Origin of the sequence: Streptomyces virginiae (assembly GCF_000720455.1) — a bacterium.
In the GTDB taxonomy this organism is placed as follows: domain Bacteria; phylum Actinomycetota; class Actinomycetes; order Streptomycetales; family Streptomycetaceae; genus Streptomyces; species Streptomyces virginiae.
The window spans coordinates 53,584-105,806 of the sequence record NZ_JOAK01000021.1; the positions used below are offsets into that span (position 1 = coordinate 53,584).

General features: G+C 70.2%; 48 protein-coding genes and 4 tRNA genes (1 of these 52 running past the window's edge). 12 read left to right on the top strand and 40 right to left on the bottom strand.

From position 1 onward, the window contains the following. Positions 1-176: the 3' end of a dTDP-4-dehydrorhamnose 3,5-epimerase gene (gene rfbC, locus IG86_RS0127225; protein ID WP_030653604.1), read on the top strand. It extends 424 nt beyond the left edge of the window; the window shows 176 of its 600 coding nt (coding positions 425-600); its start codon lies off the left edge, out of view; the stop codon is at positions 174-176. Between the two features lie 193 nt (positions 177-369). Here rfbC and tuf read toward each other — a convergent pair whose 3' ends face one another. The 4 genes from tuf to rpsL form a co-directional block, all read right to left on the bottom strand. Further along, positions 370-1,563, bottom strand: a complete 1,194-nt coding sequence (gene tuf, locus IG86_RS0127230; RefSeq protein WP_030653602.1) for an elongation factor Tu — start codon at positions 1,561-1,563, stop codon at positions 370-372. A gap of 151 nt (positions 1,564-1,714) precedes the next feature. Further along, positions 1,715-3,847 (bottom strand): elongation factor G, encoded by a 2,133-nt coding sequence (gene fusA, locus IG86_RS0127235; protein ID WP_030026471.1) that lies wholly within the window; start codon positions 3,845-3,847, stop codon positions 1,715-1,717. Between the two features lie 39 nt (positions 3,848-3,886). After that, on the bottom strand, positions 3,887-4,357 hold the full coding sequence (gene rpsG / locus IG86_RS0127240; protein WP_007265894.1) for a 30S ribosomal protein S7: 471 nt from the start codon (positions 4,355-4,357) through the stop codon (positions 3,887-3,889). A 2-nt stretch (positions 4,358-4,359) separates the two neighbouring features. Next, positions 4,360-4,731, bottom strand: a complete 372-nt coding sequence (rpsL, locus tag IG86_RS0127245; protein WP_007265893.1) for a 30S ribosomal protein S12 — start codon at positions 4,729-4,731, stop codon at positions 4,360-4,362. 368 nt (positions 4,732-5,099) lie between these two features. Here rpsL and IG86_RS0127250 point away from each other — a divergent pair, with 368 nt between their 5' ends. Beyond that, positions 5,100-7,592 carry a YfhO family protein gene (locus IG86_RS0127250; RefSeq protein WP_244306095.1) on the top strand — a complete coding sequence of 831 codons (2,493 nt, stop codon included), beginning with the start codon at positions 5,100-5,102 and terminating at the stop codon, positions 7,590-7,592. A gap of 100 nt (positions 7,593-7,692) precedes the next feature. On the opposite strand, the gene IG86_RS0127255 is transcribed toward IG86_RS0127250, so the two are convergent. The 11 genes from IG86_RS0127255 to IG86_RS0127305 all read right to left on the bottom strand — a co-directional run bounded on the left by IG86_RS0127255 (position 7,693) and on the right by IG86_RS0127305 (position 22,034). Further along, positions 7,693-11,592 carry a DNA-directed RNA polymerase subunit beta' gene (locus tag IG86_RS0127255; protein ID WP_030653599.1) on the bottom strand — a complete coding sequence of 1,300 codons (3,900 nt, stop codon included), beginning with the start codon at positions 11,590-11,592 and terminating at the stop codon, positions 7,693-7,695. 101 nt (positions 11,593-11,693) lie between these two features. Beyond that, positions 11,694-15,176, bottom strand: coding sequence for a DNA-directed RNA polymerase subunit beta (gene rpoB, locus IG86_RS0127260; protein WP_030026653.1), 3,483 nt, complete (start codon positions 15,174-15,176; stop codon positions 11,694-11,696). Between the two features lie 567 nt (positions 15,177-15,743). Next, positions 15,744-16,127, bottom strand: a complete 384-nt coding sequence (gene rplL / locus IG86_RS0127265) for a 50S ribosomal protein L7/L12 (RefSeq protein WP_030825971.1) — start codon at positions 16,125-16,127, stop codon at positions 15,744-15,746. Between the two features lie 111 nt (positions 16,128-16,238). Then, on the bottom strand, positions 16,239-16,769 hold the full coding sequence (gene rplJ, locus IG86_RS0127270) for a 50S ribosomal protein L10 (RefSeq protein WP_030653597.1): 531 nt from the start codon (positions 16,767-16,769) through the stop codon (positions 16,239-16,241). Between the two features lie 269 nt (positions 16,770-17,038). Beyond that, positions 17,039-17,953 (bottom strand): SCO4651 family lipoprotein, encoded by a 915-nt coding sequence (locus IG86_RS39100; protein WP_157854901.1) that lies wholly within the window; start codon positions 17,951-17,953, stop codon positions 17,039-17,041. A gap of 64 nt (positions 17,954-18,017) precedes the next feature. Then, positions 18,018-18,986: an SCO4651 family lipoprotein gene (locus IG86_RS0127280; protein WP_030900358.1), complete on the bottom strand. Its 969-nt coding sequence runs from the start codon at positions 18,984-18,986 to the stop codon at positions 18,018-18,020. Positions 18,987-19,175: 189 nt separating this feature from the next. Continuing rightward, the gene (gene rplA / locus IG86_RS0127285; RefSeq protein WP_030653588.1) at positions 19,176-19,904 is read right to left on the bottom strand and encodes a 50S ribosomal protein L1; all 729 of its coding nucleotides are present in this window, start codon (positions 19,902-19,904) and stop codon (positions 19,176-19,178) included. Between the two features lie 89 nt (positions 19,905-19,993). After that, positions 19,994-20,428, bottom strand: a complete 435-nt coding sequence (gene rplK / locus IG86_RS0127290; RefSeq protein ID WP_030026644.1) for a 50S ribosomal protein L11 — start codon at positions 20,426-20,428, stop codon at positions 19,994-19,996. Between the two features lie 184 nt (positions 20,429-20,612). After that, positions 20,613-21,491: a transcription termination/antitermination protein NusG gene (nusG, locus tag IG86_RS0127295; RefSeq protein WP_030825979.1), complete on the bottom strand. Its 879-nt coding sequence runs from the start codon at positions 21,489-21,491 to the stop codon at positions 20,613-20,615. 82 nt (positions 21,492-21,573) lie between these two features. Beyond that, positions 21,574-21,855, bottom strand: coding sequence for a preprotein translocase subunit SecE (secE, locus tag IG86_RS0127300; RefSeq protein ID WP_030825982.1), 282 nt, complete (start codon positions 21,853-21,855; stop codon positions 21,574-21,576). A gap of 106 nt (positions 21,856-21,961) precedes the next feature. Then, positions 21,962-22,034: transfer RNA gene (locus IG86_RS0127305), tRNA-Trp, on the bottom strand. 193 nt (positions 22,035-22,227) lie between these two features. Between IG86_RS0127305 and IG86_RS0127315 the strand changes: the two genes are divergently transcribed. Both IG86_RS0127315 and IG86_RS0127320 read left to right on the top strand, forming a co-directional pair. Beyond that, complete coding sequence (locus IG86_RS0127315) at positions 22,228-23,454, top strand: pyridoxal phosphate-dependent aminotransferase (RefSeq protein ID WP_030825991.1); 1,227 nt, start codon at positions 22,228-22,230, stop codon at positions 23,452-23,454. Between the two features lie 203 nt (positions 23,455-23,657). Then, complete coding sequence (locus tag IG86_RS0127320) at positions 23,658-24,677, top strand: adenosine deaminase (protein ID WP_030900361.1); 1,020 nt, start codon at positions 23,658-23,660, stop codon at positions 24,675-24,677. Here IG86_RS0127320 and IG86_RS40175 read toward each other — a convergent pair. The 10 genes from IG86_RS40175 to IG86_RS0127370 all read right to left on the bottom strand — a co-directional run bounded on the left by IG86_RS40175 (position 24,667) and on the right by IG86_RS0127370 (position 30,458). After that, a complete protein-coding gene (locus IG86_RS40175) occupies positions 24,667-25,038 on the bottom strand; it encodes a hypothetical protein (protein ID WP_234308926.1) in 372 nt (123 codons plus the stop codon). The genes IG86_RS0127320 and IG86_RS40175 overlap by 11 nt on opposite strands. A gap of 61 nt (positions 25,039-25,099) precedes the next feature. Next, positions 25,100-26,239 carry a UDP-N-acetylmuramate dehydrogenase gene (locus IG86_RS0127330; RefSeq protein WP_276329198.1) on the bottom strand — a complete coding sequence of 380 codons (1,140 nt, stop codon included), beginning with the start codon at positions 26,237-26,239 and terminating at the stop codon, positions 25,100-25,102. Then, entirely contained in the window at positions 26,236-26,634 is a 399-nt protein-coding gene (locus IG86_RS0127335; protein ID WP_030900368.1) for a DUF3291 domain-containing protein, read from the bottom strand. Before IG86_RS0127335 ends, IG86_RS0127330 begins: the two co-directional genes overlap by 4 nt. 84 nt (positions 26,635-26,718) lie before the next feature. Further along, the gene (locus tag IG86_RS0127340) at positions 26,719-28,167 is read right to left on the bottom strand and encodes a DHA2 family efflux MFS transporter permease subunit (RefSeq protein ID WP_030826003.1); all 1,449 of its coding nucleotides are present in this window, start codon (positions 28,165-28,167) and stop codon (positions 26,719-26,721) included. 74 nt (positions 28,168-28,241) lie between these two features. Next, entirely contained in the window at positions 28,242-28,811 is a 570-nt protein-coding gene (locus IG86_RS0127345) for a TetR/AcrR family transcriptional regulator (RefSeq protein WP_030826006.1), read from the bottom strand. 178 nt (positions 28,812-28,989) lie between these two features. Next, positions 28,990-29,418, bottom strand: coding sequence for a MaoC family dehydratase (locus IG86_RS0127350; protein ID WP_030826009.1), 429 nt, complete (start codon positions 29,416-29,418; stop codon positions 28,990-28,992). A 1-nt stretch (position 29,419) separates the two neighbouring features. After that, positions 29,420-29,872: a MaoC family dehydratase N-terminal domain-containing protein gene (locus IG86_RS0127355; RefSeq protein WP_030826012.1), complete on the bottom strand. Its 453-nt coding sequence runs from the start codon at positions 29,870-29,872 to the stop codon at positions 29,420-29,422. A 139-nt stretch (positions 29,873-30,011) separates the two neighbouring features. Continuing rightward, a complete protein-coding gene (gene rpmG / locus IG86_RS0127360) occupies positions 30,012-30,176 on the bottom strand; it encodes a 50S ribosomal protein L33 (protein WP_007265873.1) in 165 nt (54 codons plus the stop codon). A gap of 88 nt (positions 30,177-30,264) precedes the next feature. Continuing rightward, positions 30,265-30,337 (bottom strand) — tRNA-Met (locus IG86_RS0127365). Positions 30,338-30,385: 48 nt separating this feature from the next. Beyond that, positions 30,386-30,458: transfer RNA gene (locus IG86_RS0127370), tRNA-Thr, on the bottom strand. Positions 30,459-30,880: 422 nt separating this feature from the next. Here IG86_RS0127370 and IG86_RS0127375 point away from each other — a divergent pair. Beyond that, the gene (locus tag IG86_RS0127375) at positions 30,881-32,149 is read left to right on the top strand and encodes an amidohydrolase family protein (protein WP_030900371.1); all 1,269 of its coding nucleotides are present in this window, start codon (positions 30,881-30,883) and stop codon (positions 32,147-32,149) included. A gap of 152 nt (positions 32,150-32,301) precedes the next feature. Next, positions 32,302-32,958 carry an SDR family oxidoreductase gene (locus IG86_RS0127380; RefSeq protein ID WP_030826019.1) on the top strand — a complete coding sequence of 219 codons (657 nt, stop codon included), beginning with the start codon at positions 32,302-32,304 and terminating at the stop codon, positions 32,956-32,958. A gap of 47 nt (positions 32,959-33,005) precedes the next feature. Here IG86_RS0127380 and IG86_RS0127385 read toward each other — a convergent pair whose 3' ends face one another. Continuing rightward, positions 33,006-33,446 (bottom strand): DUF3574 domain-containing protein, encoded by a 441-nt coding sequence (locus tag IG86_RS0127385; protein ID WP_037848732.1) that lies wholly within the window; start codon positions 33,444-33,446, stop codon positions 33,006-33,008. 275 nt (positions 33,447-33,721) lie between these two features. Between IG86_RS0127385 and IG86_RS0127390 the strand changes: the two genes are divergently transcribed. Next, positions 33,722-34,282, top strand: coding sequence for a DUF6313 family protein (locus IG86_RS0127390; protein ID WP_234316243.1), 561 nt, complete (start codon positions 33,722-33,724; stop codon positions 34,280-34,282). Between the two features lie 4 nt (positions 34,283-34,286). Then, the gene (locus IG86_RS0127395; protein ID WP_051785441.1) at positions 34,287-34,697 is read left to right on the top strand and encodes a hypothetical protein; all 411 of its coding nucleotides are present in this window, start codon (positions 34,287-34,289) and stop codon (positions 34,695-34,697) included. Between the two features lie 141 nt (positions 34,698-34,838). Here IG86_RS0127395 and IG86_RS0127400 read toward each other — a convergent pair. Beyond that, positions 34,839-34,920, bottom strand: a tRNA-Tyr gene (locus IG86_RS0127400). A 200-nt stretch (positions 34,921-35,120) separates the two neighbouring features. Between IG86_RS0127400 and IG86_RS0127405 the strand changes: the two genes are divergently transcribed. From IG86_RS0127405 to IG86_RS0127415, 3 genes are all read left to right on the top strand, one after another. Then, positions 35,121-35,609, top strand: coding sequence for a YajQ family cyclic di-GMP-binding protein (locus IG86_RS0127405; RefSeq protein WP_030653550.1), 489 nt, complete (start codon positions 35,121-35,123; stop codon positions 35,607-35,609). Between the two features lie 201 nt (positions 35,610-35,810). Then, entirely contained in the window at positions 35,811-37,238 is a 1,428-nt protein-coding gene (locus IG86_RS0127410) for a SulP family inorganic anion transporter (RefSeq protein ID WP_030826098.1), read from the top strand. An 18-nt stretch (positions 37,239-37,256) separates the two neighbouring features. Further along, positions 37,257-38,492 (top strand): APC family permease, encoded by a 1,236-nt coding sequence (locus tag IG86_RS0127415; RefSeq protein ID WP_030826101.1) that lies wholly within the window; start codon positions 37,257-37,259, stop codon positions 38,490-38,492. Here IG86_RS0127415 and IG86_RS0127420 read toward each other — a convergent pair. The 13 genes from IG86_RS0127420 to IG86_RS0127480 all read right to left on the bottom strand — a co-directional run bounded on the left by IG86_RS0127420 (position 38,476) and on the right by IG86_RS0127480 (position 50,573). After that, positions 38,476-39,009: an SMI1/KNR4 family protein gene (locus tag IG86_RS0127420; RefSeq protein ID WP_030900377.1), complete on the bottom strand. Its 534-nt coding sequence runs from the start codon at positions 39,007-39,009 to the stop codon at positions 38,476-38,478. The genes IG86_RS0127415 and IG86_RS0127420 overlap by 17 nt on opposite strands. 77 nt (positions 39,010-39,086) lie before the next feature. Continuing rightward, complete coding sequence (locus IG86_RS0127425; protein WP_030826107.1) at positions 39,087-39,479, bottom strand: YccF domain-containing protein; 393 nt, start codon at positions 39,477-39,479, stop codon at positions 39,087-39,089. Further along, positions 39,476-40,339, bottom strand: coding sequence for a zinc metalloprotease HtpX (htpX, locus tag IG86_RS0127430; RefSeq protein WP_030826109.1), 864 nt, complete (start codon positions 40,337-40,339; stop codon positions 39,476-39,478). Before htpX ends, IG86_RS0127425 begins: the two co-directional genes overlap by 4 nt. A 226-nt stretch (positions 40,340-40,565) precedes the next feature. Next, positions 40,566-42,107 (bottom strand): NADH-quinone oxidoreductase subunit N, encoded by a 1,542-nt coding sequence (locus IG86_RS0127435; RefSeq protein WP_030826111.1) that lies wholly within the window; start codon positions 42,105-42,107, stop codon positions 40,566-40,568. Further along, the gene (locus IG86_RS0127440; RefSeq protein ID WP_030900380.1) at positions 42,104-43,657 is read right to left on the bottom strand and encodes a complex I subunit 4 family protein; all 1,554 of its coding nucleotides are present in this window, start codon (positions 43,655-43,657) and stop codon (positions 42,104-42,106) included. Before IG86_RS0127440 ends, IG86_RS0127435 begins: the two co-directional genes overlap by 4 nt. A 38-nt stretch (positions 43,658-43,695) precedes the next feature. Further along, positions 43,696-45,744, bottom strand: a complete 2,049-nt coding sequence (locus IG86_RS0127445) for an NADH-quinone oxidoreductase subunit 5 family protein (protein WP_030826117.1) — start codon at positions 45,742-45,744, stop codon at positions 43,696-43,698. Continuing rightward, complete coding sequence (gene nuoK, locus IG86_RS0127450) at positions 45,741-46,112, bottom strand: NADH-quinone oxidoreductase subunit NuoK (protein WP_030826120.1); 372 nt, start codon at positions 46,110-46,112, stop codon at positions 45,741-45,743. Before nuoK ends, IG86_RS0127445 begins: the two co-directional genes overlap by 4 nt. Then, positions 46,112-46,699, bottom strand: a complete 588-nt coding sequence (locus tag IG86_RS0127455; RefSeq protein WP_030900383.1) for an NADH-quinone oxidoreductase subunit J family protein — start codon at positions 46,697-46,699, stop codon at positions 46,112-46,114. Before IG86_RS0127455 ends, nuoK begins: the two co-directional genes overlap by 1 nt. Beyond that, positions 46,696-47,304, bottom strand: coding sequence for a NuoI/complex I 23 kDa subunit family protein (locus tag IG86_RS0127460; RefSeq protein ID WP_030826127.1), 609 nt, complete (start codon positions 47,302-47,304; stop codon positions 46,696-46,698). The genes IG86_RS0127455 and IG86_RS0127460 overlap by 4 nt, the downstream gene beginning before the upstream one ends. Further along, a complete protein-coding gene (locus IG86_RS0127465) occupies positions 47,304-48,272 on the bottom strand; it encodes a complex I subunit 1/NuoH family protein (RefSeq protein ID WP_030826131.1) in 969 nt (322 codons plus the stop codon). The genes IG86_RS0127460 and IG86_RS0127465 overlap by 1 nt, the downstream gene beginning before the upstream one ends. Continuing rightward, positions 48,269-49,585: an NADH-quinone oxidoreductase subunit C gene (locus IG86_RS0127470; RefSeq protein WP_030900386.1), complete on the bottom strand. Its 1,317-nt coding sequence runs from the start codon at positions 49,583-49,585 to the stop codon at positions 48,269-48,271. The genes IG86_RS0127465 and IG86_RS0127470 overlap by 4 nt, the downstream gene beginning before the upstream one ends. Further along, entirely contained in the window at positions 49,582-50,175 is a 594-nt protein-coding gene (locus IG86_RS0127475) for an NADH-quinone oxidoreductase subunit B (protein ID WP_030900389.1), read from the bottom strand. The genes IG86_RS0127470 and IG86_RS0127475 overlap by 4 nt, the downstream gene beginning before the upstream one ends. Beyond that, a complete protein-coding gene (locus tag IG86_RS0127480; protein ID WP_030653514.1) occupies positions 50,166-50,573 on the bottom strand; it encodes an NADH-quinone oxidoreductase subunit A in 408 nt (135 codons plus the stop codon). The genes IG86_RS0127475 and IG86_RS0127480 overlap by 10 nt, the downstream gene beginning before the upstream one ends. 147 nt (positions 50,574-50,720) lie before the next feature. Between IG86_RS0127480 and IG86_RS0127485 the strand changes: the two genes are divergently transcribed. Further along, positions 50,721-51,908, top strand: a complete 1,188-nt coding sequence (locus IG86_RS0127485; RefSeq protein ID WP_051785442.1) for a sensor histidine kinase — start codon at positions 50,721-50,723, stop codon at positions 51,906-51,908. Positions 51,909-52,223: the final 315 nt, after the last annotated feature.

Consider the following 52,223-nt stretch of genomic DNA (forward strand, 5'->3'; position numbering starts at 1 on the left):
GCGAGCACTCGGTTCACCCGCTCGACCCGGACCTGGGCATCGAGTGGCCGGCCGACGTCCCGCAGCTGTCCGCGCGCGACGAGGCCGCCCCGTCGCTGGCCGAGGCCATCGCGACCGGGCTGCTCCCGGACCACGCCGCCTGCCTGGAGTTCACCGAGTCGCTCCGCGTGAGCTGACCGGCTGCCGCACGCACGCAGAAAGGGCCGCACCCCGGACGGGGGTGCGGCCCTCTTCCGTACCCGGACCCCGGTGCCCCGGACCCGACGCCGGGGGAAAGCCGAAGGGCCCCGGCCCACCGCCGAGGCGATGGGCCGGGGCCCTCCGGTACAACCAGGTGCTCGTCAACGAGCTACCAGGTCAGAACACGAATTACTTCGTGATCTTGGTGACCTGGCCGGCGCCCACGGTACGACCACCCTCACGGATGGCGAACTTCAGGCCCTCCTCCATGGCGACCGGCTGGATCAGCGCGACCGACATCTCGGTGTTGTCGCCCGGCATGACCATCTCCGTGCCGGCCGGCAGGGTGACGACACCCGTGACGTCCGTGGTACGGAAGTAGAACTGCGGACGGTAGTTGTTGAAGAACGGGGTGTGACGGCCACCCTCGTCCTTCGACAGGATGTAGGCCTGGGCCTCGAACTCGGTGTGCGGGGTGACCGAACCGGGCTTGATGATGACCTGGCCGCGCTCGACGTCCTCGCGCTTGATGCCACGGAGGAGCAGACCGACGTTCTCGCCGGCCTGGCCCTCGTCGAGCAGCTTGCGGAACATCTCGATACCGGTGACCGTGGTGGTGGTCTTCTCTTCCTTGATACCGATGATGTCGACGGTCTCGTTGACCTTCAGGACACCACGCTCGATACGGCCGGTGACGACCGTACCGCGACCGGTGATCGTGAAGACGTCCTCGACGGGCATGAGGAACGGCTTCTCGGTGTCACGCGGCGGGGTCGGGATGGCCTCGTCGACGGCGGACATGAGGCCGAGAAGCTTCTCGCCCCACTCCTTGTCGCCCTCGAGCGCCTTCAGCGCGGAGACGCGGACGACCGGCAGGTCGTCGCCCGGGAACTCGTACTCGGAGAGCAGCTCACGGACCTCGAGCTCGACGAGCTCCAGGATCTCCTCGTCGTCCACCATGTCGGCCTTGTTGAGGGCGACGACGATGTACGGAACGCCGACCTGGCGGGCCAGGAGCACGTGCTCCTTGGTCTGCGGCATCGGGCCGTCGGTGGCGGCGACCACGAGGATCGCGCCGTCCATCTGCGCGGCACCGGTGATCATGTTCTTGATGTAGTCCGCGTGACCCGGGCAGTCGACGTGGGCGTAGTGACGCGCCTCGGTCTGGTACTCGACGTGCGCGATGGAGATGGTGATACCGCGCTGGCGCTCCTCAGGAGCCTTGTCGATCTGGTCGAAGGCCGAGGCCTCGTTCAGGTCCGGGTACGCGTCGTGCAGCACCTTGGTAATGGCGGCCGTGAGGGTCGTCTTACCGTGGTCAATGTGACCGATGGTGCCGATGTTGACGTGCGGCTTAGTCCGCTCGAACTTCGCCTTCGCCACGGGGGTCCTCCTGGAGAGTGGTTCTGTACGCCTTACAGATCGGCGCCAGGTGATCTTTGCTGGGAAGCCGGCCGGTCCCCGGGGCAACGGGAGTGGCTCCTGTTGCCCCAGAGGCTGCCGGTGACAAGCCTAAAGCGTGTACTCCGAAGAGTTACTCGCCCTTGGCCTTCGCGATGATCTCCTCGGCGACGTTCCGGGGAACCTCGGCGTAGGAGTCGAACTGCATCGAGTAGCTGGCGCGACCCGAGGTCTTGCTGCGGAGGTCGCCGACGTAGCCGAACATCTCCGACAGGGGCACGAGGCCCTTGACGATCTTGGCTCCGTGACGGTCCTCCATGGCCTGGATCTGGCCACGGCGGGAGTTGATGTCGCCGATGACGTCACCCATGGACTCCTCCGGCGTGGTGACCTCGACGGCCATCATCGGCTCGAGGAGCACGGGAGAAGCCTTGCGCGCGGCCTCCTTGAAGGCCTGCGAGCCGGCGATCTTGAAGGCGAGCTCGGAGGAGTCGACCTCGTGGTAGCCACCGTCGAGAAGCGTGACGCGGACGCCCGTCATCTCGTAGCCGGCCAGGATGCCGAACTGCATGGCCTCCTGCGCACCCGCGTCCACCGAAGGGATGTACTCCTTCGGCACACGACCGCCGGTGACCTTGTTCACGAACTCGTACGCCGGGCCGTCGGCCTCGGTGATGGGCTCGATCGCGATCTGCACCTTGGCGAACTGACCGGTACCACCGGTCTGCTTCTTGTGGGTGTAGTCGTGACGCTCGACGGCCTTGCGGATCGTCTCGCGGTACGCGACCTGCGGCTTGCCGACGTTGGCCTCGACCTTGAACTCGCGCTTCATACGGTCGACCAGCACCTCGAGGTGCAGCTCGCCCATACCGCCGAGGATGGTCTGGCCCGTCTCCTCGTCCGAGTGAACGTGGAAGGAGGGGTCCTCCTCCGCGAGACGCTGGATGGCGACACCCAGCTTCTCCTGGTCACCCTTGGACTTGGGCTCGATGGCGACCTGGATGACCGGAGCCGGGAAGTCCATGGACTCCAGGATCACGGGCTGCTTGTCGTCGCACAGCGTCTCACCGGTGGTGGTCTGCTTCAGGCCCATCACGGCGACGATGTCGCCGGCGCCCACCGAGTCGATCTCCTCACGCTTGTTCGCGTGCATGCGGTAGATCTTGCCGATGCGCTCCTTCTTGCCCTTGACGGAGTTCAGCACCGCAGTGCCGGCCTCCAGGCGGCCCGAGTAAACCCGGACGAAGGTGAGCTTACCGAGGTGCGGGTCGCTCATGATCTTGAAGGCGAGCGCGGCGAGGGGCTCCTCGTCGGACGGCTTGCGCTTCACGACCGTCTCGGCGTCGCGGACGTCGTGGCCCTCGATGGCCTCGATGTCCAGCGGCGACGGCAGGTAGCGGACGACGGCGTCGAGCAGGGGCTGGACGCCCTTGTTCTTGAACGCCGTGCCACAGAACACCGCGGTGATCGTGGGCTCGCCCTTGCCCTTGCCGGAGCCGAGGATGATGCGACGGACGGCGGCGTGCAGCTGCTCCTCGGTCGGCTCGTCGCCGTTGAGGAAGAGCTCCATGATCTCGTCGTCGTTCTCGGCGACGGTCTCGACCAGCTTGCCGCGCCACTCTTCAGCGGTCTCGGTGTGGCTGGCCGGGATGTCGACGATGTCGTACATCTCGCCCTTGGTCGCCTCAGCGGACCAGACGAGCGCCTTCATGCGGACGAGGTCGACGACACCCTGGAAGTCGGCCTCGGCACCGATGGGGAGCTGCATGACGATCGGGACGGCGCCGAGGCGGTCCTTGATCATGTCGACGCAGCGGTGGAATTCGGCGCCGGTACGGTCGAGCTTGTTGACGAAGCAGATGCGCGGGACGCCGTAGCGGTCCGCCTGACGCCAAACGGTCTCGGACTGCGGCTCCACACCGGCGACACCGTCGAACACGGTGACGGCACCGTCGAGGACGCGGAGCGAACGCTCCACCTCGACCGTGAAGTCAACGTGACCCGGGGTGTCGATGATGTTGATGGTGTGGTCGACGTCCTCGAGCGGCCAGTGGCAGGTCGTCGCGGCGGACGTGATCGTGATGCCGCGCTCCTGCTCCTGCTCCATCCAGTCCATCGTGGCAGCGCCGTCGTGGACCTCACCGATCTTGTAAGACACACCGGTGTAGAACAGGATGCGCTCGGTGGTGGTCGTCTTGCCCGCGTCGATGTGGGCCATGATCCCGATGTTGCGGACCTTGGCCAGGTCAAGCGAAGTGGTAGCCATAAGGCTTCGGTCTTCTCTCGGTCTCGATGTGGGGTGGGACTACCAGCGGTAGTGCGCGAAGGCCTTGTTGGACTCGGCCATCTTGTGCGTGTCCTCGCGCTTCTTGACGGCAGCGCCAAGACCGTTGGAGGCGTCGAGCAGCTCGTTCATGAGGCGCTCGGTCATGGTCTTCTCACGACGGGCGCGGGAGTAACCCACGAGCCAGCGGAGGGCCAGGGTCGACTGGCGACCCGGCTTGACCTCGACGGGGACCTGGTAGGTCGCGCCACCGACACGGCGGGACTTGACCTCGAGGGACGGCTTGACGTTCTCCAGCGCGCGCTTCAGCGTGATGACCGGGTCGTTGCCGGTCTTCTCGCGGAGGCCTTCCATGGCGCCGTAGACGATGCGCTCGGCGGTGGAGCGCTTGCCGTTCAGGAGGATCTTGTTGATGAGCGACGTCACCAGAGGAGATGCGTAGACCGGGTCGATGATGACCGGGCGCTTCGGGGCGGGGCCCTTACGAGGCATTCTTACTTCTCCTTCTTGGCGCCGTAGCGGCTGCGGGCCTGCTTGCGGTTCTTGACAGCCTGGGTGTCAAGCGCACCGCGGATGATCTTGTAACGAACACCCGGCAGGTCCTTCACACGGCCACCACGCACGAGCACGATCGAGTGCTCCTGCAGGTTGTGTCCCTCACCCGGAATGTAAGCGGTGACCTCGATGCCGGAGGTCAGACGCACACGCGCGACCTTACGGAGCGCCGAGTTCGGCTTCTTCGGGGTGGTCGTGAACACACGCGTGCAGACGCCGCGACGCTGGGGCGAGGCCTCGAGCGCGGGAGTCTTTGTCTTCTCGACCTTGTCCTGCCGGCCCTTACGGACCAGCTGCTGGATCGTAGGCACTACTTCTCCGGTTTCTGTGTGCCGTGTAGTGAAGCTAACCTGGAACTTTGCCGACCCACGCGGTCGGGTGTGTCGGACCCTGCACACTTCCACCGAGGTGAGAGGGGCACGGATCGCGGTGTGGTCTTCTCGGCTCACCGCGGGTCTTAAGCGCACGCGGGAGCCCAGGGCACACCCCAGGCACAAGGTCAGAGCGTACCTACCTCACAGAGGTAGGTCAAAACAAATGCCCAGCACGAAAACCCGCCGCGCGCAAGCGGGAGGGGGGCCGTTCGGCCCGGCGGCCCGCCCCGGCGCCCTAAACTGACACCTTGCCCGGGCGCTGGGCGCCCGCGAGTCGATCAGCAGGGAGCAGCACATTGGGGACCGTGGCACCCGAGCCGACCACAGTCGACGCCCGGCCCCCGGCTCCGGACCGCCCGTCGGCCGTCCGCCGGTCCGTCGGCCGGTCCGTCCGCCGCTCGGTCCGCGGATCCGCCCGCCTGCGCGGCCCCCTGCTGGCCTTCCTCGTGACCGTGACCGCCTTCTGCGCGGCCTGGGTGGCGCGCGGCACGTTCCCCTTCGGCAACACCGGGCGGGCCGTCAACGACCAGGCCAACCAGTACGTGCCCTTCCACCGGGCGCTGTGGGACCTGGTCCACGGGCAGGCCGCCGGCGACCTGCTCTTCACCTGGCGCGGCGGATTCGGACAGCAGTTCCTGTCCGACTACCACACCTACCTCGGCAACCCGTTCTCCTGGCTGGCCGTCCTGGTCCCGCGCGCCCACGTCGACCTCGCCGTCTTCGCGGTCACCCCGCTCACGATGGGCACCGCGGCCGCCGTGATGACGGTGTACCTCGGCAAGCTGCACGCCGGCCCGTGGTGGCAGCGCGGCGTGCTCGGCGCGACGTACGGCCTGTGCGGCTGGGCGCTCAGCGACGCCTCGTACATCCCGATGTGGCTCTGGGGCCTGGTCGCCCTCCCGATGCTCGGCATCGCCGTCGAGTGGTGCCTGGAGGGGCGCCGCTGGCCGGGTGCGACCCTGCTGGTCGCGCTCGCCTGGTTCGGGAACTTCTACACCGCGATGATGGCCACGATGGCCGCCTGCGTTCTGCTGGCGATCCGCCTCGCCACCCGCGACACGACGGGCCGGGACCGGCTGCTGGCCCTGTGGCGGGCCGCGACGGCCGCCGGGACCGGGATCCTGCTCACGCTCCCGCTGCTGCTGCCGTCGTTCCTGTCCAGCGGAGCCGCGCAGCCCACCAAGGCCGCCGCCTTCGACCCGGTACGGATCGAGGTCTTCTTCGCGGGCATGCTGCCGGCCACGCACCTGTGGGGCGGCCGCCCCCGGCTCTACGTGGCCTCCCTCGGCCTGATCCTGGCCGGCTCCTTCCTCCTCAACACCGCCGTCGCGCGCCGCACCCGCCTGGTGTGGGCGGTCGCCACCGCGCTGGTCCTCGCCTCCTTCCAGTTCCCGCCCACGCAGTACGTGTGGCACGGGCTGGCGGTGCCGAACGGCAACCCGTACCGCGAGACCTTCGTCTTCAGCGGGATGGTGGTGGTCCTGGCCTGGCTGGCACTGGCCAACCGGCCGCGGCCGCGGCACCTGGCCCTGATGGCCGCCCTGCTGGTCGCCGCCACCTTCGTACTGCGCCGCACCGACGACTTCGGCGGCTGGACCTGGCCGGCGGTGCTCTGCGGCGGGGGCGTCTCGCTGCTGGCCCTGGTCCTGCTGCGGCTGGGCGAGAAGCGCCGCTTCCTGGTCCCGGTGGCCGCCGTGCTGATGATCGGCGTCGTCCTCGCCGAGTCCACCGTGGCCGCGGCCGGCGCCGACGCCCGCCGGGCCCGCGAGCGCTGGGCGAAGCCGGTCGCCACCTCGAACCAGTCGATCGCCCGGCACTTCGACGCCGTCCGCGGCGTCGAGGACTGGCCCGCGTACCGCACCGACTCGGGCGCGCCGCAGACCGCGTACAACGACGCCCTGGCGCTGCGCGCGGAGGGGCCGCAGTACTACAGCAGCTACCTCCCCGAGGCCACCTACCGGGCGCTGGAGCCCCTGGGATACGGCTTCAAGAACGACGGCCGGACCTTCTTCGGCTCCGACAACCCGGTGCTCGACGCGATCTTCTCGATCGGCGCGCGGGTCAGGCCGGGCACCGCCCCGAACAGCTGGACGAGCGAGAGGTTCCCGGCGCCCCCGCTGGTCACCGTCCGCACCGCCCCGTACGCCTCCCCCAACCCGGCCGGCAGCGTCTACGCCCGCCAGGAGACCGTCCTGGGCGCCACGGTCTACGAGGTCCCGCAGGTCACCCGCGGCGGCGACCCCGAGGTCCAGACGTACGCGGCCCGGTGCCGGCCCGGCTCCGAGGCCTACTGGTACTCCCCCGCCCTCTACGGCACCCTCCGCGCCGGCGACACCGAGAAGCCGCTGGAGGACGAGATGACGGGGGTGACCCCGCTCGGCGCCGTCCCCGCCTCCGGCAAGGTCGACGTCACCGTGCGGACCCGTACGAAGGGCGCCGACGCGGGCGCCCACCCGCTGGGCTGCCTGGACCGGACGGCCCTCGGCTCTGCCGTCGACCGCCTGAAGGCCACCGGCGCCACCGCGGTCGAGGTCGGCGGTCACTCGATCGAGGCCACCGTCCCCGCGAACACCCGGGGCACCGCGGTCATCGCCACCACCGCCGTCCCCGGCTGGAGCTGCTCGGCCCCCGTCAGGCCCTTCCACGGCCTCCTGGCCGTGGACCTCCCCCCGGGCACGGACAAGGTCTCCTGCACCTTCACCCCGAAGGGCCTCACCCCGGGCCTGGCAGCCGCCGCCCTGGCCCTCCTGACCCTCCTGGCGGTCCCGGCAGCCACCCGCTTCCGACGCCGGCGCTGACCCGCCGTCGCGCCCCCGGGGGACACCCCGGGGGACGCGGGCACGAAGAAGCCCCCCGCCACTCCTCTCGGAGCAGCGGGGGGCTTCTTCTTACGAGTTCTCAGCCGTTGTACGGGCCGTAGTCGTAGTCCTCCAGCGGGACGGCCTGGCCGGAGCCGGTGCCGAAGGGCGAGTAGTCGATGTCGTCGTAGCCGACGGCCGAGTACATCGCGGCCTTCGCCTCCTCGGTGGGCTCCACCCGGATGTTGCGGTAGCGGGCGAGGCCCGTACCGGCCGGGATGAGCTTACCGATGATGACGTTCTCCTTGAGGCCGATCAGGGAGTCGGACTTGGCGTTGATCGCCGCGTCCGTCAGGACCCTGGTCGTCTCCTGGAAGGACGCCGCCGACAGCCACGACTCGGTCGCGAGCGAGGCCTTGGTGATACCCATCAGCTGCGGACGGCCGGAGGCGGGGTGACCGCCCTCGGTGACCACGCGACGGTTCTCGGTCTCGAACTTCGACCGCTCGACCAGCTCGCCCGGCAGAAGCTCCGCGTCGCCGGACTCGATGATCGTCACGCGGCGCAGCATCTGCCGGATGATGATCTCGATGTGCTTGTCGTGGATCGACACGCCCTGCGAGTTGTAGACCTTCTGGACTTCGCCGACCAGGTGGACCTGGACGGCACGCTGGCCGAGGATGCGCAGCACGTCGTGCGGGTTGGTGGCACCCATGGTGAGCTTCTGGCCCACCTCGACGTGGTCGCCCTCGTGCACGATGACCTTGGCGCGCTTCGAGATCGGGAACGCCGTCTCGTCGCTGCCGTCGTCGGGCGTGATGACGATCTTCTTCGTCTTCTCGGTCTCCTCGATCCGCACGCGGCCGGCGGCCTCGGAGATCGGGGCGACACCCTTCGGGGTACGGGCCTCGAAGAGCTCGACGACACGCGGCAGACCCTGCGTGATGTCGTCACCGGCCACACCACCGGTGTGGAAGGTACGCATCGTCAGCTGGGTACCGGGCTCACCGATGGACTGGGCGGCGATGATGCCGACCGCCTCACCGATGTCGACCAGCTTGCCGGTGGCGAGGGAGCGTCCGTAGCAGAAGGCACAGGTGCCGACCGCGGACTCACAGGTCAGGACCGAGCGGGTCTTGACCTCCTCGACGCCGTTGGCGACCAGGGCGTCGATGAGCACGTCACCGAGGTCGACGTTGGCCGGCGCGATGACCTTGCCGTCGATGACGACGTCCTCGGCCAGCATGCGGGCGTAGATCGAGGTCTCGACGTCGTCGGCCTTGCGCAGCACGCCGTCCTCGCCGCGAACGGCGATCTTCAGCTTCAGACCGCGCTCGGTGCCACAGTCCTCCTCGCGGATGATCACGTCCTGCGAGACGTCCACCAGACGACGGGTCAGGTAACCCGAGTCGGCGGTACGCAGGGCGGTGTCCGCCAGACCCTTACGGGCACCGTGCGTGGAGATGAAGTACTCCAGAACGGTGAGGCCCTCACGGAAGGACGCCTTGATCGGACGCGGGATGGTCTCGTTCTTCGCGTTCGACACCAGACCACGCATACCGGCGATCTGTCGCATCTGCATCATGTTTCCTCGGGCACCCGAGTCAACCATCATGAAGATGGGGTTCGTCTTGGGGAAGTTCGCGTTCATCGCCTCGGCAACCTCGTTGGTCGCCTTGGTCCAGATCGCGATGAGCTCCTGCGTGCGCTCGTCCTTGGTGATCAGACCGCGCTCGTACTGCTTCTGGACCTTCTCGTCCTGCGCCTCGTAGCCCGCGACGATGGCCTTCTTGGCCTCGGGTACGACGACGTCGGAGATGGCCACGGTGACGCCCGAACGGGTCGCCCAGTGGAAGCCGGCCGCCTTCAGGTTGTCGAGCGTCGCCGCCACGATGACCTTGGGGTAGCGCTCCGCCAGGTCGTTGACGATCTCGGAGAGCTGCTTCTTGCCCACCGAGTAGTCGACGAACGGGTAGTCCTCGGGCAGCAGCTCGTTGAAGAGCGCGCGGCCCAGGGTGGTGCGCAGGCGGAAGCTGTCGCCCGGCTGGAACTCCTGCTCGCCCTCTTCGGCGACCGGCGGCACCCAGCCACGCGGCGGGATGGTGCCCACCGGGAAGCGGATGTCGACGGACGACTGCAGCGCGAGCTCGCCGGCGTCGAACGCCATGGTCGCCTCGGCCGTCGAGCCGAACGCGCGGCCCTCGCCCTTGGTGTCACGGAGCTCACCGTCGGTGGTCAGGAAGAACAGACCGAGGACCATGTCCTGGGTCGGCATCGTGACCGGACGGCCGTCGGCCGGCTTGAGGATGTTGTTCGAGGACAGCATCAGGATGCGGGCCTCGGCCTGCGCCTCCGCGGAGAGCGGCAGGTGCACGGCCATCTGGTCACCGTCGAAGTCCGCGTTGAACGCGGTGCAGACGAGCGGGTGGATCTGGATGGCCTTGCCTTCGACCAGCTGGGGCTCGAAGGCCTGGATGCCGAGGCGGTGCAGCGTGGGCGCACGGTTCAGCAGGACCGGGTGCTCGGCGATGACCTCTTCGAGCACGTCGTACACGACCGTGCGGCCGCGCTCGACCATGCGCTTCGCCGACTTGATGTTCTGCGCGTGGTTCAGGTCGACCAGGCGCTTCATCACGAACGGCTTGAAGAGCTCCAGCGCCATGGCCTTGGGCAGGCCGCACTGGTGCAGCTTCAGCTGCGGACCGACGACGATCACGGAACGCGCGGAGTAGTCCACACGCTTACCGAGAAGGTTCTGACGGAATCGACCCTGCTTGCCCTTCAGCATGTCGCTGAGGGACTTCAGCGGACGGTTGCCGGGGCCCGTCACCGGGCGGCCACGACGACCGTTGTCGAAGAGGGCGTCAACGGCCTCCTGGAGCATGCGCTTCTCGTTGTTCACGATGATCTCGGGGGCACCGAGGTCGAGAAGGCGCTTCAGGCGGTTGTTGCGGTTGATCACGCGGCGGTACAGGTCGTTCAGGTCGGAGGTCGCGAAGCGGCCACCGTCCAGCTGCACCATCGGACGCAGGTCCGGCGGGATGACCGGCACGCAGTCGAGCACCATGCCCTTGGGCTTGTTGCTGGTCTGCAGGAACGCGGAGACGACCTTGAGGCGCTTGAGCGCACGGGTCTTCTTCTGGCCCTTGCCGGTACGGATGATCTCGCGGAGGCGCTCGGCCTCCTCCTCGAGGTCGAAGGACTCCAGGCGCTTCTGCAGCGCGGCGGCGCCCATGCAGCCGTCGAAGTACGTGCCGAAGCGGTCACGCAGCTCGCGGTAGAGCAGCTCGTCGCCCTCGAGGTCCTGGACCTTGAGGTTCTTGAAGCGGGCCCACACCTCGTCGAGGCGGTCGATCTCGCGCTGGGCGCGGTCACGGAGCTGCTTCATCTCGCGCTCGGCACCCTCGCGCACCTTGCGGCGCACGTCGGCCTTCGCACCCTCGGCCTCGAGCTCGGCCAGGTCGGACTCGAGCTTCTTGGCACGGCCTTCGAGGTCCGCGTCACGGCGGTTCTCGATCTGCTGGCGCTCGACGGAGACGTGGGCCTCCAGCGACGGCAGGTCGCGCTGGCGACGCTCGTCGTCGACGAACGTGATCATGTACGCGGCGAAGTAGATGACCTTCTCGAGGTCCTTCGGCGCGAGGTCCAGCAGGTAGCCCAGGCGCGACGGGACGCCCTTGAAGTACCAGATGTGGGTAACGGGAGCGGCAAGCTCGATGTGGCCCATGCGCTCACGGCGCACCTTGGCGCGCGTGACCTCGACGCCACAGCGCTCACAGATGATGCCCTTGAAGCGGACACGCTTGTACTTGCCGCAGTAGCACTCCCAGTCCCGGGTCGGACCGAAGATCTTCTCGCAGAAGAGTCCGTCCTTCTCGGGCTTCAGGGTGCGGTAGTTGATGGTCTCCGGCTTCTTGACCTCGCCGTGCGACCAGGTTCGGATGTCGTCCGCGGTGGCAAGGCCGATCCGCAGCTCGTCGAAGAAGTTGACGTCGAGCACTGTGCGTCAATCCCTCTTTCGGGGTCGTGTCTCTTGATCAGTGGTCTGAACGGTCCCGGGGATGACGGGGGGCTCTGTTCGTGAGCCCCCCGTCAGGCCCGTCAGACCTCTTCGACGCTGCTCGGCTCGCGCCGGGACAGGTCGATACCGAGCTCCTCCGCCGCGCGGAAGACGTCCTCGTCGGTGTCGCGCATCTCGATGGACATGCCGTCCGAGGACAGCACCTCCACGTTGAGGCAGAGCGACTGCATTTCCTTGATGAGCACCTTGAAGGACTCGGGAATGCCCGGCTCGGGGATGTTCTCGCCCTTGACGATGGCCTCGTAGACCTTCACGCGGCCGGTGACGTCGTCGGACTTGATGGTCAGCAGCTCCTGGAGGGCGTAGGCCGCGCCGTAAGCCTCGAGCGCCCACACCTCCATCTCACCGAATCGCTGGCCACCGAACTGTGCCTTACCACCCAGCGGCTGCTGCGTGATCATCGAGTACGGACCGGTCGAACGGGCGTGGAGCTTGTCGTCGACCAGGTGGTGGAGCTTGAGGATGTACATGTACCCGACCGAGATCGGGTCCGGGAACGGCTCGCCGGAGCGGCCGTCGAACAGGCGCGCCTTGCCGGACGGGAGGACCAGGCGGTCACCGTCGCGGTTCGGGATGGTGTGCTCGAACAGGCCGGCGAGTTCGTCCTCGCGGGCGCCGTCGAACACGGGGGTGGCGACGTTGGTGCCGGGCTCGACGCGGTCGGCGCCGATGGCCTTCAGTCGCTCGGCCCACTCCTCACCCAGACCGGAGACGTCCCAGCCGCGGCTGGCGAGCCAGCCGAGGTGGATCTCCAGGACCTGTCCCGGGTTCATTCGGGACGGGACACCCAGCGGGTTCAGGATGATGTCGACCGGGGTGCCGTCCTCGAGGAACGGCATGTCCTCGATCGGGAGGATCTTGGAGATGACACCCTTGTTGCCGTGACGGCCGGCGAGCTTGTCACCGTCGGTGATCTTGCGCTTCTGGGCGACGTAGACGCGGACCAGCTGGTTCACGCCCGGGGGAAGCTCGTCGCCCTCCTCGCGGTCGAAGACGCGGACACCGATGACCTTGCCGATCTCACCGTGGGGGACCTTGAGCGAGGTGTCACGCACCTCGCGGGCCTTCTCACCGAAGATCGCGCGGAGCAGACGCTCCTCCGGGGTCAGCTCGGTCTCACCCTTGGGCGTGACCTTGCCGACCAGGATGTCGCCGGCGACGACGTCCGCACCGATGCGGATGATGCCGCGCTCGTCGAGGTCCGCGAGGACCTCCTCGGAGACGTTCGGGATGTCCCGGGTGATCTCCTCGGGGCCGAGCTTGGTGTCACGGGCGTCGACCTCGTGCTCCTCGATGTGGATCGAGGAGAGGACGTCGTCCTGCACGAGGCGCTGCGACAGGATGATCGCGTCCTCGTAGTTGTGACCTTCCCAGGGCATGAACGCGACGAGCAGGTTCTTGCCGAGGGCCATCTCGCCCTCTTCGGTCGCGGGACCGTCGGCGAGGACCTGGGACTCGACGATCCGGTCACCCTCGTTGACGATGACCTTCTGGTTGACCGAGGTGCCCTGGTTCGAGCGGGAGAACTTGGCGACGCGGTACGTGGTGTACGTGCCGTCGTCGTTGGCGACGGTGATGTAGTCGGCCGAGACCTCCTGGACGACACCGTCCTTCTCCGCACGGATCGAGTCACCGGCGTCGACCGCACAGCGGTACTCCATGCCGGTGCCGACGAGCGGGGCCTCCGCCTTGATGAGCGGAACGGCCTGGCGCATCATGTTCGCGCCCATGAGGGCACGGTTGGCGTCGTCGTGCTCCAGGAAGGGGATCATCGCGGTCGCGACGGACACCATCTGGCGCGGGGAGACGTCCATGTAGTCGACGTCGCCGCCGGCGATGTAGTCGATCTCGCCGCCACGACGGCGGACCAGGACGCGGTTCTCGGTGAAGCGCATGTCCTCGGACAGGGCCGCGTTGGCCTGCGCGATGACGAAGCGGTCTTCCTCGTCGGCCGTCAGGTAGTCGACCTCGTCGGTGACGACGCCGTCGATGACCTTGCGGTACGGGGTCTCGACGAAACCGAACGCGTTGACGCGGCCGTAGGACGCGAGCGAGCCGATCAGACCGATGTTCGGGCCTTCGGGGGTCTCGATCGGGCACATGCGGCCGTAGTGCGACGGGTGGACGTCACGGACCTCGAAGCCGGCCCGCTCACGGGACAGACCGCCGGGGCCCAGCGCCGACAGGCGGCGCTTGTGGGTCAGGCCCGAGAGCGGGTTGTTCTGGTCCATGAACTGCGACAGCTGGCTGGTGCCGAAGAACTCCTTGATGGAGGCGACGACCGGCCGGATGTTGATCAGGGTCTGCGGCGTGATCGCCTCGACGTCCTGGGTGGTCATGCGCTCGCGCACGACGCGCTCCATACGAGCCAGACCCGTGCGGACCTGGTTCTGGATGAGCTCGCCGACGTTGCGCAGACGACGGTTGCCGAAGTGGTCGATGTCGTCGGTCTCGACCACGATCGAACGGCCGGACTCGCCGATCGTCTCGGTCTCGCCGGCGTGCAGCTTGACCAGGTACTTGATCGTGGCGATGACGTCGTCGGTGGTGAGCACACCGGCGTCGAGCGGCTCGTCGGCGCCGAGCTTCTTGTTCACCTTGTAGCGGCCGACCTTGGCGAGGTCGTAGCGCTTGGGGTTGAAGTAGAGGTTCTCGAGCAGCGTCTGAGCGGCCTCGCGGGTCGGCGGCTCGCCCGGGCGCAGCTTGCGGTAGATGTCGAGCAGCGCGTCGTCCTGACCCTGGGTGTGGTCCTTCTCCAGGGTGGCGCGCATGGACTCGTACTCGCCGAACTCCTCGAGGATCTGCTCGGTGGTCCAGCCGAGAGCCTTCAGGAGGACGGTGACGGACTGCTTGCGCTTGCGGTCGATGCGGACGCCGACCATGTCGCGCTTGTCGATCTCCATCTCCAGCCAGGCACCCCGGGACGGGATGATCTTGGCGGAGAAGATGTCCTTGTCGGACGTCTTGTCGATGGAGGAGTCGAAGTAGACACCAGGGGAACGGACAAGCTGCGACACGACGACACGCTCGGTGCCGTTGATGACGAAGGTGCCCTTGTTGGTCATGAGCGGGAAGTCGCCCATGAAGACCGTCTGAGACTTGATCTCTCCGGTCTCGTTGTTCGTGAACTCGGCCGTGACGAACAGCGGAGCCGCGTACGTGAAGTCGCGCTCCTTGCACTCGTCGACGGAGTTCTTCGCCGGCTCGAAACGGTGGTCGCGGAAGGTCAGCGACATCGACCCGGAGAAGTCCTCGATCGGCGAGATCTCCTCGAAGATCTCTTCCAGACCGGACTTGGTGGGGACGTCCTGTCCACTCTCAAGCGCCGACTCGACGCGAGACTTCCAGGCGGCATTGCCGAGCAGCCAGTCAAAGCTCTCGGTCTGCAGCGCCAGGAGGTTCGGAACCTCGAGGGGCTCCTTGATCTTTGCAAAGGAGATGCGCAGCGGGGCGGTGCTGGCACCGTTGTTCGTATTGGTCGAGGCGTTGCGCGAGGCGGCCAAGAGGGGGTCCTTCCGAGGGCTCGGACTCACTACGCGCGTACCGGTCCCAGCAGACACAGAAGACAGGCCCCCCGATTCCGGCCCAAAAGGCCAGGTCAGGGCAGATCAATCAAGTGTGCTCAAGCGTGGGCATGTCCCTGGCGACGGGCAGGGGACAGCTAACAGGCAGCGCAAAGGGTCAGTGTAGCCACTCGGCTCACTGATGTCCAGACCAGGTTTCCGGAAACCGGCAACAGGCCTTCCCCATGTCGTTCAAACTGCGTCCAACGCTGCGGCGCCCCGCACACAGAGCGCGTATCAGTACTGCCCTCTTCGTAGTCGATCCATGCCTCGGATCTCGGATCGAGGCGGTCGACCTCTCGACGGGTCTGAGAATGCTGCGCCGCGTCCCGTTCGTCAAGGCCCCCTGCTCCGAGCGGATCATCTTCGGACCCTGCGTCGGGGCAACGATGATCACCCTACTCCCCAACGAGACCAGGGCAAGTCAGGCACTGCGGGTACGCCAAAGGGCGACCACCCTTACGGGTGATCGCCCTTGGTTGAGGCCTCAGGAGGGCCTCAGAGGTGTTACTTGACCTCGACGGCCGCACCGGCGCCCTTGAGGGCCTCGGCGGCCTTCTCGGCGGCGTCCTTGGCGACCTTCTCGAGGACCGGCTTCGGAGCGCCGTCCACGAGGTCCTTGGCCTCCTTCAGACCCAGGGAGGTCAGCTCGCGCACGACCTTGATGACCTGGATCTTCTTGTCGCCGGCACCGGTGAGGATGACGTCGAACTCGTCCTTCTCCTCCTCGGCCTCGACAGCGGCACCCGGGCCGGCCGGGCCGGCAACGGCGACGGCCGCGGCGGCGGTGACGTCGAACTTCTCCTCGAAGGCCTTCACGAACTCGGAGAGCTCGATGAGGGTCATCTCCTCGAACTGGGCGAGGAGGTCGTCCTGAGAGAGCTTCGCCATGATGGGCGATCCTTCCACTAATTCGGCAGGTGCCGATGTGTCTATAGAGGCGGGCGTAACGGCCCGCTACGACCCGCGCACTAGGCGGCGCGGATCAATGCGCGAGCCGAATTACTCGGCACCGCCCTGCTCGGCGAGCTTGACGCGAAGCGCTTCCGCGGTGCGGACGAACTTCGACGGCAGCGCCTGGAAGAGCGAGGCAGCCTGGGACTGCTTGCCCTTGAACGCGCCGGCCAGCTTGCTGAGCAGAACCTCGCGGGACTCGAGGTCCGCAAGCTTCTTGATGTCATCGGCGGAGAGCGCCTTACCATCAAGGACACCCGCCTTGATGATCAGGTTGGGGTTGTCCTTGGCGAAGTCACGCAGGCTCTTCGCCGACTCCACCGGGTCACCGGTGATGAAGGCGACCGCGGTCGGACCAGCGAAGTGCTCGTCCAGCGCGGTGATCCCGGCCTGGTTGGCCGCAATCTTGGTCAGCGTGTTCTTCACCACGGCGTACTGGGCGTTCTCACCAAGGGAGCGACGCAGCGTCTTGAGCTGCGCGACGGTGAGACCCCGGTACTCGGTCAGCACGGCGGCGTTGGAGCTCTGGAACGCGTCCTTGAGCTCGGCCACCGATGCAGCCTTGTTGGGCGTCGGCATGGTGCGTTCGCCTCCTTCCGGGTGATGAGGACCGCTCAGAAGGGGCTGAAAAACGAAACGCCCCGGCGCAGGCGCCAGGGCGTGGCTCAACCGGAACGAATTCCGGGAACCTTCCACAGTCACCTGCGCGGGTCGTCCGCATTCAGCGGATCCTTCGGCCACCGCCCCCTTGCGGGCACGGCAACGACCAGCGGTCTTTGGCTTCCGGGGAAGACTACGTGAAGGGTTCCGGTCGAGGCAAATCGGTCAGCCGCCGGGCGGCGGACCGGTCAGCTGCGAAGGCCGGGCAGCCCTGCGTCCCGCAGTGTCTTGTCGGCCTCCTCCAGGCTCTTGTCGGCCGCGTCCAGGTCCTTGTCGACCTGTTCGAGGTCGGCGTCGACGCCCTTCATCACGGCGTCGAAGGTGACGACCTGATCGGCCGGCGGCGGCTGGACGGCGGCGGGCTTGCCGAATTCGGAGAACTTCGCCGTGGTCTTCGACGTGCCCTTGCCGTCCGTGCTGGAGCTGTCGACGCGGACCGGGTAGCCGTCCTTGCCGATCCACAGGTCGATCTCGAAGGCGGTGATGTGCTTCACGGACTCGCGCAGGTACTGGCGGTTCTTCTCTTCCATGACCTTGGTGGTCTCGTCCGCCGTGACCAGGTCCGCGTTGGTGAAGCTGCCCTTGTAGTGCTGGGCGTCGATGCCGTCGGCCGCCTCGGCCCCGACGTGCGTGAGCTTCTTCTGGCCGAGCAGCATGGCCAGGTACTCGGCCGGGTCCTCGTTCAGCCGCACCCCCGGCTTGCCGTCCTTGGCCAGGTCCATCTGCATCCAGGTCTTGCCCTTGAGGGGCTTGTCCAGCTGGGTGTAGACGGTGTCGCCCATCATGATCGAGCGGGTGTCGGGCTCGCCGCCGCCCTCCTTGAGGATCACGTCGTGGCTGGACGGGTACCAGCCCTTCGTGCCGGACTGGCCGCTGGTCTTGCCGTCGGTCCCGACGGTGGACACCTCGGCCTTGGCGAACTTGGCGGCCACCGTCTTCAGGTAGGACGCCTTCACCGCCTCCACGGGGTCGTGGGCCTTGGCGTCGGCCCCCTTGCCCCCGCCCGCCCCGTCGGCCCCGGCGCCGCAGGCCGTGAGGCCGCCCACGAGAAGTGCGGTGCCGGCGATCGCCACCCCGGCCCGGGTCCGGACAGCCTTGTTCATCTGGTTCTCCCCCATACGTGCATCTACGTTCTGACCTGCGTGTCGCCGAAGGGCGCGGAAGGGGTCAGGCTCCCGCGCCGCCCTGGCCGCCCAGCTCCTTGAGCATGCCGAAGAGGTCGAAGGTCTCGCTCGCCGGCGGTGCCTGGACGGTGGCCGCGGACCCGTAGTCCGAGTAGTAGGCGTCCACGTTCACGGCACCCTGCGGCATCCCCATGGCGACCTTCATGTGGACCGGGTAGCCGTCCTTGTTCACCCAGACGTCCATGTCGTAGCCCTTGATGCCGGCCTTCTTCATGGCGTCGACCAGCTTGGCCCGCTCGTCCGCGGTCAGCGCGTCGGCCTTCTGGTTGGCGGCCAGCATCTCCTCGAAGCTCAGGGTGCCCTTGTAGTGCTCGGTGTCCGTCCCCTCGACCTTCTCGGCACCTACGTGCTTCACGTTCGGCGAGGCGAGCAGCAGGGCGAGCTGCTTGGCCGGGTCCTGGCTCTGGTCCATGCCGCCCATGCCGCTGAGCTTCTTCATGGCCTCGGCGTCGCCGGAGGCCTGGGCCGCGGCGGCGAGGTCCAGCTTCATCCAGCGCTTGCCCTCGGTGCCCGCGGACAGGGGCGAGTCGGCGGGCATCTCCATGAACATGACGTCGTTCGCCATGATCATGCGCATGGACTCGGCGCCCGCCCCGCTGAGCGCGCCGCCCTTCATGGTGATGTCCATGACGGTCGGGTCCCAGCCCTGGACGCCCGTCATCTCCATCGTGCCGCCACCGGCGCCGGCGCCGAGCGAGGCGGGCATCGACATCGTCATGCGGACCTTGGCCGACTTGGCGGCGGAGGTCTTCTTGTACGCCGCCGTGAGCGCCTCGGTGGCGCTGCCGCCGGCCGCGGGACTGCTCGGCTGCGCGGACGCCGCGGGGGCGGCCGCCTTGCCGGCGTCGTCCTTCTTGCCGTTCTCGCACGCCGTGGCGCCGCCCACGAGCAGCACGGCCGCCAGTGCGGCGCCGAGGGTCTTCTTCCGGTACGTCTTGGTCTGGTTCGACACTGAGGTCCCCCACCCCTTGCTTGATCGGTTCTGCAGGGCGAGCCTACGTTCCCCCCTCGCCGCACCGCGCGCCGATATGGCCGTGGCCGGGGGATGTGTGGCCTTTGACACGGGAACGGGCCCCCCGCCACCCGTGAAGGGGGCGAGGGGCCCGTGGAGCCGCTCGGTGAGCCGTCAGGCTCGGCCAAGTCAGACGGCAGCCGGGTCTTCCTCGACGAGGAGGTTCCGGGTGCGGTTCGGGTCCAGCTGGATGCCGGGGCCCATGGTGGTGCTGAGGGCGGCCTTCTTCAGGTAGCGGCCCTTGGCGGCGGACGGCTTCAGACGAAGGATCTCGTCCAGGGCCGCGCCGTAGTTCTCGACGAGCTGGTCGTCGGAGAAGGAGACCTTGCCGATGATGAAGTGCAGGTTCGAGTGCTTGTCGACGCGGAACTCGATCTTGCCACCCTTGATCTCGGTGACAGCCTTCGCGACGTCCATCGTGACGGTGCCGGTCTTCGGGTTCGGCATGAGGCCACGGGGACCGAGCACGCGGCCGAGGCGGCCGACCTTGCCCATGAGGTCCGGGGTGGCGACAACGGCGTCGAACTCGTTGAGGCGGTTGCCCTTGGCGATCTCGTTGATCAGCTCGTCGTCGCCGACGATGTCGGCGCCGGCGGCTTCCGCGGCCGCAGCACGGTCACCGGTCGCGAAGACCAGGACCCGGGCGGTCTTGCCGGTGCCGTGCGGGAGGTTCACGGTGCCGCGGACCATCTGGTCGGCCTTGCGCGGGTCGACACCCAGGCGGAAGGCGATCTCGACGGTGCTGTCGAACTTGGTGGAGGAGGTCTCCTTGGCGAGACGGACGGCCTCGAGCGGGGCGTAGAGCTTCTCCCGGTCGATCTTGGCGTCCGCAGCGCGGAGAGTCTTGCTGCGCTTCACTTCTGCTCCTGTGTTGTGGCTTCAGGCATGGAGTCGTGGTGCGGACCAGCGCTTGGTCCTACCACTGATGGTGCGAGGGGGTGGCTGGATCAGCCTTCGACGGTGACGCCCATCGAACGCGCGGTGCCGGCGATGATCTTGACGGCCGCGTCGATGTCGTTGGCGTTCAGGTCGGGCATCTTCAGCTCGGCGATCTCCTTGACCTGGGCAGCCGTGAGCTTGGCGACCTTGGTCTTGTGGGGCTCGCCGGAGCCCTTCTCGATGCCCGCGTGCTTCAGGATGAGGCGCGCGGCCGGCGGAGTCTTGGTGATGAAGGTGAAGGTGCGGTCCTCGTAGACCGTGATCTCCACCGGCACGACCATGCCACGCTGCGACTCGGTCGCGGCGTTGTAGGCCTTGCAGAACTCCATGATGTTGACGCCGTGCTGACCGAGCGCGGGGCCGACCGGCGGAGCCGGGTTGGCCGCACCGGCCTTGATCTGGAGCTTGATAAGCCCCGTGACCTTCTTCTTCTTGGGAGGCATTGCTCTCTCCGGGTCCTAGTGAGAGTTTTCAGCCGCCGATCCGGTCATCCGGATGGAGGCATACCGCACCACGATAACGGGTATCAGTGCGGGGCTAAAAACCGAGCAGGTCAGACCACCCTTGAGGGGTGGCCTGACCTGTCCGGAAGCTGTGGCTCAGAAGCCGTGACCCACGCGGAGTGGATCAGTTCTTCTGGATCTGGTCGAAGCTGAGCTCGACCGGGGTCTCGCGACCGAAGATCTCGACGAGGCCCTTGACCTTCTTCGAGTCGGGGTTGATCTCGTTGATGGTCGCCTGGAGCGTGGCGAACGGGCCGTCGGTGACGGTGACCGAGTCGCCGACCTCGAAGTCCAGGACCTCGATGGTGCGCTTGACGGCGGGCGCGGGCAGACCGGCCTCTTCCGCGGCGGCCTTGGCCGCCTTCTCCTGCGCCTCCGGGGCGAGCATCTTGACGATCTCGTCCAGGGTCAGCGGGTACGGGTCGTACGCGTTGCCCACGAAGCCGGTGACGCCGGGGGTGTTGCGGACGACGCCCCAGGACTCGTTCGTCAGATCCATGCGGACGAGAACGTAGCCGGGCAGCTTGTTCTGCCGGACGTTCTTGCGCTCGCCGTTCTTGATCTGGACGATCTCTTCCTCGGGCACCTCGGCCTGGTAGATGAACTCCTCGACGTTCAGCGAGACGGCGCGCTGCTCCAGGTTGGCCTTCACGCGCTTCTCGTAGCCGGCGTAGGTGTGGATCACGTACCACTCGCCGGGCAGGAGGCGCAGCTCCTCGCGCAGGGCCTGGATCGGGTCGACCGGCTCGGCGGGCTCGGCCTCTTCGGCCTCCTCCGCGATCTCGGCGTCGTCGGCGGCCTCTTCGAGCTCGGTGTCGGCCTCGACCTCGTCCGCCTCGTCGTCGGAGACGTGCAGCGCGGCCTCCTCGGCGGCTTCACCCGCCTCGACGTCGGCGAGCTCGGCCTCGTCGGGGTCCACAGCGTCTGCCGCCTCGACGATGTCGAGCTCGTCCTCGACGGACTCGACGGAGTCGTGGCTCGCGTTCAGGTTCGGGTCAGACACGGTGGCTGCTTCTTCCTGGAAAAAAGGTGGTGGAACATGCGAAAAGAGGCGGCACCCATCAAGGCGCCGCCCTCCGCGGGGATCAGCCGAAGACGAACTTGATGGCTTCCTGGAACCCATAGTCAATCACGGTCACCAGACCGATCATGATGACCACGAAGACAATCACCACGGTGGTGTACGTCGTGAGCTGGTTGCGAGTGGGCCAGACAACCTTGCGGAGTTCCGCGACAATCTGGCGGTAGAAAAGCGCGAGACGGCCCAGAGGACCCTTCTTGCCGCGCTTGCCGCCCTTGCGGGCCTTCTTCTCGCGCGTCTCGTCCTCGGCGTCAGGCATGTCGATGGAGCCCAGGGCGTCCGTCACGTCTCTCACCTGAATCCGGGTCGTGGCCGTACCGCGCCCGGTTGCGCCGCACGGCGTTGCATCTAAGTACGTACCTGCGCACACACATCCGAGAAGGAGTGTGGAGCAGGGCCGGAGGGACTCGAACCCCCAACCGCTGGTTTTGGAGACCAGTGCTCTACCAATTGAGCTACGACCCTTTGCGTCCCCCAACCTACCGCATCCGGGCGAGTGCACGGAGTGCTCACGCTTTGCAGCGGCTGGCGAGGTCCAACGACAGGTGAGTGTACGTGAACTGGACCGTGACGTCGAACAGCACCCGGCCTGACATGCTCCAGTCCGTTGACTGAAACGGTGTGCGGCGCCTCTTCGCGGTCTGGGACGATTGCCCGTATGACCTCTGCAACGCCTTCCTCCGAGCGCCGGGTGTCCGCCCGTATCGGCGCCATTTCCGAGTCCGCCACCCTCGCCGTGGACGCCAAGGCCAAGGCCCTCAAGGCCGCCGGACGCCCGGTGATCGGCTTCGGCGCGGGCGAGCCCGACTTCCCGACCCCGGACTACATCGTCGAGGCCGCGGTCGAGGCCTGCCGAAACCCCAAGTACCACCGCTACACGCCGGCCGGCGGTCTGCCGGAGCTGAAGGCCGCCATCGCCGCCAAGACGCTGCGCGACTCCGGTTACGAGGTCGAGGCGTCGCAGGTCCTGGTGACCAACGGCGGCAAGCAGGCGATCTACGAGGCCTTCGCGGCCGTCCTGGACCCGGGTGACGAGGTCATCGTCCCGGCTCCGTACTGGACCACCTACCCGGAGTCGATCCGTCTCGCCGGCGGTGTCCCGGTCGAGGTCGTCGCCGACGAGACCACCGGCTACCGGGTCTCGGTCGACCAGCTGGAGGCCGCGCGCACCGAGCGCACGAAGGTCGTCCTGTTCGTCTCCCCGTCCAACCCGACCGGTTCGGTCTACAGCGAGGCCGACGCGAAGGCGATCGGCGAGTGGGCCGCCGAGCACGGCCTGTGGGTGCTGACGGACGAGATCTACGAGCACCTGGTCTACGGCGACGCGAAGTTCACCTCGCTGCCGGTCCTGGTCCCGGCCCTGCGCGACAAGTGCATCATCGTGAACGGCGTCGCCAAGACGTACGCGATGACCGGCTGGCGCGTGGGCTGGGTCATCGCCCCGCAGGACGTCATCAAGGCGGCGACGAACCTGCAGTCGCACGCCACCTCCAACGTCTCCAACGTGGCCCAGGTCGCCGCGCTGGCCGCCGTCTCGGGCAACCTGGACGCGGTCGCCGAGATGCGCAAGGCCTTCGACCGCCGCCGCCAGACGATGGTCAGGATGCTGAACGAGATCGACGGCGTCTTCTGCCCGACCCCCGAGGGCGCGTTCTACGCGTACCCGTCGGTCAAGGAGCTCCTCGGCAAGGAGATCCGCGGCAAGCGCCCGCAGACCTCCGTCGAGCTGGCCGCCCTGATCCTGGACGAGGCCGAGGTCGCGGTCGTCCCGGGCGAGGCCTTCGGCACCCCGGGCTACCTGCGCCTCTCGTACGCCCTGGGCGACGAGGACCTGGTCGAGGGCGTGTCCCGCATCCAGAAGCTCCTGGCCGAGGCCAAGGCCTGACGCGGCCCGCAGCCATGACCTGAGCGGCGGCACCCCTGAGGGTGCCGCCGCTTTTTCGGCCCCGCCGGCGTGTGAGGCGCGGGGTCCGGGCAGCGCCCGGCAGGCCCCGGCGCAGCGGATCCGCACCCGCTCACGCGTTCGCGCAAGCCCCCGATCGGTAAAACCCCCTCCCGCCGAGCGCAGCGGTACGGCAGGATCACCAGATGGAGCACGCACGCGATCTCACGCTTCTGCCGAAGGCCCACCTCCACCTGCACTTCACCGGGTCGATGCGACCATCGACCCTCCTGGAGCTCGCCGACAAGTACGGCGTGCGGCTGCCCGACGCCCTGACCGCCGGGGAACCTCCCAAGCTGCGCGCCACCGACGAGCGCGGCTGGTTCCGCTTCCAGCGGCTCTACGACGCCGCCCGTTCCTGCCTGCGCGAGCCGGAGGACATCCGGCGCCTGGTCCGCGAGGCCGCCGAGGAGGACGTCCGGGACGGCAGCGGCTGGCTGGAGATCCAGGTGGATCCGACCTCCTACGCCCCGCTGCTCGGCGGGATGATCCCGGCCGTCGAGATCATCCTCGACGCCGTCGACGCCGCCTCCCGCGAGACCGGCCTCGGCATGCGGGTCCTGATCGCCGCCAACCGCATGAAGCACCCCCTCGACGCCCGGACCCTGGCCCGCCTCGCCGTGCGCTACGCCGACCGCGGCGTCGTCGGTTTCGGCCTCTCCAACGACGAGCGCCGCGGCATGGCCCGCGACTTCGACCGGGCCTTCGCGATCGCCCGCGACGGCGGCCTCCTGGCGGCCCCGCACGGCGGCGAGCTGACCGGCCCGTCCTCGGTCCGCGACTGCCTCGACGACCTGCACGCCGCCCGGATCGGGCACGGCGTACGGGCCGCGGAGGACCCCCGGCTGCTGAAGCGGCTCGCGGACCGGCAGATCACCTGCGAGGTCTGCCCCGCTTCGAACGTCGCCCTCGGCGTGTACGAGCGGCCCGAGGACGTCCCGCTGCGCACGCTGTTCGAGGCCGGGGTGCCGATGGCGCTGGGCGCGGACGACCCGTTGCTGTTCGGGTCCCGGCTGGCGGCGCAGTACGAGATCGCCCGCCGCCACCACGGCTTCACGGACGCGGAGCTCGCCGAGCTGGCCCGCCAGTCGGTGCGCGGCAGCGCCGCGCCGGACGGGGTGCAGGCCAAGCTGCTGGCCGGGATCGACCACTGGCTCACCGGGTGAGCCGCAGGTCCCCCTCGTAGCAGTCGGCGCGCACCCGGCGGCCGTCCGGGAAGCCGATCTCCAGGTGGGTGCGGCCCTGTTCGGGCAGCGCGAACTCGGCGACCGAGGAGACGGTCTCGCCCAGGTGCCGCAGGAAGGGGTGGTCGCCGAGGTCCTCGCCGACCTCGATGCGGCCCCACTCCCCCATGTCGTACGGCGCGTGGGGCGGGGCGGACTCGACGATGAGGCACTGGTCGGACCCGGTGGTGATCCGGATGGAGTCGCCGACGCTGTCGATCAGCCAGACGTCGAGGGGGGACTCGGAGCGTTCGCCGTCACTGACGTGCCAGGACGCGACGACCCTGCTGAGCGTGCGACCCACGAGCCGAGTGGGGTCCGTACCGGCCCCGTGACGGGGACAGAGCATGGGCGGCCGGGGCTCCTCAGATGCTGACGCCGACCGTCACCGGCTCGTTGACGAGGGTGACGCCGAAGGCCGCGTGGACGCCCGCGACGACCTCGCGGGCCAGGGTGAGGAGGTCCTCGGTGGTGGCCTCGCCGCGGTTGGTGAGGGCGAGGGTGTGCTTGGTGGAGATGCGCGCGGGCCCGGTGCCGTAGCCCTTGGTGAAGCCGGCCTTGTCGATCAGCCAGGCCGCGCTGGTCTTCGTACGGCCCTCGCCGGCGGGGTAGGCGGGCGGGGCGGTGTCGGGGCCGAGGCGGTCCTGGACGCGGGCGAGGAAGGCGGCGTAGGCCTCGTCGGTCAGGATCGGGTTGTGGAAGAAGGAGCCGGCCGACCAGGTGTCGTGGTCGGCGGGGTCGAGGACCATCCCCTTGCCGGCGCGCAGCCGCAGGACGGTCTCGCGGGCGGTGGCGGCGGGGACCCGGTCGCCCGCCCCGACGCCGAGGGCGCGGGCGGTCTCGGGGTACTTGATCGGCGCCGAGAGCCCGCCGGCGTCCTCCAGTGCGAAGCGCACGCGCAGGACGACGTAGCGGTCGGGCTGGTCCTTGAAGGTGCTGTGGCGGTACCGGAAGGCGCACTCGGCGGCGGTCAGCGTGACCGTTTCGCCGGTGGTGCGGTCGTAGGCGACGACCTCGGTGATGGTGTCGCAGACCTCCTGGCCGTACGCCCCGACGTTCTGGATCGGGGTGGCGCCGGCGGAGCCGGGGATGCCGGCGAGGCACTCGATGCCGGCGAGGCCGGCCTCGACGGTGCGGGCGACGGCGTCGCTCCAGTTCTCGCCGGCGGCGAGTTCCAGGGTGGTGCCGTCGAGGGTGAAGCCGGTCGTCGCGATGCGCAGGGCGGTTCCGTCGAAGCCCTGGTCGCCGATGACCAGGTTGCTGCCGCCGCCGATGATCAGGAGCGGGGTGCCGCTCTCGTCCGCGGCGCGCACGGTGGCGACGACCTCGGCGTCGGTGGTCGCGGTGACCAGACGGGCGGCGGGACCACCGAGACGGAAGGTGGTCAGCGGGGCGAGGGGGGCTTCGTGGAGTTCCTGCACGTGGACAAGAGTACGGTCCGTGCCCCTCGCATCCCTGCGGGGCCACGGACCGTCCTCGTTCGTCCCCCGTACCGGCGGGGTCAGCGGTTCGCCTCCTGCTCGGCGAGGCGGCGTTCGGCCTCGGCCCAGGTGAGCGGCAGCTCGGCGGCCGGCACGGTCCAGTAGGTGAAGACGGATTCCTTCATGTACGCGCTCGCGGCGCGGGCGCTGGTGCGGTGGGGCTCGCTGCGGGCGAAGCGGTAGAGGGCGTCGCGGTCCTCCCATGCGGAGAGGGTGAGGAAGGTGCGGCTGAGGACGCGGGCCCGGAGGGCGACGCCGTGGGCGCCGGGGGCCTTGCGCATCTGGCGGATGATGCCGGGCGCTTTGAGGAAGAACCTGAGGGCGCCGGTGAGGGTGGCGGTCTCGAAGCGGGAGGCCATGACGTAGACCTCTGCGCCGGGGTCGGCCGGGGTGGGCGTGGACCAGGGGATGTCGGGCATGACGTGCTCTCCTTGCGCTCCTGGGTACGGATCCGGTCGGTCGTGCGGGGCGGCGGGTACGGGGCTGCGCGCTCGGCGGCCGGGTCAGCCGGCGGCCGGGACCTTCTCCGGGGCGGCGGCGGTCCGGCCCGCGGGGACCGGGGCGGTCTTGGACCTGCGGGGCACCAGGAGGGCCAGCGCGGCGGCGAGGGCGACCGCTGCGGCGCCGATCCACAGGGCGGGGACGGTGCCGTCGGTGAAGGCCTGCGGGGACTCGTATCCGCCCTGGGCGGAGAAGACGGAGGCCAGGACGGCGACACCGAGGGCTCCGCCGAGCTCGCGCAGGGCGTTGTTCGCGCCGGAGGCCCTGCCCTGGTCGGCGGGGCGCACGGTGGACATCAGGACGTTGGCCGCCGGGGCGAAGTAGAGGGCCATGCCGATCCCGCTGAGGACCAGGGGCGGCAGCTGAGCGGCGTAGGAGACGTCCGTGCTGAGGATCGCGGCGAACCAGCCGAGGCCGAGCGCCTGGAACGCCAGCCCGGCGGCGACCACGGGGCGGCCGCCGATGCGGTCGGAGAGGATCCCGGCGAGCGGGGCCACGATCATCGGCATGCCGGTCCAGGGGAGCATGCGCAGGCCCGCTTCGGTGGGCGAGTAGCCGGCGACGCCCTGGAGGAACTGGCTGAGCAGGAAGATCGAGCCGAACATGCCGAGGAACATCAGCAGGCTGGCCAGGTTGATCCCCAGGAAGCCGCGGTCACGGAAGAGCCGCATGGGGAGCATGGGGTTGGCGTGGGTGGCACCGTGGTGGACGAAGCCCGCGACGAGGGCGGAGCCGAGGATCAGGCCGGTGAGGACGGGTGCGCTGGTCCAGCCCTCGGCGTTGGCGTTGACCAGGGCGTAGACGATGCCGAAGAGGCCGCCGCTGATGAGCAGGGTGCCGGGGATGTCGAGGCGGGCGCCCGGGGCGGTGGACTCGGCGAGGCGCAGGCGGGCGAGCGGGATCAGCGCCAGGCCTGTCGGCACGTTGAGCCAGAAGATCCACTGCCAGGAGATGTGCTCGGTGAGGCTGCCGCCGATGAGGGGGCCGCTGGCGACGGCGAGGCCGGTGACGGCGCCGTAGATGCCGAGGGCCATGCCGCGTCGGGCGGCCGGGACGGCGGCGGTGAGGAGGGTCAGGGTGAGCGGCATCATGACGGCGGCTCCGACGCCCTGCACGGCGCGGGCGGCGATGAGCGCGTCGATCCCGGGCGAGAGGGCGGCCGCGGCGGAGGCGCCGGTGAAGACGGCGAGGCCGGCGATGAACAGCCGGCGGCGGCCGAAGCGGTCACCCAGGGCCGCGCCGAACATGAGGAGGACGGCGAAGGTGAGCGTGTAGGCGTTCACCGTCCACTCCAGGTCCTCCAGCCCGCCGCCGAGGTCCTCGCGGATGGCCGGGAGGGCGGTGGTCACGACGAGGTTGTCGAGTGCGGCCATGAAGCTGGCGACGCCGGTGAGGACGAGGGCCCAGACGGCGGGCCCTCGGAGCTTGGTGCCGGAGTCCTGCGTGTGCATGATTCCCCCAGTTGTTAGTTATTGCTGACTAACTTCCGCGGCCATGGAAGAGCGCGCGAGCGGATCGCGCGCGTTCACTTCTCCAGGCGGCCGGTGATGCGCGCCGACGGGTAGAACCCTTCCCAGACCCGGTGGTCGAACGGGAAGCCCATGGCGGCCAGGACGTTGATCAGCATCCCGTAGGCCATGAAGGTCGTGGTCTCGTTCGGGTCCGCCCCCAGCGGCAGGTGGGCGGTGTCCCACAGCTCCATCCAGCCGGCCCGGACGACCTCGCCGAATTCGTGGTCGCCGGCCGCCTCGGCCGCCGCCACGGCGACGTACATCTGGAGCTGCATCTGGAGCTTGTCGGGGTCCTCGGTGATCAGCCGGGTGTAGGCGTTGGCGATGGCGTGCTGGGCCTCCTCGCCGTGCAGTCCTTCGACGGCGGAGGCGAAGAGTTCCCGGGTCTCCTTCAGGCAGCGCTCGGACGCGGCCAGGAAGATGGCCTGCTTGTTGGGGAAGAGCCGGAAGAGATACGGCTGCGAGACACCCACCCGCTTGGCGATCGCCTCGGTGGAGGTCCCGTGGTATCCACCCCGGGCGAACTCGTGCATCGCCGCGCGAACGACGCTCTCGCGTCGCTCGTCCGCGCTCATCCTTGCCATGCGACGAAGTTAGTGCTCAATCACTAACTTCGTCAAGAGGGGTCCTGGGCGGCGTTGAAGGGGCGGACCCGGGGCCGGGGCGTGAGGGGACGGGCACCCCGCCCCCTCACGCGCTCAGGCCCTCAGACCCTTCGCCCTGTGGACCCTCAGACCCTCAGACCCTCAGGCCCTTGGACCCTCAGGCGAGCGCGACCACCGCGCGGGACATGCCGAGGACCTTCTGGCCCGCGCTCATGGCGGTCAGGTCGACCCGCACCCGGTTGTCGTCCAGCTTCGCCGCGACCTTGGCGGTGACCTCGATCAGGCCGCCCTGCTCGTCGTTCGGGACGACGACGGGCTTGGTGAAGCGCACGCCGTACTCGACCACCGCGCCCGGGTCGCCCACCCAGTCGGTGACGACGCGGATCGCCTCGGCCATGGTGAACATGCCGTGCGCGATCACGTCCGGCAGCCCGACCTCCTTGGCGAACTTCTCGTTCCAGTGGATCGGGTTGAAGTCGCCGGAGGCGCCGGCGTACTGGACGAGCGAGGCGCGGGTCACGGGGAAGGACGCCGCGGGCAGCTCGGTGCCGACCTCGACGTCGGCGTACTTGATCTGCGCTGCCATGTCAGGCCTCCTCGGGGGCGCGGGAGACGAGCTTCGTCCACGCCGTCACCACGTGCTCGCCGGTCTCGTCGTGGACCTCGCCGCGGACGTCGATGATGTCGTTGCCCGCGAGCGACTTCACGGCCTCGATGGTGGAGGTGACCGACAGGCGGTCACCGGCACGCACCGGGCGGGAGTACGCGAACTTCTGGTCGCCGTGCACGACGCGGGTGTAGTCCAGGCCCAGCTGCGGGTCCTGGACGACCTCGCCGGCCGCCTTGAATGTGATGGCGAACACGAAAGTCGGCGGAGCGATCACATCCGAGTGGCCGTAGGCCTTCGCCGCTTCGGGGTCGGTGTAGACGGGATTGGCGTCACCCACCGCGACCGCGAATTCGCGGATCTTCTCCCGGCCGACCTCGTACGGATCGGTGGGCGGGTAGCTCCGCCCCACGAAGGACTGGTCGAGAGCCATGACTCACTACCTCCTGTTGAAGGGACACGAAACACACAAGGACAAAGACTGGAGAGATCGGGCGTGAAAACGACACGAGGCCGCCCCCAATGAAGGGGACGACCTCATGACGGTGCCTGTATTCGAGACTTCGCTGGGGTCAGCGGGTCTCGCGGTGCGCGGTGTGCGAGTTGCAGCGCGGGCAGTGCTTCTTCATCTCCATGCGGTCCGGGTTGTTACGCCGGTTCTTCTTGGTGATGTAGTTCCGCTCCTTGCACTCCACGCAGGCCAGCGTGATCTTCGGGCGGACGTCGGTGGCAGCCACGTGAGTGCTCCTTGACGGACTATGGGACGGATGAACGCATAAAAGAGTAGCCGATCGGGAGACCGACCCCGCAATCGGCTACTGTGGGTAGCGGCGACCGGACTTGAACCGGTGACACAGCGATTATGAGCCGCTTGCTCTACCGACTGAGCTACGCCGCTTTGATGTGATCAGCTCCCCACCCGAGGGTGGGGAACCTCTCTCACCAGAGCCCCAATGCGGAATCGAACCGCAGACCTTCTCCTTACCATGGAGACGCTCTACCGACTGAGCTATTGGGGCGAGCGATGAAGACATTACACGGTTGCCCGCCGATCGCCCAAATCCTTTGCGGGAGCAGGGCTCCGAGGGGGTTCGGGAGACTCTCTTGATCAACCCGCAGGCCACTCCCGCCCCACTTCTCCCGCTTTTTGTGGGCGGGCTCACACTTCACGCACGCTCCGCGACGGCCGCGAGGGCGGGGCGGACGGCCAGGACGGCAGAGGTCGGCAGCGGGCGGCATGGACGGCGCAGGACAGCGAAGGACGACAAGGGGCGCACGCGCGGGCGCGGCCGCCGGGCACCACACCGGTACGACTATTGCCCTCTTCCTCGAAGCGGAGTGCGCCGCGCCCTAGGCTCTGAGCACGCTGCGTGATCTTGGGCCACGGGCCGCGGGCCGCGGCCACGGCCCCAGGAACCGCCCGAGCCACCGCAGGAGCGCGATGTCCGACAGCCAGCCGCAGCAGCCGTCCCCCTCCCCCCGCGGCGGCAACGGCAACGCGGCCGCCGCCGAGGCCACCACCCTGCTCCTCGCCGGGGCCCGCCTCACGGACGGCCGTACCGTCGACGTCCGCCTCGGCGGCGGCCGGATCCAGGCCGTCGGAACCACGGGCAGCCTCTCCTCCCCCGTGCTGTCCAGGGTGGACCTCAGCGGCTACCTGCTGCTCCCCGCGCCCGCCGAGCCGCACGCCCACGGGGACACCGCGCTGACCGCCGACGGCGACGGGCCCGTCTCGTACGCGCCCGACGAGGTCCAGCGCCGGGCCACCGAAGCGGCCCTGCTCCAGCTCGGGCACGGCGCGACCGCCATGCGCTCCCACGTGCGCATCGGCGACGTGCACGGCCTCGGCCCCTTGGAGGCCGTGCTCCAGGCCCGGCGCTCCCTGCGCGGGCTCGCCGACCTGACCGCGGTGGCCGTCCCCCGGCTGCTGACCGGGGTGGCCGGGGCCGACGGGCTCGCCATGCTGCGGGACGCGGTCAAGATGGGCGCCTCGGTGATCGGCGGCTGCCCCGACCTGGATCCGGACCCGACGGGCTTCCTCGAAGCCGTCCTGGAGCTCGCCGACGAGCACGGGTGTCCCGCGGACCTGCACACGGACGGTGACGACCCGGCCCGCCTCGCCCGGCTGGCGGCGATGGCGGGCGGTCTGCGCCCCGGGGTGACCGTCGGCCCCTGCGGGGGCCTGTCCCGGCTCCCGCTGGACGCGGCCGCCCGCGCCGCCGACCAGCTGGCCGCGGCCGGTGTACGGGTGACCTGCCTGCCCCAGGGCGACTGCGCGGCCCTGGAACGCCGCGGCCTGCGCACCGCCCCCGTACGCCTGCTGCGGGCCGCCGGCGTACGGGTCGCGGCCGGAAGCGGGGCGCTGCGGGACGCCGGGAACCCCGTCGGCCGGGGCGACCCGCTGGAGGCCGCGTACCTGCTGGCCTCCCAGGGCGGTCTGCGCCCCGGCGAGGCCTACGAATCCGTCAGCGCCTGCGCCCGCGAGGCCATGGGCCTGCCGGAGGTGCGGGTGGAGGCCGGCTTCCCCGCGGAGCTGCTCGCGGTGCGCGGGGACCGGATCGCGGGGGTGCTGTCCCTCGCGTACAGCCGGATCGTGATCCACCGCGGGCGGGTGGTGGCCCGTACGAGCGCCGTACGGGAGTACTGCGACTCCGCCGTCGCGGTGGCCCTGGACCTGCCCCGGCAGGGCCGCACGGAGCCCGGCCCCTAATAGGGAGTGTCCGCAAAGTAGCGTCGGCCGCCCGGAGGGCGGACCCCGCCGCGCAGGCGGGACTTTGCGGACACGACCTGGGCGAGGGCGCCGACACGGCCTGACGGGTGTCTTCCCGGGCGGGGGCGCCCGGCTCGTCGTACCGTCGGGGCATGCGCATCGTCATCGCTGGTGGACACGGTCGGATCGCGCTGCGGCTGGAGCGCCTGCTCGCCGCGCGCGGGTACGAGGTCGCGGGCATCATCCGCGATCCGGAGCAGGGCGACGACCTCAGGGAGGCGGGCGCCGAACCGGTCCTCTGCGATCTGGAGTCGGCCACGGTGGAGCACGTGGCGGGGATCCTGCAGGGCGCGGACGTGGCGGTGTTCGCGGCGGGCGCCGGCCCCGGCAGCGGTGCGGCGCGCAAGGACACCGTGGACCGGGGTGCGGCGGTGCTGTTCGCCGACGCGGCCGAACGGGCCCGGGTGCGCCGCTTCCTGATGGTCTCTTCGATGGGTGCGGACGCCCATCACGAGGGCGACGACGTGTTCGACGTCTACCTGCGGGCGAAGGGCGAGGCCGACGACCACGTACGCACCCGGCTGGGCCTGGAGTGGACGGTCCTGCGCCCGGGCTCGCTGCTCGACGACGCCGGGAAGGGGAAGGTCCGCCTGGAGGCGCGGACGGGCCGGGGGGCCGTCCCGCGCGACGACGTGGCGGCAGTGCTGGCCGAGCTGGTGGAGACGCCGGCGACGGCGGGCCTGACCCTGGAGCTGATCTCCGGCTCGACGCCGGTCGATGTGGCCGTCAAGGACGTGGCGGGCAACTGACGGCCCGGCGGGGAGGCCGGCTCCGGGCCCCCCTCCCCGCCGGTGGCTCAGAACCCCGCTTCGACCTTGTCGTCGGAGCGTCCGACCGAGTCCTGCTGGTAGCGGCTCTCGTACGCGTCACGGATCCGCTCGATGCGCGCGCTGCGGTCGTCGGCGCCCTTCTCCGGATACAGCAGGACCACTTCGTAGGACGCCTCGCGGACGATTTTGCCGTTGCCGTCGCGCCACTGGCCGTACCCGTCGTGGAGGGTCAGCCCCTCGGGGAAGGCCGGGGTGATCTCCTGGTCCAGGAACCGCATGAACTCCCGCTCCGCGACCGGGCCCCCGCCGTCGGTGCGTTCGGTGCCGAAGTACAGCCGGGTCTCCCGGTAGGGCTCCCCCACGTCCGTGTGCAGGGCGGCTCCCATCAGAGCCGGAATCCCCGCGCCGAGCAGGGCGATGAGCACACCGCCGCCGACCTTCCCCCGCGTGTCAGATGTCCACTTCACCCCCGGTGAACGACCGCAGGCCCTCGACGATGCGGTCGGCACCGGCTTCCCCGCGGCACCACCGATTCCCTTCGACTGCCCTCCTGCGGCACAATTTCCGCACGGTCAAAGCGAGTTGCCGGCGCTGCGGGCAGATGGCCCTACCGGCCGAACGGGGGTGCATGTTGCTCAACGGGCCCATCCCGATCCCTCCTCAACTCGATCTCCCGCCGAGCCGCAGAAGCTTCTTCGGACGGCTGCGCCGCGTCTGGCGGTCACGCAAGGCGCTGAAGGGGGTGACGCAGTGGATCCTGGACTGGGGCCTGCCGATCACCTTGTGCCTGACGGCGCTGTACGTCTTCGCCGTGCGGGCGACCAGCCCGAGCAGCGTGTACCGGGTGTTCACGTTGATCGACGCGCCCAAGCACTGGCTCCTGTGGACCGCCTCGCTGGTGGGCTGGCTGCTCGTCCCGGCGATCATCGGTGGCTTCGCCGGCCACGTGATCGCCGAACGGATCAGCCGCGTGAAGTCGATCTCCACCAACACGCTCTTCCAGCAGAGGAAGCTGGGGCAACGCCTCCGGCCACCGGGCCTGATCGACAACCTGAGCTCGTACTTCCACGGCTCCTACGCGCGCCAGGACTTCGTGGACGGGTGGGTGCGAGTCGCGCACCGTAACGACTGGGCGAAGGCCCAAGACCACTGGGAGGTGTACGTCAGGGACATGATGTCGACGCAGCAGTACGCTCATCTCGATCGGCACGAGTGCCTGCGGCAGGCCCAGAACACGGGGAAGATGGCCTTGGGCTTCACCGCTCGTACGGGCCTCTGCATCGTGTGCGAAAGGAGGCGGTGACGCCGTGCGCTCCGAGGACGCGGTCGAGATCGTGCGGGCTTCTCTGGCACTCGCCTTCCCGACGGCCAGCGCCGAGGGCCTCAACCGGGCCGCGGAAACCGTCATCCGCTGGGGGACGGAAGGGGTCGCCGACGACCTCAACGCCGGGCTGACCACACGAATGTTGCTGGATCTCCTGCAAGTGGCGGGGATCTCGCCGGAGGACTTCCGCCTGGCGGAACCCGATCACCCGTTCGCGGAGCCGGCCGAATACCGGACCTGGTCGCGCACCGAGGGCATGCCCCTGCTCCCCCTCCTGCCCAGACCCCCTGACGACCCGACGACCCCGCACGACCCTCCGCGTCCGGACGGGCCGTCCGGACGGGACGGACGCCCCCGACCGGACGGGCCGTCCGGGGCGACCCCGCGGCAGTGACCGGCGGAGCATCCATGGGGGTGCGCCACGGAGAGCCCCCGGATGCGCGGCGTGGCGCGAGCCCGCACGCCACTGCAGGCCGCGCATAAACAAGATGGCCCTTGATCGCGTTTCCGCAGATCAAGGGCCATCTCTATCGCGTGGCGGCGCCAGGATTCGAACCTGGGTAGGCTAAGCCGACGGATTTACAGTCCGCTCCCATTGGCCACTCGGGCACACCGCCATGGGATGTCGCCTTCGAGGCCGCGTGTCCGCGGTTCTCCCTGGCAACGACGTAAACGATACCTGATGACCGGGGGTGCTTCGCCACCGGATTGATCAGCGCCGCGGGTGGGTGCGGTGGCTAGGCTTTGCCGAGCGGTCCGGGGATGTCCGGCCGCGCCCTCCGGGGTGATCGCAATCGACTTCAAGGAGCCACAGCACATGGCCGACTCCAGTTTCGACATCGTCTCGAAGGTCGAGCGGCAGGAGGTCGACAACGCCCTCAACCAGGCCGCCAAGGAGCTCTCGCAGCGCTACGACTTCAAGGGCACCGGCGCCACCATCGCCTGGTCCGGCGAGAAGATCCTCATGGAGGCGAACTCCGAGGAGCGCGTCAAGGCCGTCCTCGACGTCTTCGAGACCAAGCTGGTCAAGCGCGGGATCTCGCTCAAGGCGCTGGACGCCGGTGAGCCGCAGCTGTCCGGCAAGGAGTACAAGATCTTCGCCACGATCGAGGAGGGCATCTCCCAGGAGAACGCCAAGAAGGTCGCGAAGATCATCCGGGACGAGGGTCCGAAGGGCGTCAAGGCCCAGGTCCAGGGCGAGGAGCTGCGCGTCAGCTCCAAGAGCCGCGACGACCTCCAGGCCGTCCAGGCCCTCCTCAAGGGCAAGGACCTGGACTTCGCGATCCAGTTCGTGAACTACCGCTGACGCAGGTCCCGACCTGCCACCACGCCGGCCCGGCGGTCTTCACCGACCGCCGGGCCGCGGTGGTTGCGGGGTGCGTGGGGCGTGTGTGCCGGGCGTGTGCGGCGCACGCGCTGCCGCGGGCTTCCATGGGCACTTGGGCGGCGGGGAGTGCGCCCAGCACGGTGGGTGGCATCACATCACCGCGTGGCAGGGGGTTCTCGCATGCCTGGGGCCGGCACGTTTCGCGCAGACTTCGGGGCGTCCGTCGTCGTCGCACTGGTCGCCGTCCCCCTGTGCGTGGGGGTGGCGGTCGCCTCCGGGGTCCCCGCCGAGCTGGGGATCGTCACCGGGGTGGTCGGGGGGCTGGTCACCGGCTGGTTCCGCGGGAGCTCCCTCCAGGTGAGCGGGCCCGCGGCCGGGCTCACCGTGCTCGTCTACGAGGCGGTGCAGACGTACGGCGCGGCCGCCCTCGGGGTGCTGGTGCTGGCCTCCGGCGCGGTGCAGCTGGGCATGGGGGTGCTGCGGCTCGGGCGCTGGTTCCGGGCGATCTCCGTGGCCGTCGTGCACGGCATGCTGGCCGGTATCGGGCTCGTACTGATCTCCGGGCAGTTGTACGCCCTGGGCGACGCGGAGGCCCCCGGGCAGACCCTGGCGAAGCTGGGCGGGGTGCACGGGCTGGCGGCGCGGGCCGACTGGGCCGCGGTGCTGCTCGGGGTCGGGACCATCGCCGTCATGGTCGCGTGGCGGCGGGCGCCCGCCCGTCTGCGGCTGCTGCCCGGCGCGCTGGTCGGGGTGGCCGCCGCCACCGCCGCGGCGGCCCTGCTGCGGCTGCCCGTCGAGAAGGTGCGGGTGACGGGGGTCCTGGATGCCGTGTCCCCGCCCGCCTGGGACGAGTTCGAGGTGCTGGCCTCCGTCGGCGCGGTCGGGACGGTGATCGCGCTGGCGCTGATCGCCTCCGCCGAGACCCTCTTCAGCGCGGCCGCCGTGGACCGCATGCACGACGGACCGCGGACGGAGTACGACCGGGAGCTGATCGCCCAGGGCGTGGGCAACGGCGTCTGCGGGCTGCTCGGGGCACTGCCGATGACCGCGGTGATCGTCCGCAGCGCCGCCAACGTGGAGGCCGGCGCCCGCACCCGGGCGGCCCGGGTGATGCACGGCGGCTGGCTGCTGCTCTTCGCCGTGGCCCTCCCCCAGGTGCTGGAGAGCGTGCCGCTCGCCGCTCTGGCCGGGGTGCTCCTGTACGCGGGATGGAAGCTGCTGCCGGTCAGGGCGGTGGCCGCGCTGTGGCGCACGCACCGGGGCGAGGCGGTGGTGCTGGTCGCCACGGCCTGCGCCATCGTCGTCACCAACCTCTTCGAGGGGGTGCTGGTCGGGCTGGGGCTCGCCATCGCCAAGGCGGCCTGGGAGACCTCCCACGTGCACGTCGAGGAGGTGTGGGAGGACGAGGAGCTGTGCGTGCGGGTCATGGGGAACGCCAGCTTCCTGCGGCTGCCGAAGCTGCTCGACGCACTGGACGCGCTGCCGCACGGGCAGCCGGTGCGGCTCGACCTGAGCGGTCTGCGCCACCTCGACCACGCCTGCCTGACCGCCCTGGAGGGGTGGGAACGCACCCGGGCGCCCCTTCCCGGCCGGGAGGGCGTCATCTAGCCCCGTTACCCTCCGCCCGTGACAGATGAGTTGAAGCGCACTCTGGGGGTTTCCGACGCGGTCGTCGTCGGACTCGGCGCGATGGTGGGCGCCGGGGTGTTCGCGGCCTTCGCCCCGGCCGCGGCGGCGGCGGGCGGGGCGCTCCTCGCCGCTCTGGCGGTGGCGGCCCTCGTGGCCTACTGCAACGCGCACTCCTCGGCGCGGCTGGCCGCCCGGTATCCGGCCTCCGGGGGCACCTACGTGTACGGGCGGGAGCGGCTCGGCCCCTTCTGGGGGTATCTGGCCGGCTGGGGGTTCGTGATCGGCAAGACCGCTTCCTGCGCGGCGATGGCACTGACGGTGGGTGCCTACGTGTGGCCCGGCCGGGAGCACGCCGTGGCCGTGGCGGCGGTGGTGGCGGTCACGGCCGCGGGCTACGGCGGTGTCCAGAGGTCCGCCCGGATCGCCCGGCTGATCGTGGCGGTGGTCCTGGCGGTGCTGGCCGCGGTGGTCGTGGCGTGCCTGTCCCCGGGTGCGGCGGCGCCGGAGCCGCCGGGCGGGCCGGGCTGGACGGTCTTCGGGCTGTTGCAGGGCGCCGGTCTGCTGTTCTTCGCCTTCGCGGGCTATGCGCGGATCACCACCCTGGGCGAGGAGGTGCGTGACCCGGAACGGACGATCCCGCGGGCGGTGCCGCTCGCGCTGGGGATCGCCCTGCTGGTGTACACGGCGGTGGCCGTGGCGCTGCTGTCGGTGCTCGGCGTCGAGGCGCTGGCGGGGTCGGCGGCGCCGCTGGCCGACGCGGTCCGGGCGGCGGGCGTGCCGGAACTGGCGCCGGTCGTCCGGGTGGGCGCGGCCCTGGCCGCGCTGGGCTCTCTGCTGGCCCTCGTGCTCGGGGTGTCGCGGACCGTCCTGGCGATGGCCCGGGACGGCCATCTCCCGCGCGCGCTGGCCGCCGTACATCCCCGGCATCGGGTGCCGCACCATGCCGAACTCGCGGTGGGCGCGGTCGTGGCGGTGCTCGCGGCAACCGCCGATCTGCGGGGCGCGATCGGTTTCTCCTCCTTCGGCGTGCTCGCCTACTACGCGATCGCGAACGCCTCTGCGTGGACTCTCGATTCAGGTGTCAAGGGGCGGGCCGTGGCGGCGGTCGGGCTGTCCGGCTGTGTGGTGCTGGCGTGCGCGCTGCCCCTCGCGTCGGTGGTCGCGGGGGCGGCCGTGCTGGCTCTGGGCGCGGCGGCGTACCGGGTGCGCGGCCGGCTCAGATCCGGGATCTGAACTCCGCCCACGGGGCGGGTTCGAGGTCGTGGTCCTCCCCCAGGGTGGACTCCTCGCAGAACCACGCGGTGCCGTCGAGCCAGCCGCGCAGCCAGCCCGCCAGGCTCGGGGCGTCGACGGACCAGGCGAGGTCGGGCTCCCCGGGATTCGGGTCGAACAGCAGGACCTGGGCCGTCGCGGATCTGCAGTCCACGCAGGCGTACACGGCGCAGCCGAGGTCGGCGACGGGCAGGACCGCTTCGGGCCACCGCCAGCCGGAGGCGCCTTGTGCCTCGTAGGCGGCGACGGCCTGACGCAGTGGCAGCAGTCCGCGCTCCGGGCCGAAACCGCCGTCCGCGACGCGGGTGTAGAGCCGGGCGAGCAGGGGCGGCAGGGGGAAGCCGAGTATGCCCTCGGCTCGGGCGATCTCCCCTGCGCCCAGGGGCGCCGGCAGGGGCTCCGCGTGCTCTCCGTGTCCGTGCGCGGAGCCCCGCGCACGGACTGCGACTTGCTCCAGCAACTGCTCGGTCTCGTTCATGCGTTCATGGTGACGCACCCCACCGACAGCCGCCCGGGCCTGTGGAAAACTCCTGACCGGGCCGCGTCAGAGGTACTTCACCGGGAGGCGAACGGGGCGTCCGTGGGGACGATTTCGCGTCCCAGCGGGAGCAGGGAGAGCGGGACCATCTTGAAGTTGGCGATGCCGAAGGGGATGCCGATGATCGTGACGCAGAGCGCGATGCCGGTGACGATGTGGCCCAGGGCGAGCCACCAGCCCGCGAGGACGAGCCAGAGCACGTTGCCGACGCAGGATCCGGCACCGGCGTCGTGGCGCTCGACCGTGGTGTAGCCGAACGGCCAGAGGGCGTAGACGGCGATGCGGAAGGCGGCGATGCCGAACGGGATGCCGATGATGGTGATGCAGAGGAGCACACCGGCGAGCACGTATCCCAGGAACAGCCAGATGCCGCTGAGGATCAGCCAGATGACGTTCAGGATTGTCTTCATTGGCGGCGGCCTGCCATCTGTTCGAGCCGGGCGATGCGCTCGGCCATCGGGGGGTGGGTCGAGAACATCTTGGTCAGTCCCTGACCGGGACGGAAGGGGTTGGCGATCATCATATGACTCGCCGTCTCCAGTCGTGGTTCGGGCGGCAGCGGGAGCTGCTTGGTCCCCGCGTCGAGCTTGCGCAGGGCGCTGGCCAGGGCCAGCGGGTCCCCGGTGAGCTGAGCGCCGGAGGCGTCGGCCTCGTACTCGCGCGAGCGGCTGATGGCCAGCTGGATCACGGACGCGGCCAGCGGACCCAGGATCATGATCAGCAGCATGCCGAGCAGGCCGGGTCCCTCGTCGTCGTTCGACCGGCCGACGGGGATGAGCCAGGCGAAGTTCACCAGGAACATGATCACCGAGGCGAGTGCGCCGGCCACCGACGAGATGAGGATGTCGCGGTTGTAGACGTGGCTGAGCTCGTGGCCGATGACCCCGCGCAGCTCGCGCTCGTCGAGGATGCGCAGGATGCCCTCGGTGCAGCAGACCGCGGCGTTGCGCGGGTTGCGGCCGGTGGCGAAGGCGTTCGGGGCCTCGGTGGGCGAGATGTAGAGGCGTGGCATCGGCTGGCGCGCGGACGTGGAGAGCTCGCGCACCATGCGGTAGAGCTGGGGGGCCTCGAACTCGCTGACGGGACGGGCGCGCATCGCGCGTAGAGCGAGTTTGTCGCTGTTCCAGTACGCGTAGGCGTTCGTCCCGAGTGCGACGACGACGGCGACGATCAGGCCGGTCCGGCCGAAGAAGCTGCCGATGAGGATGATGAGTGCGGACAGCCCGCCGAGGAGTACGGCGGTCTTGAGCCCGTTGTGCCGGCGGTGCACGGTACGCCCTCCAAGTGGTGCGGCAGGGGAGCCCGTCATGGATTTGAGGGTCTACGGTCCAGTGGACGCTCCCTTCCTGGTCAACGCCAGGTGAGGGCGTCTGGTTCCCAGGGTGTGCGGGGACGGGGGCCCGCCGCCGCCCCCTCGGCGGGGGCGGCGGGGCCGTCGTGCGCGTTACTCCGTACGGGCTGACCGGCCCGGCAGGGGCCGACCGGGGCGGTACGGGCTACTGCGTGAAGAGGCTCCCCGACGCGACGCGCAGGACGAGCTGCGGGGCGCCCGAGAGGACGACCGCGGTGATCGCGGTCGCGACGATGGCCGCCGCGACCGGCCAGGGGGCCTTCGTGCGGGCCGGTGCGCCCTCCACGGCCTCCGCGCCCTCGGGCGCGCGGAAGAGCAGCGCCGTCCAGCGCAGGTAGTAGTACAGGGCGATGACGACGTTGACCGCCATCAGCACGGCCAGCCAGCCCAGGCCCGCGTCGACGGCGGACTGGAAGACGGTGACCTTGGCGAAGAGCCCGATGATGCCCGGCGGCAGGCCGGCCAGGCAGAGCAGGAAGAAGGCCAGGGAGAGGGCGGCGAGCGGACGCTCGGCGTACAGGCCGCGGTAGTCGCTGATCCGGTGGAGCGGCTTCGTACGGGCGACGAGGGCGGCCACGGCGAAGGCGCCGAGGTTCACGGCGGCGTACATGAGGGCGTAGGCGAGGGTGGAGCCGATCTGGTCGCGCTCGGAGTACGCGGCGGCGGCGATCGGGACCAGCAGGTAGCCGGCCTGGCCGACCGAGGACCAGGCGAGCAGCCGTACGGCACTGTTCGGGCGGTCCGCGGACTGGCGCACCGCGGCGGCGTTGCCCAGGGTCATGGTGAGCGCGGCGAGGACGGCGATGGCCGGGCCCCAGATCTGCGAGTACGCCGGGAAGGCGATCACCGTGACGAGGATGAGGCCGGTGAAGCCCACGGCCTTGCCGATCACCGAGAGGTAGCCGGCGATGGGCAGGGGGGCTCCGACGTAGGTGTCGGGGACCCAGAAGTGGAAGGGGACGGCCGCGGTCTTGAACGCGAAGCCGACCAGGGTGAGCGCGACGCCGGCCATGGCGAGGGTGTCGAACTGTCCGGGGACGTCTTCGAGGCGGTCGGCGACCTGGGTCAGGTGCAGCGAGCCGGTGACGGCGTAGACGAAGCTGACGCCCATCAGCGACACGGCGGTGGCGGTGACCGAGGACAGGAAGAACTTCAGGGCGGCCTCGGAGGAGAGCCGGTCGCCGCGCCGCATGCCCACGAGGGCGAAGGCGGGCAGGGACGCGACCTCCAGCGCGACGATCAGGGTGGCCAGGTCGCGGGAGGCGGGCAGCAGGGCGGCGCCGGCCGCGGAGGAGAGCAGCAGGAACCAGTACTCGCCGGCGGGCATCCGCGTGTCGCGCACGGCGGTGACCGACAGGAGCGCGGTGAGCAGGGCTCCGGCCAGCACCAGGAACTGGACGACGACCGTGAAGTGGTCGACGGTGTAGCTGCAGGCCTCCGGGTCGGCGGTGAGGCAGAAGGTGGAGCGGTCGCCGGCGCGCAGCGGGATCAGAGTGGCGGTCGCGGCGGCCAGTCCGGCCACCGAGATCCAGCCGAGGACGGGCTTGTGCCGCTCGGCGACGAAGAGGTCGGCGACGAGGACGGCCAGGCCGACGACGGCGGTGATCACCACGGGCGCGATGGCGAGCCAGTCGACGGACTGGACCAGGCTGGGGGTCTCGGCCGCGAGGACCGTGAGGGCCGTCATGAGTTGCCTCCTGCGAGGAGCTGCTGAACGGCCGGGTCGGTCAGGCCGAGGAGGAGCGCGGGCCACAGGCCGGCGAGGACGGTGAGGGCGACGAGCGGGGTCCAGGCGGCGAACTCGTAGCGGTGGACGTCCGCGACGGCCGGCTCGGGGCCCGCCTTCGGGTCTCCCATGCAGACGCGCCGGACCACGACCAGCAGGTAGGCGGCCGTGAGCAGGGTGCCGAACGCGCCGACTGCCGTGTACGTGAGGAACGCGGCCCGGGGCAGGCCCTCGGCCGGGTCGAAGGCGCCGAAGAGGGCCAGCATCTCGCCCCAGAAGCCGGCGAGGCCGGGCAGGCCCAGGGAGGCGACGGCGGCGAAGGCGAGGAGCGCGCCGAAGCGGGGGGCGCGGCCGTAGAGGGCGGCGCCGGTGGCCCCGGCGAGGGTGTCGAGGTCGGCGGTGCCGTAGCGGTCCTTGAGGGCGCCGACCAGGAAGAAGAGGAGGCCGGTGATCAGTCCGTGGGCGATGTTCGCGAAGAGGGCGCCGTTGACTCCCGTGGGGGTCATGGACGCGATGCCCAGGAGGACGAAGCCCATGTGGCCGACGGAGGAGTAGGCGATGAGTCGCTTGAGGTCGCCCTTGTTCCCCTTGCGGGCCAGCGCGAGGCAGGCGAGCGATCCGTAGACGATGCCGACGACGGCGAAGGCGCCCAGGTAGGGGGCGAAGGTGGCCATGCCGTCGGGGGTGACGGGGAGCAGGATGCGGACGAACCCGTACGTGCCCATCTTGAGCAGGACGCCCGCCAGGAGGACGGATCCGACGGTGGGGGCTGCGGTGTGGGCGTCGGGCAGCCAGCTGTGCAGCGGCCACATGGGGGTCTTCACGGCGAGGCCGATGCCGATGGCGAGGACGGCCAGGAGCTGGGTGGTGCGGGACAGTTCGCGGCCGTTGTCAGAGGCGAGTGCCACCATGTCGAATGTGTCCGCCGTCACACCGATGAGGAGGAGGCCGAGCAGCATGACGACGGAGCCGAGGAGCGTGTAGAGGATGAACTTCCAGGCGGCGGCCTGCCGCTGGGCACCGCCCCAGCGGGCGATCAGGAAGTACATCGGGATGAGGACCATCTCGAAGGCGAGGAAGAAGAGCAGCAGGTCGAGGACGGCGAAGGTCGCGAGGGTGCCGGACTCGAGTACGAGGAGCAGTGCGACGAAGGCCTTCGGGGAAGGGCCCGCGGGGAGCTTGAAGTAGCTGTAGAGCGCGCAGAGGAAGAACAGCAGCGCGGTCATCAGGAGGAGGGGGAGCGAAATGCCGTCGACACCGAGGTGGATCCGGACGTCCAGCGCCGGGATCCAGCTGATGTCCGTCGTCGCCTGGAAGCGGGACGGGGCGTCGTGGTCGAAGCCCAGGGTGAGGGCGATCGCCGCGGCGAGGACCACGCCGGTCACGGTCACGCCGTGGCGGAGCACGGCCTGCTCGGGGCTGCGGCCCTTGAGGCCGGGCGGGGCCGGCAGGAGGGCCGCGACGGCGCCGAGGAGCGGTGCGGCCAGCATGAACGCCAGAAGGAACTGCATCACGGACGGGCTGATATCAATCACGGCTGACTCACGGCTCACGATCCGGCGTTGACGTTGGCGAGGACGGCGGTGGCGATCGCCAGGACCACGGCGCCGGCGAGCAGGGCGCTCAGGTAGCTCTGCACGTTGCCGGTCTGGGCGCGGCGTACGAGGCTGCCGAGCAGCCGGGTGCCGCTGCCCGCGCCGCGGACGTACGTGTCCACGACCTCGCGGTCGAGGAAGCGGACGAGGCCCGCGGCGCCACGGACGGGGCGGACGAACAGCCGGTCGTAGACGGCGTCGAGGTGGAAGCCGTCGGCGGCGTGGCGGTGGAGGGGGCCCAGAAGGGCACGGCCGGGGTCGGCGGCGGGACCCGCCGGGACGGCGGGGTGCTCGTGGGTGACCTCCGCGACCTCGGGCGTCTCGGCGGCGGACTCGGCGGCCGCGGTGGCCGCGGACACTGTGGCGGCCACGGCGGCGGGCTGCTCGGCGGCGGCGGCACTGCGGGCGGGTCCGGCCGCGGGGGCCGTGGCGGCCTTGACCGTGGCGCGCTGCCACAGGGCGTAGGTGAGCATCGCGCCGATGACGGCGGCGCCCGTGCCGAGGACGGAGGTGGCCACGGTCGGGGTGAGGGCCCTGCCGTCGAACCAGTCGGCGACCGAGTCGGCCGCGAGGCCGAAGGCGACCGACGGGACGGCCAGCAGCCACAGCACGCCCGTCATGGCGAAGGGCTCCTTGCCGTGGTCGGGGGCGGCTGCACCCCGGCCGCGGAAGGCCATCAGCCACAGCCGGGCGGCGTAGGCGGCGGTGAGCAGGGCGGTGAGCACGCCGGCGATCAGCACCAGCCAGCCGGCGGCGACGGGAGCGAGGTCCGAGTGGCCGGTGGCGGTCTGCTCGGCGGCGACGAGGACGGCTTCCTTGGAGAAGAAGCCGGCGAAGGGCGGGATGGCGGCGAGCGCGAGCAGCGCGATCGTCATCGTCCAGAAGGCGTCGGGGATGCGCTTGGCCAGGCCGTCCATCCGGGACATGGCGGCCAGGGAGTTCGTGCCGGCGGCGTGGATGATCACGCCCGCGCCCAGGAAGAGGAGCGCCTTGAAGGCGCCGTGGGACAGGAGGTGGAAGACGGCGGCGCCGCGGTCGCCGACGGCCAGGGCGCCGGTCATGTAGGCGAGCTGGCCGATCGTGGAGTAGGCCAGGACCCGCTTGATGTCGTCCTGGGCGAGGGCGGCGAGGGCGGAGCCGACCATCGTGACGGCCGCCATGACGGCCATGACGACCAGTGCGGCGGCGGAGGCCGCGAAGACGGGCAGGAGGCGGGCGATGAAGTAGACACCGGCGGCGACCATCGTCGCGGCGTGGATCAGCGCGGAGACGGGGGTGGGGCCGGCCATGGCGTCGGGGAGCCAGGTGTGCAGCGGGAACTGCGCGGACTTGCCCGCGACTCCGGCGAGCAGGAGGAGCGCGACCAGCGTGGGGTGGTCGAGTCCGCCGGCGGCGACGGTCCCGAGGATCTTCGTGATCCGGAAGGAGCCGGCGTCGGTGGCGAGCGCGAACAGGCCGATGAGGAAGGGGACGTCGCCGAGCTTGGTGACGAGGAAGGCCTTCAGGGAGGCGGAGCGGGCGGCCTCGGTCTCCCAGTAGTGGCCGACCAGGAAGTACGAGCAGATGCCCATGACTTCCCAGCCGACGAGCAGCACCATCAGGTCGCCGGAGTAGACGACGAGCAGCATGGCGGAGGTGAACAGCGAGACGAGGGCGGCGTACGACGGGTAGCGCGGGTCGTCACGGAGGTACGCCGTCGAGTAGAGCTGTACGCAGGTGGCGACGACCCCGACGAGGACGGCGACCAGTGCGGCGAAGCCGTCGATGTAGAGCGAGAGGTCGATCGGCACCGAGCCGGTCGGGGTCAGCTCGGTCGCGGTGCTGATCGGCTGCCCGCCGCCTTGGCGGACGGCGACGGTGACGGCCAGTACGGCGGCGGCGAGCGTCGGCAGGATCGCGAGCGGCCGGACGAAGCCCGGGGCGGTGCGGCCGAGCAGCAGTCCCGCGACCGCGCCCAGGAAGGGCAGCAGCGGGACGAGGACGGCGAGGGTCGTGGTGCTCACGCGGCGACCTCCGGCCGGGCGGTGCCGGTGCTGTCGCCGGCGTTGATCGGGTGGGGCTCGTGGCCCTCGGCGGTGTCGCGCAGGCGGTCGACGTCCGAGGTGCCCCGGTTGCGGTACACCATCAGCACGATCGCGAGGCCGATGCCGATCTCGGCGGCGGCGATGGCGATGGTGAAGAGGGTGAGGGCCTGGCCGGCGTGCAGGGCGTCGCGCAGCCATACGTCGAAGGCCACCAGGTTGAGGTTGACGGCGTTGAGCATCAGCTCGACGGACATCAGGACCAGGATGGCGTTGCGGCGGGCGAGCACTCCGTACAGGCCCGTGCAGAAGAGGAGCGCCGCGAGCACGGCGGGGTAGGCGAGGTGCATCAGCGCTGCCCCTTGTCACTGGCGTCGGCGGGGTCGTTGCGGCGGGACAGCACGATGGCACCGATCAGGGCGGCGAGGAGGAGGACGGAGAGCGCCTCGAACGGCAGCACCCAGTGCTGGAAGAGCATCTCTCCGGAGACCTTCGTGGAGCCCTGGACCGGCCCGTCGAGGTCGATCCAGGTGGTGCGGAAGGCGTCGACGACCACCCAGACCAGGGCCACGGCGGCGACGACGGCGACGCCGAGCGCGACCCGCCGGTTGCCGGAGTCCGCGTCCGGGGAGCGGCCGATGGGGGCCTTGGTGAGCATCAGCCCGAAGAGGAGGAGGACGACCACGGAACCGAGGTAGATCAGGACCTGCACCCAGGCGATGAACTCGGCGGTCAGCAGCAGGTACTCGACGGCGATGCCGCCGAGCGCGACGACCAGCCAGAGGGCGGCGTGGACCAGCTGCTTGGTGGTGACCGTGACGAGGGCCGCGCCGAAGGTGGCGAGGCCCACGAGGAGGAAGGCGATCTCGACGCCGGTCGGGGACAGGAAACCGGGCCCGGTGGTGGCGGCTGCGGCCAGGGTGGCGGCGGGGGTCACGCGTCTGACTCCGGGGTCGGGGTGGTCGGCGGTTCGGTGTCGGCGGCCTGCGCGGTCTCGGCTGCCGCGGCGGCTGCCGCCGCTGCCGCGGCCTCGGCCTTCTCCACGGCCTTGCGGGCGGCGGCGATCTCCTTGGGTTCCTCGGCGGCCGGGTCCAGGGCGGGCGGGGCCGGGACGGTCCACATCCACTCGCGGAGTTTGTCGCGCTCGTGGGTCAGCTCGTGGATGTCGGTCTCCGCGTACTCGAACTCCGGCGACCAGAAGAGGGCGTCGAAGGGGCACACCTCGATGCAGATGCCGCAGTACATGCAGAGGGAGAAGTCGATGGCGAAGCGGTCGAGGACGTTGCGGCTGCGCTCGCGCCCGCCGGGGGTGGAGGCGGGGACCGTCTCCTTGTGGGAGTCGATGTAGATGCACCAGTCGGGGCACTCACGGGCGCACAGCATGCAGACCGTGCAGTTCTCCTCGAACAGGCCGATGACCCCGCGGGAGCGGGGCGGGAGTTCGGGCTGGACCTCGGGGTACTGGGCCGTGTGCGAGCGCTTCGTCATCGTGCGCAGCGTGACGGCCAGGCCCTTGGCGAGGCCGGATCCGGGGATGGGCATTACTGGATCGCCACCTTCACGATGCCGGTGAGCGCGATCTGGGCGAGCGCGAGCGGGATGAGTGTGGTCCAGGCGAGCTTCTGCAGCTGGTCCTCGCGCAGGCGCGGGTAGCTCACGCGGAGCCAGATCACGACGAACGCGAGGACCGCGGTCTTGAGCAGCGTCCAGACCCAGCCGAGGCCGTCGGCGCCGAAGGGGCCGTGCCAGCCGCCGAGGAAGAGGACGGTGGTGAGGAAGCAGAGGACGACGATGCCGGCGTACTCGGCGAGCAGGAACAGCGCGAAGCGCAGGCCGGTGTACTCGGTGTACGCGCCGAAGATGATCTCGGAGTCGGCGACGGGCATGTCGAAGGGGGGCCGCTGCAGTTCGGCGAGGCCGGCGGTGAAGAAGACGAGCGCGCCGACGATCTGCCAGGGCAGCCACCACCACTCGAAGCCCTCGACGATGCCGGTGAGGGAGACCGTCCCGGCGGCCATCGCCACGGAGGCGGCGGCCAGCAGCATGGGGAGCTCGTAGGCGAGCAGCTGCGCCGCGGTGCGCAGGCCGCCGAGCAGGGAGAACTTGTTCGCGGAGGCCCAGCCGGCCATGAGGGAGCCGAGGACTCCGACGCCCATGACGGCGAGCACGAAGAACAGGCCGGCGTCGATGACCTGGCCGACCGCGCCCTCGCCCGGGCCGATCGGGATGGCGAGGAGGACCAGGAGGTACGGAAGCAGGGCCACGGCGGGAGCCAGCTGGAAGATCCGGCGGTCGGCGTTGGCCGGGACGACGTCTTCCTTCTGCGCGAACTTCACGCCGTCGGCGACGAGCTGGGCCCAGCCGTGGAAGCCGCCGGCGTACATGGGGCCGAGGCGGCCCTGCATGTGGGCCATCACCTTGTGCTCGGTCTGCCCGACGACGAGCGGGAGCACGAGGAAGACGGCGAAGACGACGATCAGCCGCAGGGCGACGTCGAGGACGTCGTTCACGCCGTGCCTCCGGTGTCAGTGGTGGGGTCGGTCTCGGTCTCCGGCTCGGCCGGGCGTCGCGCGGGGGCGGGCCCGGCCTCGGGTTCCGGCGCGGACCCGGCTTCCGGCTCGGGCCCGGCTTCCGGCGCGGACCGGGCTTCCGGCTCGGCCGTCGGAGCCGACTTGGGGGCCGGTCCGTCGAAGGCGGGCTTCGGGTCGTGCCAGGGGGCGTCGGAGCTGCGGGGTGCGGAGCGGCGCGGTGGGCGCGCCGGGGCCTCCCCGGCAGGCGTGTCCGTGACCTCTGCGGCCCCGTCGGCCGAGCCTTCGTCCGAAGTCGGGGCCTGGCTCGCGGAGCCGTCCGCTGCCGAGCGGGTACGGCGCGGCGGGCGGGCCGGGGTTTCCGTGCCCGCAGCGTCCGGGGCAGCGGCCGGGGTGGCGGCCTCGGCGGCCTGGCTGGCGGAGCCTTCCGTGACCGAGCGGGTACGGCGGGGCGGGCGGGCCGGGGTTTCCGTGCCCGCGGCGTCCGGGGCAGCGGCCTCGGCGGCCTGGCTGGCGGAGCCTTCCGTGACCGAGCGGGTACGGCGCGGCGGGCGGGCCGGGGTGTCCGCGGTGGCGGCCTCGGCGGCCTGGGTGGCCGAGCCCTCGGCGACCGAGCGGGCCCGGCGGACGGGGGCGCCCTCGCGCGGAGCGCGGGCGGCGGCGCCCGCCGCTCCGGCGGCGCGCGGGGTACGGGCAGGACGGGCCGGGGCCGGCGGGAGCTGGCCCTTCAGCGGACCCCAGTCGTTGGGGTCCGGCACGCCGGGCGGCAGCATCTGACGGCGCTTCGGGGCGTCCGGGTCGTGGGCCTCGCCCGGCTCCTTGGCCCCCGGCCAGGCCTTCGCGACACGCGCGGCCAGCACGAAGTCCTTGCGCAGCGGGTGCCCCTCGAAGTTCTCCGGGAGGAGGAGGTGCACCAGGTGCGGGTGGTCGGTGAAGGTGATCCCGAACATCTCGAAGGTCTCGCGCTCGTGCCATTCCGCGCCCGCGTAGACGGCGACCGCCGACGGCAGGGAGGGGGCGCCGTGCGGGACGGTCGTGCGCAGCAGGAGGCGGCGTACGCGGTGGTTCTCCAGCGAGGCGACGTGCGCGCAGACCCGGAAGCCGGTCCCGGGCTCGTCCACCGCGCTCAGCCAGTCGAAGTACGTGCAGCCCAGCTTGTCCCGGGCGATCTCCAGGGAGGAGATCCAGCTGCCGACGGGCACGTCCACCGTGAGGACGTCGTACGAGAGCTCGGCGACGGCCTCGGCGCCGAAGACCGTCGGCGCCGCGTCGGGGAGGGAGTCGTAGAGGTTCACGCGCCGGCCCCCCCGTCGGGCACGGGCGGGGGCGTGACCAGGCCGCTGGTCAGCTGGGAGACGGACGGCCCCGAGGCGTAGCGCTCGGCCAGCGACTCGCGGGCGATCTTCTCCTGGAGCTTGAGGATGCCCTGGAGGAGCGCTTCCGGGCGCGGCGGGCAGCCGGGCACGTAGACGTCGACGGGGATGATCTGGTCGACGCCCTTGGTCACCGAGTACGAGTCCCAGTACGGGCCGCCGCAGTTGGAGCAGGCGCCGAAGGAGATGACGTACTTCGGCTCCGGCATCTGCTCGTAGAGCCGCTTGACGGCGGGGGCCATCTTGTCCGTGACGGTGCCCGAGACGATCATCAGGTCGGCCTGGCGCGGACCCGGTGCGAAGGGGATGACGCCGAGGCGGATGAAGTCGTGCCGGGCCATCGACGCGGCGATGAACTCGATCGCGCAGCAGGCGAGGCCGAAGTTGAAGACCCACAGGCTGTACCGGCGGCCCCAGTTCAGGACCACCTTCATCGGTTCCGGGGCCAGACGGGAGAGGACTCCGAGGCGCTTGGGCTCCGGGAGCAGCTCCGGCTGAGGTGTCACGTCCATTCGAGGACGCCCTTCTTGTACGCATAGAGCAGGCCGACGGCCAGGAAGCCCAGGAAGATGAACATCTCGACCAGGGTCGTGGCGCCGTAACCGGCGGCGGCGAACACCGTCGCCCACGGGAACAGGAAGATCGAGTCGACGGCGAAGATGACGTAGAGGAAGGCGTAGACGTAGTAGCGGACCTGGGTGTGCGCCCAGCCCTCGCCGACGGGGTCCACGCCGCACTCGTAGGTCAGCAGCTTCTCGCGGGTCGGCACGACGGGCCGCAGGAGGCGGCCCGCGCCGAAGGCGACGGCCACGAAGAGCACACCGAGGGCTGCCAGCAGACCGACGACCGAATAACTCCGGAAGTAGTCCGCCGCGAGCACGGTTACGGTCGATACCGTTGGTTCGGACACGTCCGTTCCTCGCTCCTCGGTCACTGTCGACGATCTGGTACGGACGGGAGTCTAGGGCCTGCCTCACACGGGGTGGGGTTATCCCCCGTTCACAGCACCCCGGACACCCCATGGCATCGGGTGACCCGGCTTGACAGGCTGTGGCGCATGACCACGAGCCATGCCATCCCCGACAACGATCGGCCTCCTCCCGTACGGCCCGTATTCAGTGCCGTCACATGGAAGGAAATCGCCCATCTGGTGATCAACCTGCCAGAGGGGATCCTCGGATTCGTTTACGCGGTTGTCATGGTTTCCACCGCGGGCGGTCTTTCCGTGACCGCGATCGGACTTCCTTTGCTGGCGGTCGGTCTCTTTTTGTCCCGTCAATGGGGACGGCTCGAACGGGCCCGCGCGCGAGGGCTGCTGGGCGTACGGGTCGAGGAGCCGACCCCGATCCCCGGACCGCGTCGGTCCGGCGGGTTCTTCCCCTGGCTGTGGACGAGCATCAAGGATCCGGTCGGCTGGCGGACCGTGCTGTTCATGCTGATCCGGCTGCCGTGGGGGGTACTCACCTTCACGGTAGTCCTGACCGGCCTGTTCGTGCTGTGGCCCGTGCTGCCGTACCTGGTGCGGCTGCTGGCGAACGCCGACCGGGCGATGGTACGGGGGCTCCTGTCGCCCTCCGACGGCCTGGAGCGGCGGATCGCGGAGCTGGAGTCCGACCGGGGCGTGGTGGTCGACACCGCGGCGGCGGACCTGCGGCGCATCGAGCGGGATCTGCACGACGGGGCGCAGGCGCGGCTGGTCGCGCTGGCGATGGGGCTGGGCCTGGCGAAGGAGAAGCTGCTGGAGGACCCGGAGGGGGCGGCGGCGATGGTCGACGAGGCCCACGGGGAGGTGAAGCTGGCCCTCCAGGAGCTGCGGGACCTGGCGCGCGGGATCCACCCGGCGGTGCTGACCGACCGGGGGCTGGACGCGGCGCTGTCGTCGGTGGCGGCGCGGTGCGTGGTGCCGGTGAAGGTGCTGGTGGACCTGCCGGCGGGGCAGGAGGCCCGGCCGGCGGAGGCGATCGAGGGGATCGCGTACTTCGTGGTGTCCGAGCTGCTGCAGAACGTGAGCAAGCACGCGAGGGCGAGGGGCGCGACCGTGGAGGTGTGGCGGGCGGGGGCCCGGCTGATCATCCGGGTGTCGGACGACGGGCGGGGCGGGGCGGACACGTCCGGTGGGAGCGGGCTGGCGGGGCTGGCGGAACGGCTCGGTGCGGTGGACGGGGTGCTGGTGGTGGACTCCCCCGAGGGGGAGGGGACGGTGGTGACGGCTGAGCTGCCGTGGCGGGACCGCCGCCGGGGCTGAGGCCGCGCCGGCCGTGGCCGGTTGGTGTCGAGCGGGACTCCCGTCCGGGGTGGGCGGGGGTCCCGTTCGTCCGTCCGGCACGGCGCCGTTCCCCGGGGCGCCGCCCCGGCCCACGCGCCTCGAACGCCGGCGGGGCCGAACGTGCCGGAGCCGGCTGCGGAGGGTGCGCCGGGGGGCACCGGCGGGGCGGAAGGGCGGCGCCGGATCCGGCGGCGCCGGATCCGGCGGCGCCGGATCCGGCGGCGCCGGCCCGGTGGGGTGGGGGGTGGGGTTAACCCCCGGGTGGAGATGCCTACTCGCCGCATGGTCTGGGGG

What these genes read in the sequence shown, in the direction of transcription:
- fusA (WP_030026471.1), bottom strand. Translation starts at nt 3,847, where the DNA reads ATGGCTACCACTTCGCTTGACCTGGCCAAGGTCCGCAACATCGGGATC.
- rpsG (WP_007265894.1), bottom strand. Translation starts at nt 4,357, where the DNA reads ATGCCTCGTAAGGGCCCCGCCCCGAAGCGCCCGGTCATCATCGACCCG.
- rplL (WP_030825971.1), bottom strand. Translation starts at nt 16,127, where the DNA reads ATGGCGAAGCTCTCTCAGGACGACCTCCTCGCCCAGTTCGAGGAGATG.
- rplJ (WP_030653597.1), bottom strand. Translation starts at nt 16,769, where the DNA reads ATGCCGACGCCCAACAAGGCTGCATCGGTGGCCGAGCTCAAGGACGCG.
- IG86_RS39100 (WP_157854901.1), bottom strand. Translation starts at nt 17,953, where the DNA reads ATGAACAAGGCTGTCCGGACCCGGGCCGGGGTGGCGATCGCCGGCACC.
- rplK (WP_030026644.1), bottom strand. Translation starts at nt 20,428, where the DNA reads ATGCCTCCCAAGAAGAAGAAGGTCACGGGGCTTATCAAGCTCCAGATC.
- IG86_RS0127315 (WP_030825991.1), top strand. Translation starts at nt 22,228, where the DNA reads ATGACCTCTGCAACGCCTTCCTCCGAGCGCCGGGTGTCCGCCCGTATC.
- IG86_RS0127320 (WP_030900361.1), top strand. Translation starts at nt 23,658, where the DNA reads ATGGAGCACGCACGCGATCTCACGCTTCTGCCGAAGGCCCACCTCCAC.
- IG86_RS0127335 (WP_030900368.1), bottom strand. Translation starts at nt 26,634, where the DNA reads ATGCCCGACATCCCCTGGTCCACGCCCACCCCGGCCGACCCCGGCGCA.
- IG86_RS0127340 (WP_030826003.1), bottom strand. Translation starts at nt 28,167, where the DNA reads ATGCACACGCAGGACTCCGGCACCAAGCTCCGAGGGCCCGCCGTCTGG.
- IG86_RS0127345 (WP_030826006.1), bottom strand. Translation starts at nt 28,811, where the DNA reads ATGGCAAGGATGAGCGCGGACGAGCGACGCGAGAGCGTCGTTCGCGCG.
- IG86_RS0127350 (WP_030826009.1), bottom strand. Translation starts at nt 29,418, where the DNA reads ATGGCAGCGCAGATCAAGTACGCCGACGTCGAGGTCGGCACCGAGCTG.
- IG86_RS0127355 (WP_030826012.1), bottom strand. Translation starts at nt 29,872, where the DNA reads ATGGCTCTCGACCAGTCCTTCGTGGGGCGGAGCTACCCGCCCACCGAT.
- IG86_RS0127375 (WP_030900371.1), top strand. Translation starts at nt 30,881, where the DNA reads ATGTCCGACAGCCAGCCGCAGCAGCCGTCCCCCTCCCCCCGCGGCGGC.
- IG86_RS0127380 (WP_030826019.1), top strand. Translation starts at nt 32,302, where the DNA reads ATGCGCATCGTCATCGCTGGTGGACACGGTCGGATCGCGCTGCGGCTG.
- IG86_RS0127405 (WP_030653550.1), top strand. Translation starts at nt 35,121, where the DNA reads ATGGCCGACTCCAGTTTCGACATCGTCTCGAAGGTCGAGCGGCAGGAG.
- IG86_RS0127410 (WP_030826098.1), top strand. Translation starts at nt 35,811, where the DNA reads ATGCCTGGGGCCGGCACGTTTCGCGCAGACTTCGGGGCGTCCGTCGTC.
- IG86_RS0127420 (WP_030900377.1), bottom strand. Translation starts at nt 39,009, where the DNA reads ATGAACGAGACCGAGCAGTTGCTGGAGCAAGTCGCAGTCCGTGCGCGG.
- IG86_RS0127425 (WP_030826107.1), bottom strand. Translation starts at nt 39,479, where the DNA reads ATGAAGACAATCCTGAACGTCATCTGGCTGATCCTCAGCGGCATCTGG.
- IG86_RS0127435 (WP_030826111.1), bottom strand. Translation starts at nt 42,107, where the DNA reads ATGACGGCCCTCACGGTCCTCGCGGCCGAGACCCCCAGCCTGGTCCAG.
- IG86_RS0127440 (WP_030900380.1), bottom strand. Translation starts at nt 43,657, where the DNA reads ATGCAGTTCCTTCTGGCGTTCATGCTGGCCGCACCGCTCCTCGGCGCC.
- nuoK (WP_030826120.1), bottom strand. Translation starts at nt 46,112, where the DNA reads ATGCACCTCGCCTACCCCGCCGTGCTCGCGGCGCTCCTCTTCTGCACG.
- IG86_RS0127460 (WP_030826127.1), bottom strand. Translation starts at nt 47,304, where the DNA reads ATGCCCATCCCCGGATCCGGCCTCGCCAAGGGCCTGGCCGTCACGCTG.
- IG86_RS0127475 (WP_030900389.1), bottom strand. Translation starts at nt 50,175, where the DNA reads ATGGACGTGACACCTCAGCCGGAGCTGCTCCCGGAGCCCAAGCGCCTC.
- IG86_RS0127485 (WP_051785442.1), top strand. Translation starts at nt 50,721, where the DNA reads ATGACCACGAGCCATGCCATCCCCGACAACGATCGGCCTCCTCCCGTA.